This window comes from Stenotrophomonas sp. SMYL8, assembly GCF_036320065.1.
GTDB classification, from domain to species: Bacteria; Pseudomonadota; Gammaproteobacteria; order Xanthomonadales; family Xanthomonadaceae; genus Stenotrophomonas; species Stenotrophomonas maltophilia_A.
The window spans coordinates 1-48060 of sequence record NZ_JAWIRR010000035.1; the positions used below are offsets into that span (position 1 = coordinate 1).

Annotated in this window: 41 protein-coding genes; 21 read left to right on the forward strand and 20 right to left on the reverse strand. The window is 65.2% G+C overall.

Annotated elements, in window-relative coordinates:
* Positions 1-256: 256 nt before the first annotated feature.
* Together V3B25_RS19445 and maiA are read left to right on the forward strand one after the other, a co-directional pair.
* Positions 257-1246: a fumarylacetoacetate hydrolase family protein gene (locus V3B25_RS19445; protein WP_032127967.1), complete on the forward strand. Its 990-nt coding sequence runs from the start codon at positions 257-259 to the stop codon at positions 1244-1246.
* Between the two features lie 14 nt (positions 1247-1260).
* The gene (maiA, locus tag V3B25_RS19450) at positions 1261-1929 is read left to right on the forward strand and encodes a maleylacetoacetate isomerase (RefSeq protein ID WP_201118133.1); all 669 of its coding nucleotides are present in this window, start codon (positions 1261-1263) and stop codon (positions 1927-1929) included.
* 45 nt (positions 1930-1974) lie between these two features.
* Here the strand turns inward: maiA and V3B25_RS19455 are convergent, their stop codons facing one another.
* The 3 genes from V3B25_RS19455 to V3B25_RS19465 all read right to left on the reverse strand — a co-directional run bounded on the left by V3B25_RS19455 (position 1975) and on the right by V3B25_RS19465 (position 5951).
* Positions 1975-3435, reverse strand: coding sequence for a UdgX family uracil-DNA binding protein (locus V3B25_RS19455; protein WP_329811397.1), 1461 nt, complete (start codon positions 3433-3435; stop codon positions 1975-1977).
* The gene (locus tag V3B25_RS19460) at positions 3416-4693 is read right to left on the reverse strand and encodes a putative DNA modification/repair radical SAM protein (protein ID WP_201118135.1); all 1278 of its coding nucleotides are present in this window, start codon (positions 4691-4693) and stop codon (positions 3416-3418) included. The genes V3B25_RS19455 and V3B25_RS19460 overlap by 20 nt, the downstream gene beginning before the upstream one ends.
* 130 nt (positions 4694-4823) lie before the next feature.
* Positions 4824-5951 carry a PilT/PilU family type 4a pilus ATPase gene (locus tag V3B25_RS19465; protein ID WP_032127971.1) on the reverse strand — a complete coding sequence of 376 codons (1128 nt, stop codon included), beginning with the start codon at positions 5949-5951 and terminating at the stop codon, positions 4824-4826.
* Positions 5952-6072: 121 nt separating this feature from the next.
* On the opposite strand from V3B25_RS19465, the gene V3B25_RS19470 reads away from it, so the two are divergent.
* The 11 genes from V3B25_RS19470 to V3B25_RS19520 all read left to right on the forward strand — a co-directional run bounded on the left by V3B25_RS19470 (position 6073) and on the right by V3B25_RS19520 (position 18487).
* Positions 6073-6438 (forward strand): DUF4398 domain-containing protein, encoded by a 366-nt coding sequence (locus tag V3B25_RS19470; RefSeq protein WP_049398394.1) that lies wholly within the window; start codon positions 6073-6075, stop codon positions 6436-6438.
* Entirely contained in the window at positions 6435-7319 is an 885-nt protein-coding gene (locus tag V3B25_RS19475) for a hypothetical protein (protein WP_201118137.1), read from the forward strand. The genes V3B25_RS19470 and V3B25_RS19475 overlap by 4 nt, the downstream gene beginning before the upstream one ends.
* Positions 7320-7643: 324 nt before the next feature.
* A complete protein-coding gene (locus V3B25_RS19480) occupies positions 7644-7880 on the forward strand; it encodes a YdcH family protein (protein WP_004154075.1) in 237 nt (78 codons plus the stop codon).
* A 299-nt stretch (positions 7881-8179) separates the two neighbouring features.
* Positions 8180-9550 carry a pyridoxal-phosphate dependent enzyme gene (locus V3B25_RS19485; protein WP_049424878.1) on the forward strand — a complete coding sequence of 457 codons (1371 nt, stop codon included), beginning with the start codon at positions 8180-8182 and terminating at the stop codon, positions 9548-9550.
* 123 nt (positions 9551-9673) lie between these two features.
* Positions 9674-10858, forward strand: a complete 1185-nt coding sequence (locus V3B25_RS19490) for a cystathionine gamma-synthase (protein ID WP_329811398.1) — start codon at positions 9674-9676, stop codon at positions 10856-10858.
* Complete coding sequence (locus V3B25_RS19495; protein WP_329811399.1) at positions 10855-11685, forward strand: ABC transporter permease; 831 nt, start codon at positions 10855-10857, stop codon at positions 11683-11685. Before V3B25_RS19490 ends, V3B25_RS19495 begins: the two co-directional genes overlap by 4 nt.
* A complete protein-coding gene (locus V3B25_RS19500; RefSeq protein ID WP_329811400.1) occupies positions 11675-13033 on the forward strand; it encodes an ABC transporter ATP-binding protein in 1359 nt (452 codons plus the stop codon). The genes V3B25_RS19495 and V3B25_RS19500 overlap by 11 nt, the downstream gene beginning before the upstream one ends.
* Entirely contained in the window at positions 13030-13611 is a 582-nt protein-coding gene (locus V3B25_RS19505; RefSeq protein ID WP_329811401.1) for a CatB-related O-acetyltransferase, read from the forward strand. The genes V3B25_RS19500 and V3B25_RS19505 overlap by 4 nt, the downstream gene beginning before the upstream one ends.
* 11 nt (positions 13612-13622) lie before the next feature.
* On the forward strand, positions 13623-14660 hold the full coding sequence (locus V3B25_RS19510; protein ID WP_329811402.1) for a class I SAM-dependent methyltransferase: 1038 nt from the start codon (positions 13623-13625) through the stop codon (positions 14658-14660).
* Positions 14661-14687: 27 nt separating this feature from the next.
* The gene (locus V3B25_RS19515) at positions 14688-17438 is read left to right on the forward strand and encodes a glycosyltransferase (RefSeq protein ID WP_329811403.1); all 2751 of its coding nucleotides are present in this window, start codon (positions 14688-14690) and stop codon (positions 17436-17438) included.
* Positions 17435-18487 (forward strand): hypothetical protein, encoded by a 1053-nt coding sequence (locus tag V3B25_RS19520; RefSeq protein ID WP_329811404.1) that lies wholly within the window; start codon positions 17435-17437, stop codon positions 18485-18487. Before V3B25_RS19515 ends, V3B25_RS19520 begins: the two co-directional genes overlap by 4 nt.
* Positions 18488-18528: 41 nt before the next feature.
* Here V3B25_RS19520 and V3B25_RS19525 read toward each other — a convergent pair whose 3' ends face one another.
* From V3B25_RS19525 to V3B25_RS19555, 7 genes are all read right to left on the reverse strand, one after another.
* A complete protein-coding gene (locus tag V3B25_RS19525) occupies positions 18529-20499 on the reverse strand; it encodes a hypothetical protein (protein WP_329811405.1) in 1971 nt (656 codons plus the stop codon).
* 107 nt (positions 20500-20606) lie between these two features.
* Positions 20607-21740, reverse strand: coding sequence for a dTDP-4-amino-4,6-dideoxygalactose transaminase (gene rffA / locus V3B25_RS19530; protein ID WP_329811406.1), 1134 nt, complete (start codon positions 21738-21740; stop codon positions 20607-20609).
* A gap of 32 nt (positions 21741-21772) precedes the next feature.
* On the reverse strand, positions 21773-22138 hold the full coding sequence (locus V3B25_RS19535; RefSeq protein ID WP_116863423.1) for an EamA family transporter: 366 nt from the start codon (positions 22136-22138) through the stop codon (positions 21773-21775).
* Positions 22135-22902: a GNAT family N-acetyltransferase gene (locus V3B25_RS19540; RefSeq protein ID WP_329811408.1), complete on the reverse strand. Its 768-nt coding sequence runs from the start codon at positions 22900-22902 to the stop codon at positions 22135-22137. Before V3B25_RS19540 ends, V3B25_RS19535 begins: the two co-directional genes overlap by 4 nt.
* Complete coding sequence (locus tag V3B25_RS19545) at positions 22886-23896, reverse strand: glycosyltransferase family 2 protein (protein ID WP_329811409.1); 1011 nt, start codon at positions 23894-23896, stop codon at positions 22886-22888. The genes V3B25_RS19540 and V3B25_RS19545 overlap by 17 nt, the downstream gene beginning before the upstream one ends.
* A 21-nt stretch (positions 23897-23917) precedes the next feature.
* On the reverse strand, positions 23918-24856 hold the full coding sequence (locus tag V3B25_RS19550; RefSeq protein WP_329811410.1) for an electron transfer flavoprotein subunit alpha/FixB family protein: 939 nt from the start codon (positions 24854-24856) through the stop codon (positions 23918-23920).
* A complete protein-coding gene (locus V3B25_RS19555; RefSeq protein ID WP_189720542.1) occupies positions 24856-25602 on the reverse strand; it encodes an electron transfer flavoprotein subunit beta/FixA family protein in 747 nt (248 codons plus the stop codon). Before V3B25_RS19555 ends, V3B25_RS19550 begins: the two co-directional genes overlap by 1 nt.
* 265 nt (positions 25603-25867) lie before the next feature.
* Here V3B25_RS19555 and rfbB point away from each other — a divergent pair, with 265 nt between their 5' ends.
* From rfbB to rfbD, 4 genes are read left to right on the forward strand one after another with little or no spacing between them, the layout of a single operon-like run.
* Positions 25868-26923, forward strand: coding sequence for a dTDP-glucose 4,6-dehydratase (gene rfbB, locus V3B25_RS19560; RefSeq protein WP_329811412.1), 1056 nt, complete (start codon positions 25868-25870; stop codon positions 26921-26923).
* A gap of 14 nt (positions 26924-26937) precedes the next feature.
* Positions 26938-27825 (forward strand): glucose-1-phosphate thymidylyltransferase RfbA, encoded by an 888-nt coding sequence (gene rfbA / locus V3B25_RS19565; RefSeq protein WP_329811413.1) that lies wholly within the window; start codon positions 26938-26940, stop codon positions 27823-27825.
* On the forward strand, positions 27822-28379 hold the full coding sequence (gene rfbC / locus V3B25_RS19570) for a dTDP-4-dehydrorhamnose 3,5-epimerase (protein ID WP_329811414.1): 558 nt from the start codon (positions 27822-27824) through the stop codon (positions 28377-28379). The genes rfbA and rfbC overlap by 4 nt, the downstream gene beginning before the upstream one ends.
* Positions 28376-29269 carry a dTDP-4-dehydrorhamnose reductase gene (gene rfbD / locus V3B25_RS19575; RefSeq protein ID WP_329811415.1) on the forward strand — a complete coding sequence of 298 codons (894 nt, stop codon included), beginning with the start codon at positions 28376-28378 and terminating at the stop codon, positions 29267-29269. The genes rfbC and rfbD overlap by 4 nt, the downstream gene beginning before the upstream one ends.
* Positions 29270-29344: 75 nt before the next feature.
* On the opposite strand, the gene V3B25_RS19580 is transcribed toward rfbD, so the two are convergent.
* From V3B25_RS19580 to V3B25_RS19590, 3 genes are all read right to left on the reverse strand, one after another.
* Positions 29345-30748, reverse strand: coding sequence for a mannose-1-phosphate guanylyltransferase/mannose-6-phosphate isomerase (locus V3B25_RS19580; RefSeq protein ID WP_100437840.1), 1404 nt, complete (start codon positions 30746-30748; stop codon positions 29345-29347).
* Between the two features lie 12 nt (positions 30749-30760).
* The gene (locus tag V3B25_RS19585) at positions 30761-32107 is read right to left on the reverse strand and encodes a phosphomannomutase (RefSeq protein ID WP_125892535.1); all 1347 of its coding nucleotides are present in this window, start codon (positions 32105-32107) and stop codon (positions 30761-30763) included.
* A gap of 96 nt (positions 32108-32203) precedes the next feature.
* Positions 32204-35521 carry a DEAD/DEAH box helicase gene (locus V3B25_RS19590; protein ID WP_329811417.1) on the reverse strand — a complete coding sequence of 1106 codons (3318 nt, stop codon included), beginning with the start codon at positions 35519-35521 and terminating at the stop codon, positions 32204-32206.
* A 160-nt stretch (positions 35522-35681) separates the two neighbouring features.
* Between V3B25_RS19590 and V3B25_RS19595 the strand changes: the two genes are divergently transcribed.
* Entirely contained in the window at positions 35682-36413 is a 732-nt protein-coding gene (locus V3B25_RS19595; protein WP_012509993.1) for a CoA transferase subunit A, read from the forward strand.
* Between the two features lies 1 nt (position 36414).
* Entirely contained in the window at positions 36415-37044 is a 630-nt protein-coding gene (locus V3B25_RS19600) for a CoA transferase subunit B (RefSeq protein WP_153856250.1), read from the forward strand.
* Here the strand turns inward: V3B25_RS19600 and V3B25_RS19605 are convergent.
* Positions 37041-39866, reverse strand: coding sequence for a rhamnan synthesis F family protein (locus V3B25_RS19605; RefSeq protein ID WP_329811418.1), 2826 nt, complete (start codon positions 39864-39866; stop codon positions 37041-37043). The genes V3B25_RS19600 and V3B25_RS19605 overlap by 4 nt on opposite strands.
* 160 nt (positions 39867-40026) lie before the next feature.
* Here V3B25_RS19605 and V3B25_RS19610 point away from each other — a divergent pair, with 160 nt between their 5' ends.
* Entirely contained in the window at positions 40027-40614 is a 588-nt protein-coding gene (locus V3B25_RS19610; RefSeq protein WP_329811419.1) for an alpha-ketoglutarate-dependent dioxygenase AlkB, read from the forward strand.
* Between the two features lie 4 nt (positions 40615-40618).
* Here V3B25_RS19610 and V3B25_RS19615 read toward each other — a convergent pair whose 3' ends face one another.
* From V3B25_RS19615 to V3B25_RS19630, 4 genes are read right to left on the reverse strand one after another with little or no spacing between them, the layout of a single operon-like run.
* Positions 40619-41260, reverse strand: coding sequence for an ABC-type transport auxiliary lipoprotein family protein (locus V3B25_RS19615; RefSeq protein WP_329811420.1), 642 nt, complete (start codon positions 41258-41260; stop codon positions 40619-40621).
* The gene (locus tag V3B25_RS19620; RefSeq protein ID WP_014035909.1) at positions 41257-42183 is read right to left on the reverse strand and encodes an MlaD family protein; all 927 of its coding nucleotides are present in this window, start codon (positions 42181-42183) and stop codon (positions 41257-41259) included. The genes V3B25_RS19615 and V3B25_RS19620 overlap by 4 nt, the downstream gene beginning before the upstream one ends.
* 3 nt (positions 42184-42186) lie before the next feature.
* Positions 42187-43014 (reverse strand): ABC transporter ATP-binding protein, encoded by an 828-nt coding sequence (locus tag V3B25_RS19625; protein ID WP_329811421.1) that lies wholly within the window; start codon positions 43012-43014, stop codon positions 42187-42189.
* A 1-nt stretch (position 43015) separates the two neighbouring features.
* Entirely contained in the window at positions 43016-44137 is a 1122-nt protein-coding gene (locus V3B25_RS19630) for an ABC transporter permease (RefSeq protein ID WP_032127999.1), read from the reverse strand.
* A 92-nt stretch (positions 44138-44229) separates the two neighbouring features.
* Between V3B25_RS19630 and V3B25_RS19635 the strand changes: the two genes are divergently transcribed.
* On the forward strand, positions 44230-45489 hold the full coding sequence (locus V3B25_RS19635; protein ID WP_049398420.1) for a threonine/serine exporter family protein: 1260 nt from the start codon (positions 44230-44232) through the stop codon (positions 45487-45489).
* Positions 45490-45605: 116 nt separating this feature from the next.
* Here the strand turns inward: V3B25_RS19635 and V3B25_RS19640 are convergent, their stop codons facing one another.
* Together V3B25_RS19640 and V3B25_RS19645 are read right to left on the reverse strand one after the other, a co-directional pair.
* Positions 45606-45989 (reverse strand): H-NS histone family protein, encoded by a 384-nt coding sequence (locus V3B25_RS19640; RefSeq protein ID WP_329811422.1) that lies wholly within the window; start codon positions 45987-45989, stop codon positions 45606-45608.
* A gap of 223 nt (positions 45990-46212) precedes the next feature.
* Positions 46213-47916, reverse strand: a complete 1704-nt coding sequence (locus V3B25_RS19645) for a proline--tRNA ligase (RefSeq protein ID WP_329811423.1) — start codon at positions 47914-47916, stop codon at positions 46213-46215.
* Positions 47917-48060 lie beyond the last annotated feature (144 nt).

Below are 48060 nucleotides of genomic sequence, written 5' to 3' on the forward strand. Positions count from 1 at the left end.
CCATGGATGGCGCCATCGAGCCCCCAGGGACGGGTTTACGGCGTGTCCTGCCCACCCACACCGTCCCGCCCAGCTCACAGACAACCCAGAGCCGGCTGTTGCTGTTGACGTTGCCCTGGCTGGAAGCAGGTGCAGGGTGCAACCCTGCCGACCCCCCCACTACGGTAGGGTGGGTCGATGCCGCGCTGCAGCTTGGCGTCGACGCAGATTTGATTACACTTGAAACTTGTTTGCCCACGACTCCGGACACCCACCCATGAAGCTTGGTTCTTTGAAGGAAGGCGGCCGCGACGGCACCCTGATCGTCGTCTCGCGTGACCTGCGCCACGGCGTGCGCGCCACCGGCATTGCCGCCACCCTGCAGCAGGCCCTGGAGGACTGGAGCCACATCGCGCCGCGCCTGAACGCCCTGTACGAATCGCTCAACGCGGGCGACGCCGATGGCGTGTTCGACCTGGACCCGCAGGCGCTGGCCGCGCCGATGCCGCGTGCCTATGAGTTCGTCGATGGCAGCGCCTACCTGCCGCATGTCGAGCGCGTGCGCCGCGCCCGTGGCGCCGAGGTGCCGGAGAGCTTCTACACCGACCCGCTGATGTACCAGGCGACCAGCGCCGGTTTCTACGGTCCGCGCGACGCGGTCAAGGTGGTCAGCGAGGACTATGGCATCGACCTGGAAGCCGAGATCGTGGTGATCACCGACGACGTGCCGATGGCCGCCACCCCGGAACAGGCCGCAGGCCATATCCAGCTGGTCGGCCTGGTCAACGATGTCTCGCTGCGCAACCTGATTCCGGGCGAGCTGGCCAAGGGCTTCGGTTTCCTGCAGTCCAAGCCGCGCTCGGCGCTGTCGCCGGTGTTCGTCACCCCCGACGAGCTGGGCGCCGCGTGGCAGGACAGCAAGGTGCACCTGCCGCTGCTGACCCACATCAACGGCCAGTGGTTCGGCGCGCCGGAAGCCGGCGTGGACATGCAGTTCAACTTCGCCCAGCTGGTCGCACATGCGGCCAAGACCCGTCCGCTCAGCGCCGGCACCATCGTTGGCTCGGGCACCATCGCCAACGAGGACACCAGCAAGGGCGCCTCGTGCTTCGCCGAGCAGCGCGTGGTGGAGACCCTGCGCGACGGCAAGCCGAGCACGCCGTTCATGTCCTTCGGCGACGTGGTCCGCATCGAGATGCTCGATGCCGCCGGCAACAGCATCTTCGGTGCGATCGAGCAGCGCATCGAACAGGCGACCAGGCCCTGAGCATGGAAGCGGCGATGGAGATCCCGGTCGACGACGGCATCGTGCTGTACACCTACTGGCGATCCAGCGCCGCCTACCGCGTGCGCATCGGCCTGGAGCTGAAGGGCCTGGCCTGGGAAGCCCGGCCGGTGCACCTGGTGCGCGACGGTGGCGAGCAGCATCTGGATGCCTATCGCGCGCTCAATCCGCAGCAGCTGGTGCCAACCCTGCTGCATGACGGGCATGCACTGACCCAGTCGCTGGCGATCCTGGAGTATCTGGATGAGCGCTTCCCGCAGGTGCCGCTGCTGCCAGCTGATGCTGCCGGCCGTGCGCGGGTGCGTGCGCTGGCCCAGCTGGTGGCCTGCGACATCCACCCGATCAACAACCTGCGGGTGATGCAGTACCTGGAGCGCACCCTGCAGGTGCCGGCCGATGCCCGTACGCAGTGGACCCTGCACTGGATCGCCGAGGGTTTCGCTGCCATGGAGGCAATGTTGGCCAACAGCAGCGCGACGGGCACCTTCTGCCACGGTGACCGTCCCGGCCTGGCTGATATCTGTCTGCTGCCGCAGCTGTACAACGCGCATCGCTTCGGTCTGGACCTGGCGCCGTACCCGACCCTGCGCCGTATCGAAGCTGCCTGCCAGGCACTGGACGCCTTCGACCGCGCACGCCCGGAAAACCAGCCCGACGCCGCCTGAAAGGAGAGGGGACGGAGGGGATTAAGTCGTTTGTGCAGTTACGACTTAATCCCCTACGTCCCCTTTTTGTTGCAATCGGGCCAGATCATCGCGGAACAGTCGATAGGCATCCTCGCGGCGCGCATCGTCGGTCTGCCGCAATACCCATGCCGGGTGTACCGTGGCATAGCCGCGGGTGCCGTCCTCGAGGGTGTGCCAGCGTCCGCGGTCGCGTGAGAGGTCGAACCCACGACCAAACACCGAGGCTGCCGCTGTCGCGCCGAGGCACACGATCACCTGGGGCCGCACGCGCGCGATCTCACCCATCAGCCAGGGGCGGCAGGCCTGGATGTGCCGGCTTTCCGGTCGCTTGTGCAGTCGCACCTTGCCACGCCGTTCATGATGGAAGTGCTTCACGGCGTTGGTGAGGTACAGCCCCGCGCGATCGATTCCCAATTCGGTCAGCGCACGGTCCAGCAGCTGACCGGCAGGACCCATGAACGGCTGTCCGCGCAGATCCTCGGTGTCGCCAGGTTGTTCCCCGATCAGCATCATGCGGGCGTCTGCAGGCCCCTGCCCGAACACGGTCTGCGTGGACTGCTCCCACAGCGGGCACTGGCGGCAGGTGCTGGCCTGTCCGCGTAGATTCTCCAGACTGCTGGCATCCGCTGCTGGCATCGCAATACCTGCACGCAGGGGGATCCTGCGCTGCGGTGCCTGCGCGGGACGGTCATGCATTTCCTGCACGCGGTCGGCCGCATCGCGCACCAGGCGTGGCAGCAGTTGGGCCTCCGGCAGGTGGCGCCAGTACTTTGCCGGCATCTCCTGCATCATCATGCGTGTATTGAGTCGCGCCGGATTGAAGATGTTGGCGTAGTAGGTCTGCCACAGTGATTCGCGCGCATCCTCGGCCGGGGCATCCTCGCGCCGTGCGCCGGGGCCGAAGGCAAGCGCCTGCCCATCCCATGCGACGCTGCGCGAAGGCGTGAGGATCGCCCAGCGCATGCCGGTGAAGCGGCGCGCGAAGAAGGGCGCGACCCGGTCGACAATGTGGTGCTGTGGCTCAAACCAGGCGATGAACGCATCAGGCTGGCCAGGCACCTCGCGGAAGCGCACGAATGCCTTCATCTTGTGCGTGTCACGGCGGACGGCCTGGGCGAGCGCCGTTGCGCGCAGGACATCGGCGTCGGCGGGGTTGCTCAGCACCGAACGCTCGCCATGGACGATGCGCCACAGCAGGCGATACAGCAAGGCCAGTCGCTGGGGGTCGTGATGGCACAGGCAGGTGGCCGCCAGTTCCAGGAAATCGCGGGGCACGTTGGGTGCACTGGCATCGGCCAGCATCGGCGCCCGCTGCACGGCCGGCGCATCCAGCAAGGACGTTTCGCTCCCTTCCAGCCAGTCCAGCTGAGGAGGGGCCACGCCTCGCAGCAACGCTTCGCGCGCAGCATCGCGCCAGGCCTGCAGCGACCACTGCGGGTCCACCCGCAGCGACCAGCGCTGCGCGTCAGGCGGCGGGCGGTGCATCAAACAGCGATCCCTGACGAGGCGGTGGGGCCAACTGCGCGCGCAGCGCCGCCGGATCGTCCAGCGATTTGCGTGGATGGTGGTCAGCCAGCTGCACAAACGGAAGCAGTTTGCTCATCGGTGCCTTCAGGCGTGCTACATCGGCAACCCGCAGGCGACCGTGGCGGCGTGCCATCAGCACCCGTTTCACGTTGCGCACGCCCAGCCCGGGTACGCGAAGCAGCATTTCCTTCGGCGCACGGTTGAGATCCACAGGAAAGCGCTCGGGGTGACGGATCGCCCAAGCCATTTTCGGGTCGATATCCAGGTCGAGCATGCCGTCCTGGGTGGTATCGGTAATCTCATCCACGCCGTACCCGTAGAAGCGCAGCAACCAGTCGGCCTGGTAGAGGCGATGTTCGCGCTGCAGCGGAGGCGGTTGCAGTGGCAGCTGCCGGCTGGCGTCCGGAATCGGGCTGAACGCGGAGTAGTACACCCGGCGCATGCGGTAGTTGCCGTACAGCGCATCGGCGCTGGCCAGGATCTGTTGGTCGTTGGCCCCGTCCGCGCCGACGATCATCTGCGTGCTCTGCCCGGCGGGTGCGAAACGGGGAGGGCGTGGACTGCGGCTGGCCCTCGGTGCCATCGCTGCGGGGGCTTTGCGCGCCTCCTTGGCTTCCTCGATGCGCCAGCGTAGTTCGCCCATCGCGCCGCGTATCGAATGCACCGTCTTCTCCGGCGCCAAGGCGCTCAGGCCGGCTTCGGTCGGCAGTTCCACGTTGATGGACAGGCGGTCGGCATAGCGCCCGGCACTGGCCAGCAGCTCCGGCGAGGCCTCGGGAATGGTCTTGAGGTGGATGTAGCCGGCGTAGCGGTGTTCTTCGCGCAGCTGCCGGGCCACTTCCACCATCTGTTCCATGGTGTAGTCCGCATTGCGGATGATGCCGCTGGACAGGAACAGGCCCTCGATGTAGTTGCGCTTGTAGAAGTCCAGGGTGAGTGTGACCACCTCGTCCACGCTGAAACGTGCGCGGGGCACGTTGCTGGAGACGCGGTTCACGCAATAGGCGCACTCGTAGATGCAGAAGTTGGTCAGCAGGATCTTCAGCAATGAAACGCAGCGGCCATCGGGCGTGTAGCTGTGACAGATGCCCATGCCCTCGGTGCTGCCGATACCGCCACTGACGCGCGAATCGCGCTTTCCCGAGCCGCTGGAGGCGCAGGAGGCATCGTACTTGGCGGCATCGGCCAGAATGGCCAGCTTGCGGATGGTTTCCATTGAGGAAACCTACGGATGAGGGGTCTCATTGGATGAGACCGCCCCTGAATTCTTCAGGAAAAGGGGACGGAGGGGATTAAGTCGTAAATGCACTTACGACTTAATCCCCTCCGTCCCCTTTTTCGTGCGGTCAGAACCCGTGAGTGATGCTTGGCTGCCCGGCCGAGAAATCCGCGTACGGGTCGTGCTCGCCACTGCTGCCTTCGGACAGGCGGAACTTCAGGGCCAGGCCATCGCGCGAGTCAGCCGCGCGCAGCGCTTCCTCCTGCTCGATGATGCCGGCCTTGGCCAGACGGAACAGGCACTGGTCGAAACTCTCCATGCCTTCCTCCAGCGAGCCTTCCATCGCCGCCTTGATCTCGTGCACCTGGCCGCGACGCAGCAGGTCACGGATCATCGGCGTGTTGATCAGCACCTCGGTGGCCGGCAGGCGACGGCCCTCCTTGTTCTTCACCAGGCGTTGGCTGATCACTGCACGCAGGTTCAGCGCCAGATTCATCAGCACGTTCTTGTGCGCGCTTTCCGGGAAGAAGTTGAGGATGCGCTCGATGGTCTGGTCGGCGTTGTTGGAGTGCAGGGTGGCCAGGCACAGGTGGCCGGTTTCGGCGAAGGCGATCGCCGCCTCCATCGTTTCCGCATCCAGGATCTCGCCGATCAGGATCACGTCCGGCGCTTCACGCATCGCGTTCTTCAGCGCGTTGTGGAAGGCATGGGTGTCCAGCCCGACCTCGCGCTGGTTGACGATCGACATCTTGTGCTTGTGCAGGTACTCGATCGGGTCCTCGATGGTGAGGATGTGACCGGTGGTGGTGCTGTTGCGGTGGTCGATCATCGACGCCAGCGAGGTGGACTTGCCGGAACCGGTGGACCCCACCACCAGCACCAGCCCGCGTGGGGTCATGATGACGTCCTTCAGCACCTGCGGCAGGTTCAGCTCCTCGATGCTCGGGATGCGGCTGCGGATGGCGCGGATGACCATGCCGACTTCGCCGCGCTGCTTGAACACGTTGACGCGGAAGCGCCCGGCATCGGGCAGGGCGATGGCCATGTTGAGCTCCAGCTCGCGCTCGAACTGCGGCACCTGGCCTTCGTCCATCAGCGAGTAGGCGATCTTCTTGACCATGCCCGGCGGCAGGCCGGTGTTGCCCAGCGGATAAAGCTTCCCCTCGATCTTGATGTAGACCGGTGCTCCGGTGGTCAGGAACATGTCCGAAGCGTTCTTTTCGGTCATCAGCTTCAGGAAGTAGCCGATATCCATTGCGAATTTTCCCCAACGAAACGGCCGACGCCCGTTGCCAGCACGGTGTCGGCTTGACGACAATGGCCGTGAACCGACAACCGGTACGGCCTCCCCAATGAAACGACTTAGCTTCGCACGAATGCGCCATGGCCTGTATGTGATGGCGTTTGCATTCGCACTGTCTGCCCCCGCCTGGGCGCAGGACGGCGCACTGGAACTGGCCCAGGCCCGGCAGGCGGTCGACAAGGCCACCCAGGCCGACGCCGACCAGTACGCCCCGGACCTGATCGGGCTGGCCCGGCAGGGGCTGGAACAGGCCCAGCGTGCTGCCGGCGACCGCCGCGAGCGCAAGAACGCCCCGGCGATCGCCCTGCGCGCCGCTGCCGATGCCGACCTGGCCCGCGCCCGCAGCGAGGAAGCCACCGTCACCGCGCAGCTGCAGCTGCGCCGCAACGAGGTCAACCAGCTGCAACGCCAGCTGTCGACCGGGGAGGACCGCCGGTGAAGCCGATGACTGCCACAACCCTGGCTGCGCTGCTGGCGCTGCCGACCCTGGCCCCGGCCGCCGACAACCCGATGGTGGCGCAGCTGAGCCAGCGTCTGATGGCCATCCAGGCCAATCCCGACACGGCTGAGCTGGGCGCCTTCGAGCGCATGCAGGCCCAGCAGGCCATCGCCACCCTGGACAAGGCCAAGCGCCGCGACCAGGAGCTGGCCACCTACCTGGCCGAGCGCCGGGTGGAGATTGCCGAGACTGCCGTGCGTGCCGCACTGGCCGCGCGTGAGGTCGATCGCCTCGAGCGCACCCGCAGTGATCTGCTGATCGAGGCCAGCCGCCGCGATGCAGCCCGTGCCCGCCAGGAGGCCGAGCAGCTGCGCATGCAGGCGCAGATGCAGGCCGAGGAGGCTGAGCGCCTGCGCCAGGCCGCCGAGGCCGAGACCCTGGCCCGCCAGGACGCCGAGAATGCCCTGACCAGCGTGGCCGGCAAGCAGCAGCAGCGCCTCAGCGCCGCGCAGCAGAACGCCGCCAAGCTGGCCCGCGAGGAAGCCGAGCTGGTATCCGGGCAGAAGCTGCCGGGCTCGAAGTTCGATGGCCGTGGCGAAGTCTTCACCTTCAATGGTGACGCATTCGCCGCTGGCGCCTCCAGCCTGTCCGGTGGGGCCCGCAACCAGGCCAAGGCACTGGCCGAGTACCTGAACATCGGCAAGAAGGGCCGCCTGCGCATCGAGGCCTATGACAGCGCCAACGGGGTCGGTCAGAAGCGTGCCGAGGCCCTGCGCGATGCCCTGGTCGCGGCAGGTGTCGCGAGCAACCGGATCCAGCTCAGCGGCAAGAAGGCGGCGTCCACCCGGGCACGCTCGGCCGAGGTCATCATCGCCCCGTAATTGCTTGATATTGTTTGTTTTTCGTTGCGATGAGCATTCAGCCTGAACCCCGCCCCGGCGGGGTTCGGTCTTTTTGCCGCAGGGGTCTTGTACCCCGCCTTGAGCAGGCGTAGGGTCAATCGTCCGGGACGCAATGCCGCGGACCGGACGATGGGAGGGCCGGGCCGATGCAAACAGGGCGCGAACCGCAGCAGATCGACGTGCGCAGGCCAGTGCCGCAGGTCGTTGCAGGCGTCCAGGTGGCCATCGACCGGCGCTCCTCCATGAACAACGCCCCGTGCCTTGCGGCCGGGGCGTTCGTGTATCTGTCGAAGGAGGTCCATCATGTTTGAAGATCAGCCCCAGAGCGAGATCGACGCCCGTCGCGCGCGTGATCCGGAGTTCAGGGCACTCCATGACCAGCACCGTAAGTTGAACAAGAAGTGCATGGACGCGGAGTTGGGTGTACTCCCGATCGATGATGTCACCCTGGGTCGCATGAAGCGCGAGAAGCTGCTGGCCAAGCAACGACTTCTGCGAATGTACGAAACACCGCTCCCAATGACGTCCCCCACGCTTTGACGCACCCCGTCACGCCCGGAACGGCGTGACTCGGCCATCGATGGCCCCGTCGGGCGCTCCTGCCCCGGCATCGCGGCACCGCCGATGAGGCGGCCGCGCCAAGGCACCACAGGCCGTGGTGCCTTGGCCTGCAGGCACAGCTCACCGATGCGGGCGGTACCGGTCTCCTCGTCGATCCGGGGCCGTCCGCATCTCTTTTTACGGTGGACGGGCTGCGGCCCTGCCGACCTGACTTTCATCGCCATCCGTCGGATAATCATCGGTCCGGCCCTGTGCGGCGCGAACCGAAAGTCCTCCGAATGCCCATCCATTCTTCCGTCCTCGAACTCATCGGCCAGACCCCGATCGTCAAGGCCCAGCGCCTGGACACCGGCGTCTGCGAGCTCTACCTGAAGCTGGAGAGCGCCAACCCGGGCGGATCGATCAAGGATCGCATCGGCCTGTCGATGATCGAGGCGGCGGAAAAGCGCGGCGACCTGAAGCCCGGTGCCACCCTGGTCGAGGGCACGGCTGGCAACACCGGCCTGGGCTTGGCGCTGGTGGCCCAGCAGAAGGGCTATAAGCTCATTCTGGTCGTTCCCGACAAGATGAGCCGGGAAAAGATCTTCAATCTGAAGGCGATGGGCGCCGAAGTGCGCCTGACCCGCTCTGACGTGGCCAAGGGCCATCCGGAGTACTACCAGGACCTGGCCAAGACCATCGCCGAGCAGACCCCGGGCGCCTACTTCATCAACCAGTTCGGCAACCCGGACAACCCGGCCGCGCATGAATTCGGTACTGGCCCGGAAATCCTCGAACAGATGGGCGGTGACCTCGACGCCATCGTGTTCGGCTGTGGCAGTTCCGGCACCATGACCGGCCTGTCGCGTGCCTTCGCCAAGCTGTCGCCGAAGACCGAACTGGTGCTGGCCGATCCGGTTGGTTCGATCCTGGCCGAGTACATCAACGACGGCAATCTGAACGACAAATCGGGCAGCTGGCTGGTGGAAGGCATCGGCGAGGACTTCCTGCCTTCGATCTCCGATTTCAGCCGCGTCAAGAAGGCTTATGCCATCAGCGATGCCGAGAGCTTCCACACCGCACGCGAACTGCTGGGCAAGGAAGGCATCCTGGGTGGTTCGTCCACCGGCACCCTGCTGGCCGCCGGCCTGAGGTACTGCAAGGAGCAGACCACGCCGAAGAAGGTGCTGGTGCTGGTGCCGGATACCGGCAACAAGTACCTGTCGAAGATGTACAACGACTACTGGATGCTGGACAACGGTTTCCTGCAGCGCCCGCAGCACGGCGACCTGCGCGACCTGATCCTGCGCCCGTACGGCCAGCGCGACACCGTGGTGATCGGTCCGAACGACCTGCTGACCACTGCCTACCAGCGCATGAAGCTGTACGACGTATCGCAGCTGCCGGTGATGGACGGCGAGCAGCTGGTCGGCATCGTCGACGAAAGCGACGTGCTGCTGCACGTGTATGGCGATGAGGCACGCTTCCGCGACACCGTCGCCACCGCGATGGTCAGCAAGCTGGACCGGCTGGACGTGAAGTCGCCGATCGAGGCGCTGCTGCCGGTGTTCGACCGCGGCCAGGTGGCGATCGTGATGGACGGCGACACTTTCCTGGGCCTGATCACCCGTATCGATCTGCTGAACTATCTGCGCCGTCGCGTGCAGTAAGCCGCTGATCGCCGACGTTCACTGCTGAATCCTGGTTTATCCGCGTCAAAGGTCGTTAAGGCCGCGCTGGTAGACTTCCGCACCTTCGATGGCGCCGTGCGTCGGCGCCCCTCAGGAAAGAACATGTCCAACGCAACTTCCCAGGATCGCGCCCTGGCCCTGGCTACCTTGGCCATCCACGGTGGCCAGTCGCCCGACCCCAGCACCGGCGCGGTGATGCCGCCGATCTACGCCACCTCGACCTACGCCCAGTCCAGCCCGGGCGAGCATCAGGGCTTCGAGTACTCGCGTACCCACAACCCGACCCGCTTCGCCTATGAGCGTTGCGTGGCGTCGCTGGAAGGCGGCACCCGCGGCTTTGCCTTCGCTTCGGGCATGGCGGCCAGCTCGACCGTGATCGAGCTGCTGGACGCCGGCAGCCATGTGGTGGCAATGGACGATATCTACGGCGGCAGCTTCCGTCTGTTCGAGCGCGTGCGTCGCCGCACCGCCGGGCTGGACTTCAGCTTCGTCGACCTGACCGATCTGGCCGCGTTCGAGGCATCCATCACGTCGAAGACGAAGATGGTGTGGATCGAGACCCCGACCAACCCGATGCTGAAGATCGTCGACATCGCTGCGGTCGCTGCCATCGCCAAGCGCCGTGGCCTGATCGTCGTCGTCGACAACACCTTCGCCTCGCCGATGCTGCAGCGTCCGCTGGAACTGGGTGCGGACCTGGTCCTGCATTCGGCCACCAAGTATCTCAACGGCCATTCGGACATGGTCGGCGGCATGGTCGTGGTCGGCGACAACGCTGAACTGGCCGAGCAGATGGCCTTCCTGCAGAACTCGGTGGGTGGCGTGCAGGGCCCGTTCGACAGCTTCCTGGCCCTGCGTGGCCTGAAGACCCTGCCGCTGCGCATGAAGGCACACTGCGCCAATGCGCTGGCCCTGGCGCAGTGGCTGGAGAAGCACCCGGCCGTGGAAAAGGTGATCTACCCGGGCCTGCCGTCGCACCCGCAGCATGAGCTGGCCGGCAAGCAGATGGCCGGTTACGGCGGCATCGTTTCGATCGTGCTCAAGGGCGGTTTCGAGGCGGCCAAGCGCTTCTGCGAGAAGACCGAACTGTTCACTCTGGCCGAGTCGCTGGGCGGCGTGGAAAGCCTGGTCAACCACCCGGCGGTGATGACGCATGCCTCGATCCCGGTTGCGCGGCGGGAGCAGCTGGGCATCAGTGATGCGCTGGTAAGGCTGAGCGTGGGTGTTGAGGATCTGGGGGATCTGCAGGTGGATCTGGAAAGGGCGCTGGCGGGCGCCGCGGAATGAGTGGCATCCAAGCCGAGTTCGGCAGTTCGCCGGGTGCGCTCGTCCGCAGCTTGGTCTCCAATCGCATGCTGATCTGGCAGTTGACCCAGCGTGAGGTCATCAGCCGGTATCGAGGTTCGGTCTTCGGGCTGGCGTGGTCCTTCTTCAATCCATTGTTGATGCTGGCGGTCTACACCTTCGTTTTCTCGGTGGTGTTCAAGGCGCGCTGGGGCGTGGAAACCAGCAACCATGGTGATTTCGCCGTAATCCTGTTCGTCGGCATCATCGTCCACGGCGTGTTCGCCGAGTGCATCAACCGTGCCCCGGGGCTGATACTCAACAGTGCCAGCTACGTGAAGCGCGTCGTGTTCCCGCTGGAGACCCTGCCGTGGGTCGCGATGGGTGCCACCCTGTTCCATTCGATGGTTTCGGTGGTGGTCCTGCTGATCGCCCAGCTGCTCCTGCGCGGCTTGATCCCGCTGACCGCACTGTGGCTGCCGGTGGTGATCCTCCCGCTGGTGGTCGGCACCATGGGTGTGTCCTGGCTGCTGGCGGCACTGGGTGTCTACCTGCGTGACATCGGCCAGGTCACCGGCATCGTCACCACGGTGATGCTGTTCATGGCACCGGTGCTTTATCCGGTGCAGGCCCTGCCGGAGACGCTGCAGCCGTACATCTATCTCAACCCGCTCACGTTCATCATCGAACAGGCACGTGAGGTCCTGCTGTGGGGTCATGTCCCGGACTTCATCGGGCTGGGCAAGTACGCAGTAGGCGCTGCGCTTGTCGCGTGGTTCGGTTTTGCGACGTTCCAGAAAATGCGCCGGGGGTTTGCGGATGTCCTCTGATCCCTCCAGCGATGTCGCCATCCGGGTCAGCGGCGTCACCAAGTGTTTCCAGATCTATGGCCAGCCGCACCAGCGGCTGAAGCAGGCCGTGCTGCCGCGCCTGCGTCGAGCCGCGGGCCTTGCGCCGCGCCGCTACTACGATGAATTCTGGGCGCTGAAGGGCGTCGATTTCGAAGTGAGACGCGGCGACACGGTCGGCATCATCGGCCGCAACGGGTCGGGCAAGTCCACGCTGCTGCAGATCATCTGCGGCACCCTGCAGGCCACCTCTGGAACGGTCGAGGTCAAGGGGCGCGTGGCGGCCCTGCTGGAGCTCGGCGCGGGGTTCAACCCGGAGTTCAGCGGGCGCGAGAACGTCTACCTGAGCGCCTCGATCCTCGGCCTGACGCGCGAGCAGATCGACGCCCGGTTCGACGACATTATCGCCTTCGCTGACATCGGCAATTTCGTCGACCGGCCGGTGAAGACCTACTCCAGCGGCATGTACGTGCGACTGGCGTTCGCGGTCATCGCGCACGTCGATGCGGACATCCTGGTCATCGACGAAGCGCTGGCCGTGGGCGATGCCATCTTCGTGCAGAAGTGCATGCGCTTCCTGCGCAAGTTCCGCGAAACTGGCACGCTGCTGTTCGTCAGCCATGACACCTCCTCGGTGCTCAATTTCTGCCAGAGCGCGGTGTGGCTCAACCGTGGCGACATGGTCATGCACGGTACTGCCGAGGACACCTGCAACGCCTACATCGAGTACTGTTCGCAGGAGGTGTACGGCGACACGGTGAAGCTGACCTCGCGCCAGGCATCGCGTGATGCGGCGTCGGCCAAGCCGCGGCCCAAGGCCCAGGTGGAGCAAGACACGCGCCTGGAAATGTTCGATAACGTGGCCAATTCGGCTGGCTGGCATTCCGGTGTCGCCAGCATCGATTCGGTGCTGCTCAGCGATCCGCAGGGCGAAACCCTCACCTCGTTCGCTGGTGGCGAGGATGTGCTTCTGCGTGTGCGCGCCACTGCACACCAGGCGCTGTCCAGTCCGTTGATCGGTTTCTTCGTGAAGGACCGGCTGGGTCAATCGCTGTTCGGTGAGCACACCTTCACCTACATCCAGCCGCCGATGCAGGTCGAGGCCGGTACGACGCTTGAGGCCAGTTTCCGCTTCACGTTGCCGATGCTGCCCAATGGCGATTACTCGATGACCGTTTCCATTGCCGACGGTGATCCGTTTGCCAATACCCAGCACGCGTGGCTGCATGACGCTGTGCTGATCAGGGTCGCTTCGCCCAAGCTGCGTTATGGCCTGGTGGGCATTCCCTTCGATGAGGTCACCATGAAGCGGGTAGGGAGGGCGGAATGAACCATGGCTTTATTCCGCCGCTGACCACCGACGACACGCGCGTCAGCATCGGCCGCTTCACCTACGGCGGTGCTACGTTCAAGCTGTGGAGCGCAGGCGAGCGCATCGAAGTGGGTGCGTTCTGTTCCTTCGCAGAAGACGTGCTGATCTTCGGTGGCGGCGAGCACCGCATGGACTGGGTCACCACCCATCCGTTGCGCATCGCGTTCAATTCGCCGGGCGCGGGCCAAGACGGGCATCCGCACAGCAAGGGCGTGACCCGAATCGGCAACGATGTGTGGATTGGCCATGGCGCACTGGTTCTCTCCGGAGTGACGGTGGGCCACGGCGCCTGCATCGGGGCCGGTGCTGTGGTCAGCAGGGACATCCCGCCCTACGCCATCGTCGCGGGCAACCCCGGCCGTGTTGTGCGCATGCGCTTCAGTGAGGCGCAGATCGAGCAGTTGCTGCAGATAGCTTGGTGGAACTGGCCGGTGGAGCGGATCAAGCAGTTCGAATCGCTGCTGTGCAGCCCCAGCATCGACGCATTCATTACGGCCGCGCTGGCCGACCCGGACGCTGCGGCGTCGTTCACGTGATAGAGACTGAGATGATCGATTTCCCGTTGTCGTCGAACATGCTGATGATGCCCCGCAAGCTCCCGCACAGCGCGTGGCTCGGGCACATTCCCTTCGCCAGCTGGCTGGTGGAAGTGGTGCGGCCAAAGAGCATCGTGGAGCTGGGTACGCACAACGGCGCCTCGTTCCTTGCCTTCTGTCAAGCGGTGGAAACCCAGCAGGTCAGTACGCGGGTGTTCGCGGTGGATACCTGGGAAGGCGACGAGCATGCCGGTTTCTACGGCAATGAAATCTATGCCGAGCTCCGCGATTACCAGCAGCGCCACTACGCGGGCATTTCCGAGATGATGCGGATGCGCTTCGACCAAGCGCTGGAGTACTTCGCGGATGGATCGGTCGACGTCCTGCATGTGGACGGTCTGCATACCTACGAAGCCGTCCGCGAAGACTTCGAGACGTGGCGCAGCAAGCTGTCGCCGCGCGCAGTGGTGTTGTTCCACGACAGCTGCGTGCGCGAGCGCGGATTTGGCGTGTGGCAGTACTGGAGCGAGATCTCCTCGCAGTTCCCGTCGTTTGAATTCACCCACACCCATGGGCTGGGCGTGCTGCTGGTGGGCGAGGAGCAGCCGCAGGCACTGCTGCAACTCGCCCAGGCTGCTCGTGATGGCCAGTTCGCTACCATCAACCAGTTCTTCGATGCCTTGGGTCGCAACATCAAGAACGTGGAAGAGATCGAACGGGTGAACCAGGGCCTGACCGCCGCCCATGGCGAGATCGGGCGGCTCAACGCCGAGGAAGCACGCCTGCGCGCGCTGCTGGAAAAGAACAGCGACGCCACCGAGGAGCATTACGCGATAGTGGAGTCGCAGTTGCCGAGCCTGGCCCAGGGCCTGTCACTGCTGGAGCGTCGCGTCATCGAAGGGATGAGCGAGACGCGCCAGGCGCTGGACCATTCCCGTGAAGCCTCGGTCGCCAATGTGGTGGCGTCGGTGATCCCGCGCCTGGACGAGCAGGACCGGAAACTCAATCTCCTCGTGCGCCCGTGGTGGCGCCGTGCCCTTGGCCGCTGAACAAACAGGATCCCGTAAGGCATCTACATGTCCATCGACAAGACCCTACTCAAGCGTGGCCTCAAGCGGGTGGCGGCAAAGGTGCTGTCCATCAACTGGTTCGCACCGGTTCCCGATCGCCTGAAGCTGCTGGTTGCCCGTCGGGCGGGGTGCTGTGACTGGCACTGGTATGCGCGTTTCATCCTGCGTTCGCCCGGGGCGGCCGCCGAAGGCCCCGGCCACTTCCTGTCCTTTGGCGATGCCGAAGGGAAGTCACCGAGCCCGCTGTTCGACCCGGCCTGGTACTGCGCACGTTTCGGCCTCAGGGCGTCCCCGCTTGATGCCCTGATGCAGTACATCTGCATCGGCGACCGCCTCGGCCTGGCACCCAGCCCGTGGTTCGATCCGCGCTACTGCCGGCGCACCGCACCGTCGTCCAGCGGCCTGCGGCCGGTGCTCGGCCAGTACCTGGTGGATTACCACAACTCGGGAACGCCACACCCGTTGTTCGACCAGGACTGGTACCTCAACCAGTACCCGGACGTGCGCGACAGCGGCGCCAATCCGTTGGTGCATTTCCTCTACGACGGCATTCCCGAAGGGCGCCTGCCCAATCCGTACTTCGCGCCGGCGTGGTATCTGGAAACCTATCCGGATGTGGGAGGCAACGACCCGTTCGCACATTTCTTCGCGCATGGCGCGGCGGAAGGACGCAGCCCGGGACCCGAATTCAACGCGCGACAGTATATGGACCAGAATCCGGATGTTGCGCTGACTGGCATGAACGCGCTGGCGCACTACCTGGCGGTGGGGCGCCGCGGTGGTCGCGAGCTGGGCAAGCGCCCCTTCTCGCTGTCCGATCTTGCCGCGCCCGTGGCGCCTGCCGACGCGCCGCTCCAGGACGGCGTGGTTGACATCGTCCTGCCGGTCTACCGCGGCCTGGAAGAGACGCGCAACTGCATCGATTCGGTGCTGCGCTCACACAACCGCAGCCGTACCCGGCTGCACATCTACAACGACTGCTCGCCCGAGCCGGAAGTGACTGCCTACCTGCGTGAGCTGGCCAGCCGCGAGCCGTCGGTACGCCTGGCCGAGAACCCGCAGAACCTGGGCTTCGTGCTGACCGTCAATGCCGGCATGGCGCACGCTCTGCAGCAGGCCGACAGCATCGGTGCTCTCCTGCTCAACAGTGACACGATCGTGACCGGTGACTGGGTCGACCGCATGGTTGCCCACCTAGGGGCCAATGTCGGCTCGGTCACGGCGCTTTCCAACAACGCTACGATCTGCAGCTATCCCCAGCTGGGCGCCAACGCGCTGCCGAAGGCGATGGATGCGTCGGCGCTGGACCACCTGACCCGCCGCATCAATGCCGGTGTGGCCGTGGATGTTCCCACCGGCGTCGGCTTCTGCATGCTGATCTCCCGCGCCGCGCTGGAAAAGGCCGGCCTGTTCGATGCCGAGGCTTTCGGCAAGGGCTACGGCGAGGAGAACGACTTCTGCATGCGCTCGGGTCGTCTCGGTTTCCGCCATCGCTTGGCCATGGACGTGTTCGTCGAACACGTGGGTGAAGTGAGCTTCGCCGACGACAGCAAGCCCGGCAAGATCATCGCGCAGAAGATCATCGACGAGCGCTACCCCGATTACGGTTCGCAGGTTGCCCGGTTCTGTTCGATGGATCCGGGCTTCTCGGCGCGCGTGCGGCTGACCCTGGAGGTCTGGAAGGCGAGGGCGCGTCCGGTCTCGGTGCTGTTGACCCACACCTGGGGCGGAGGCACCGAGCGTGCCGTGCAGGCCATGCGTGCCTCGCTGGCCGAAACCGGCGAAGTGGTGATCGTACGGCCGATGGAGGACAACAACGGGTCGGGGCTGGTCAACGTCAGCCATGCATCGGACTTCGATGGCTTCGAGTTCCTGTTCCGCTACCGCACGCCCGACGAGCTGGCCGGGATGCTGCAGGCACTGGGCACCGGGACGCTGCAGATCCACCATCTGGTCGGGTTTGGCCCGTCGGTGCGTCGCGCGGTGGCGCTGACCGGGCTGCCCTACAGCTTCCACGTGCATGACAACTATGCGATCTGTCCGCAGATCACCCTGACCGATGCTACCGGCAACTACTGCGGCGAGCCTGGTGAAAACGGCTGTGACAGTTGCATCGCCGAGCGCCCGTCCAACGGCGCGGCGGACATCCGCAACTGGCGCGCCAACAACCAGTGGCCGCTGCTGGGTGCGCAGGCCGTGTTCGCACCGAGCCGGGATGCGGCGCAGCGCATGCAGCGCTACACCGGCATTCCCGTGCAGGCCGTGTACCACGAGTCGAGCATCGACACGAATCCGGGCCGGCTTGGGCGAGGCGCGCGGCCGTACCGGGTGCTGCTGCTGGGTGTGATGGCCGCGCACAAGGGGCTGAATCACCTGCTGGCCATTGCCGAGGAAGCGCGACGTGTGCGTGCACCGCTCGCGTTCCACGTGATCGGCTATCCACAGACGGACATGCCCAGGAACCCGGGATTCAGCTGGAGCGGTCCCTATGCGGAGCAGGACCTGGACGAGCTGATCGAGGCGCACGACCCCGATGCGTTCCTATTCCTTTCCCAGGCCCCGGAAACCTATTCCTACACCCTGTCGCACGCCCTGCGCGATGGCCGGCCGATTGCCGCCAACCGCCTCGGTGCGTTCACCGAGCGGCTGGAAGGCGTCCCCAATGCACTGATGCTGGCCCATGACGCGACTGCGGCCGATGCGGTACATGCGCTGGTGACGTGGCTGGAAGGTCTGTACGAAAAGGAAACCGCATGAAACAGCGATTCGGCACGGAGCGGCGTCCTGCGCTGCGCTCGCAGTACGCCCTGCGGATTGCAGTGATCCCCGAGCGCTACGGCACGGTGATGTCGCCGTGCGCGAGCATCCGCCTGCACGCGTTCACCGAGCGCTTCGCTGCCGATGTCCGCTACCTGATGCCGGAAGAGATCGCTGCATTCAAACCGCACGCCATCCTGTGGAACCGGGGAGCGATCGAGGACGCCGACCGGATCGAGCTGATGGCCGTACTGGCCAGAAGGATCGGCGCGCGGCTGATCTATGACATCGACGACAACCTGTTGGCGATGGATGAGCACCCCGAGCGCGATGCATACGCAAAGCTGATCAGCGCCGTGCGTGCGTCGATCGACGTGGCTGATGAAGTCTGGTGCTCGACGGAGATACTGGTATCTGAAATCCGGTCTGCCGGCGGTAACGCCGTTTTCATGCCAAACGCCCTGGATCCGGACCTATGGGGTGCCCCGCGCACGCCAGTGCAACCAATGCCGAAGTTGAAACTGGTGTACATGGGTACAAGGACCCACGACGAGGACTACGCATTCCTGCAGAGGGTGCTGGGTCGTCTGCAGGCATCGCGCCCTGGCAGCTTTTCGTTGACCCTGATCGGGGTGAATGCGGCGTCGGTAGCACTGCCTGACTGGGTCGATGTGCAGTCGCCGCCAGCTCATGTAGGAGCATCCTATCCCGCGTTCGTGCGCTGGTTCGTCGGCCAAGGCCCATTTGACCTCGGCCTGGCACCGTTGATGGCCACCACGTTCAACCGGGCAAAGAGCGGCATCAAGGTGCTTGATTACGCGGCGATCGGCGTGCCTACGCTTGCGTCGGACGTCCCTGCTTACAGTGCCGGGGCAGCCGATGAGTGCTTGCTGGTCGACAACGACGAAGCGGCATGGCTGGATGTCCTGCAGCAGGTGGTCGACAGCAGGGCCATCCTGGAGCCGATCCGGCAACGTATCCAGCATTGCGTTGGTGAACGGCGTTTTGTCGAGGCGGTTGAACGGCGTTGGTTGCGCATCACTGCCTGACGTGACGCCACCTGCGGGAGATCCGCAGGTGGCGCCTTGGATCAAGACGTCAGGTTCGGCATTGCGATCCACAGAAGCGAACAGGCGCCCAGTACCACGGCTGCAGCCACGGCATGATGTGCCAGTCGCTCGAGTTGCGAGCCTGGTCTCAGGTGTGAGAGTTGGGCGCCGAGCAGTACACAGATGCCGAGCACGTACCTGCCTTGTGCCTGGAAATCATAGGTCCAGCTGTGCAGCAGGGACGCGCCCAGCAGGCTGACCACCGCGCCGGCAGCCAGCAGGAGCTGGCTGCGTCCCAGTTGCAGCGGCTGCGACGTCGCTGCAGTGCATAGCGCCAGAAGCACCAGCAGCGTAGTCAGTCCCCAGATCGCCTGGTAGTAGGCCAGTGGAGCGTAGTACTGCATGTAGCCGTAGACGCCGAACAGGCTTTTGGCCGTGGCCATCTGCCATAGCAGGGGAGGCTGGAGCATCTGCGGGAGCGTATAGCCCTGTTCGTACATGCGAAGGCCGGGGGACGGTGCCGCGTCGCTGGGTTTGAAACCGGGAGCTGCATGGACTTCACGTAGATGATCGACCAGCTCCGCCTTCTGCGAGCCACTGCCGTTGCGCAGGACATCCACTGCGATCCATGGAGCTGCCAATGCCAGAGCCAGCGCAAACAGCGCGCCGAGGCGGTAGGCAGGCGCCAGCATCCGGCTGCGGACAAGTCTCCAGCCGTCGTAAGCCAGGATCATCACCGAAGTGGCGGACAGGACGGCCAGGAGCCAGCCGAGTCCGTAAGCCTGATGAAGTGCGTGTCCTGCGGCCGCCCACAGAATTCCCGACGTGCAGACGATCGCCATGGCGAGCGACGAGCGGACGGGCAGTCGCAATCCGGCTGATGCCAGCGTGGTGGCGATGAAGACCGCGACTGGCCAATAGTTCCGCTTGGAGATGACAAGCAGACCCAGGCACAGCGCGAACAGCAGGGCGTGCACGATCACCACCCGCTCGGCGTGGCGCTCACCCAGCAGGTAGCTGCGCAGCGGACTCTCGCGTGTCAACGCAATGCCTGCAGCAAGGCTTGCGGCGGCCAGAGGCAGCGCATCGCCGTTCATGTACGAAAAGACATACCACGCCTGCGGCGTGACCAGGACCGGTACGAGAGTGAACGGAGAGAGGCGCAGCAGGAAAACGGCTGCGATCAGTAATAGCAATATCGATGCCTGGTAGAGCCTGAATCCCTGACGTTCGGTCAGACCAGCCTGCGCTGCGACGTTGCTCGCTTTGCCTGCGAACAAATACGTCACGTTCCATTCGGCGAGATAGCTGACGCCGTAGGGACTCGCCTGGTACGAGGGCAGCATCTCCGGCGAATCAAGTGCCGGCGGCAGCCAATGACTGTTGAAATAACGTGCGCCCGCCTCATGCAGGTCCTCGTCAGGGCTGACAGAGGGGGAGAGGGTGGCAAACCCTGCGAGCGCGAGCACCAGCGATGCGCAGATCAGTGATGGCCATGCATAGCCACCGGTATGAGCCATCTGCAGGCCCATCGCAATCGCAAGACAAAGGCCAAGGCCGACCCAGACCAGCCGGGCAAGTCGATGCTGCAAGCGCGATGCACTTTCCGCAGGCGTGGGAAGTGCCACCACCAGTTGCGGGTCGCCAGCACCTGGCAGCACCTGGTAGCGCCCATCCTGGCCTAGCGCTTCGATGGGAACGAGCTCGTTCAGATGGGTCGGGACAAGCAGGGTCGCAGCCGAGGGCATTGAGCCCTCGATCCGCACATCGCGTATAGCGACGGTCGACGCGCTGGTGGGAGGGTCCAGGCGAAGCGCGAACGTACGTCCCGGTGGGAGCTCCAGCTGCAGATGCGAGCTGCCTGCGGGCAGCTCCCGCGTCACTGACCCGGCCTCGGAGAAACCACTGCCCTGGTCGAAGAAGACCTGCAATGAGCCGGCAGCCGGCAGTTCCACGTCGAGCGTGAGCTCGGCATTGCTGTACTGGCGGGAGCCCGCCAGCACGACCAGCAACGCGGCGATGACCAGAACGATTAGTTGGCCTCTACGGAACCGAGCCAACCCCTGCCACCAGCTGGAACACTGATGGAGCAATCCGGCGGCCGGTTGGGAGGCGCTTGTCATTCCGCCATGCCCAGGACTTCATCGGCGGCCGCGAAGATCGCATCGAGATGATCCTCAACGCCGATCCACAACGGCATGCGGACCAGCCGCTCACTGAGCTCGTTGGTGTTGCGCAGATCGCCGTGTGCACGCCCTGCCTGCAGTCCAGCCGGGGCGGAATGCAGCGGGATGTAATGGAACACGGTCTGCACGCCGCGGGCCTTCATTTCGCTTATGAATCGCGTGCGGGAATCGAGGTCCGGGAGCAGCATGTAGAACATATGCGCGTTGTGCTGGCAGTCGTCCGGCACGATCGGCCGACGCAGGTGGCCTGCGGCCTCATGCGGAGCCGCCCACTGCTGATACCGCTCCCAGATTGCCAGTCGACGCGCGGTGATCTGGTCTGCTTCCTCTATCTGCGCGCAGAGGAACGCCGCGGTGATCTCACCGGGAAGGAACGATGAGCCAACATCGACCCAGGTGTACTTATCGACCTGCCCGCGGAAGAAGCGGCTGCGATTCGTGCCCTTCTCGCGCAGGATCTCGGCGCGCTCGCCAAACTCAGCGTCACGACAGAGAAGAGCACCGCCTTCCCCCGAGATGATGTTCTTGGTCTCATGGAAGCTGAAGGCACCCAGCTCCCCGATGGTGCCCAGTGGCCGCCCCTTGTAGCTGGACATGATGGCCTGGGCAGCATCTTCGACAAGCGCCAGCCCATGACGTGCAGCGATGTCGACCAGGGTATCCATCTCACATGCGACGCCCGCATAGTGGACTGCGCAGATGGCCCGGGTGCGTGGGGTGATCGCTGTTTCGACCAGGCGTTCATCCAGGTTCAACGTGTCTTCACGGATGTCGACGAACACCGGGACCGCACCACGCAGAACAAACGCGTTGGCGGTGGAAACGAAGGTGTAGGACGGCATGATCACTTCGTCGCCGGGCTGCAGGTCGAGCAGCAATGCCGCCATCTCCAGGGCTGCCGTGCAGCTGTGGGTCAGAAGTGCGCGCTGGGCACCCGTGCGCTGCTCCAGCCAGGCGTGACTGCGTTTGGTGAATTGACCATCGCCGGACAGATGACCGTTGGCGTGCGCCTGCGCGATGTGCCAGAGCTCGCGCCCTGTCATGAAGGGCTTGTTGAAGGGAATCAAAAGAGTGCCTCGCAGCGGGCGTTGGAGTGGTTTCAGGCGACCGATCGTGACAGCACGACCACGCCCAGCATTATGATCAGCGTTCCGGCGATCTTGTATCCGTCCAGCTGCTCCCGGAATATCACGCTGGCAAACAGCGCGACCAGGAAGAAGTTGATCGCCATGTACGGGTAGGCCCGGCTGATCGGCATCTTGCTGATGGCGGCCATCCAGCACAGGGACGCGCCGAAGGCCGCCGCAAAAGCGGAAATGACCCAGGGCTTGAGCAGCAGCTGCACCAGGTTCAAGGGCTGCAGTGGTGCTGCGAGCAGATGGCCGTGGATGCCGACCTGCCATTTCAGGATCAGCTGGCCGTAGACGGTGAGTACGATCGTGAGGGCAATGAAGAGGTAGCTCATCGTGTGCCCTCACCGAGGGAATGCATCGAGGCGCGTTGCATGCGGCGATCTATGTGGTAGGTGTCGAATGCGCAGTCGATCAACAGACCCGCACGGGCCCATTGGCGCTGCACGGTGTAGTTCCATATCTGCGTGGAAATGACCAGGCGTTGGTTGCCCAGGTCGGCATGATGACGCATGACGTGGCGGAGCAGGCGGCCGTAATGTCCACGGCGTTCAAACCGCGGATGAACCGAGTTGAGCAGGATATCGGCGACGCCGTCCTTGATGTCGCAGGTTGCGAATCCGGCTATGGCCTGTCCATCGGACACGACCCAGGTGGATTGGCGCTCATCCTGCGGTTGCAGGCGGCTGTGGGCCCATTCGACGTAGCCTTCCAGGATCAGCGCGGGAGGTATCAGCGGGTTGGCGGAATAATGCGACCGGTAGCCCTGGAAGCCTGCCGTGGCGATGTCGATGATGGCCGGACGATCTGCCGGGGTCGCGCGTCGCACCGAGGGAGACCACTCGCCCGATTCCGGGGTGAGGTCAATGCCGTGGTAAACCAGTGTATCGGCGGCAATGACCGTCTCGCCCGCCCGCTGCAGCGCCAGGGCGATATCGGTCCGCCCTGCAGGTACGCGGATGATCAGCAGATCGGCCGATGACGTGGCGATGCAGTCAACCACCTCGGCAAGAGGAGATTGCGGATTGAAACTACCGCGCTCGACACGGATGCCGAAACGCGCACTGTCGGCCGGGGAAAAATCAATCTTCACAGACATTCGAATGCGTGCCCTGCCACGTGTCTTGCCAGATGATGAACTGGGGACGGCGCTTCGATTCGCTGTGGATGCGGCCGATGTAGAGGCCGACCACTCCCAGGCTGCCCATGATGAAGCTGCCCACCAGCCAGATTGAAGCGAGGATGCTGGTGAAGCCCGCCACCCTGATGTCACCGGCCCAGTAACGGTAGACCGCCAGAAGTGCGATGCCCGCACCGATGGCGGCCAGTGCAAATGCCGCCGTCATGACCAGTCGCAGGGGCTTGTCGGAGAACGACAGCGCGATCCGGGTCGCCATCTGCAGGAGCTTGCGCAGCGTGTAGCCACTCTTGCCTTCCGTACGACGACCATGCGACACCGGTACGCGCAGGGTTTTAAAACCAGTCCAGCGGGCCATCAGCGGGAGGAAGCGATCCGTCTCAGGCATCGCATTCATGGCATCAACAGCCTTGCGGCTGTAGGCACCGAAATTGGCCGTCGAAGGATCGTAGTCGGTATCGGTCAGCCATCCCAGTGTCTTGTAGAAGGCACTGGAACCGCTCCGCTTCAGCCAAGTGTCCTGGCGTTCCACCCGCTGGCCCAGCACGATCTCGTTGTCACCTTCCAGGCCTGCCAGCAGCGAGGGAATTTCCTCTGGGACATCCTGTAGGTCGCAATCCATGACAATGACACGGCTGCCCTGGGCGTACTGCAGCCCGGCACTGATTGCCACATGCTGTCCGAAATTGCGGGACAGGCGCAGGCCGCGAACCCGGGAAGACAGCTTCCCGAGTTCGCAGATCCGCTGCCAGGACTGATCCGGACCCTGGTCGTCCACGAGGATCAGTTCGTGCGTCAGGCCCATGCCCGAGATCGCATCGGCAACACGTTCGGAAAGCTGTTCAAGGCAACCTTCACAACCGTACACGGGCACCACCACCGAAACGTCGGGGGTGGGGCCACTGTCCGGGGGATTCTGATTGCCTGCCTCAGCGCGCATGGCGTACTCACCCATGATGGAAGCCGGAGTCCAGATTCAAAGTGCTGCTTCCAGCTCCGGCAGGATCGCAAACAGATCCCCCACCAGGCCGATATCGGCAATCTCGAAGATCGGCGCATCGCCGTCCTTGTTGATCGCGACAATCGTGCCGGCATCCTTGATGCCGGTCAGGTGCTGGATCGCGCCGCTGATGCCCACCGCCACATAAAGCTCCGGGGCGATGATCTTGCCGGTCTGGCCGACCTGCAGGTCGCTGGGCACGTAGCCGGCATCGACCGCCGCACGCGAGGCACCGACGGCGGCATCGAGCTTGTCGGCCAGCTGGAAGATGACCTTGAAGTTCTCTTCCGAACCGACACCACGGCCGCCGGAGACCACGCGCTTGGCGCTCTGCAGGTCCGGGCGGTCACTGGCACCGGCGGCGAGACCGACGAAGCGGGTGTGGGTCGGCAGGGCAGCATCGACGCTCGCCGCTTCAACGACGGCGCTGCCACCCTGGGCGGCTTCCGGCCACGAGGCGGCACGCACGGTGGCGACCACGATCTGGTCGGCCGGCGCTTCCACGGTGATGATTGCGTTGCCAGCGTAGATCGGGCGCTTGAAGGTGTGGCTGCCTTCAACGCTCATCAGGTCGGAGACCTGGTTGACGCCGAGCAGGGCGGCCACGCACGGCATCAGGTCCTTGCCGAAGGTGGTCGACGGGCCGAATACGTGGGTGTAGCCCTTGGCCAGCTGTGCGATCTGCGGCGCCAGCACCTGGGCGATGGCCTGCGCGTTGGCCGCGTTGGCGACGGTCAGGACCTTGGCGACCCCAGCGATCTTCGCGGCTTCAGCGGCAACGGCAGCCGGATCGGCGGCCAGCACCAGCACGTCGATGCTGGCACCGCTGATGGCGGCGGCGGCACTGACGGTCTTGGCGGTGGCGGCGTTGAGCTTGCCGTCGTGGTGCTCGGCGATGACGAGAATCCTGCTCATTACAGCAACCCCTTCTGCTTGAGTGCGGCAACCAGTTCGGCCGCGTCCTTGACCATCACACCCTTGCTGCGCTTGGACGGCGCGGCGTACTGGGTGGTCTTGAAGGTGTCGGCGGCTTCAACGCCGAGGTCGGCCAGCTGCAGGGTCTCCAGCGGCTTGGCCTTGGCCTTCATGATGTCCGGCAGCTTGATGAAGCGCGGTTCGTTCAGGCGCAGATCGGTGGTGACCACGGCCGGCAGATCCACTTCCAGCGTTTCCAGGCCGGCGTCGACTTCACGGGTCACCGTCGCCTTGCCATCGGCAATTTCGAGCTTGCTGGCGAAGGTCGCCTGCGGGCGGCCCCACAGCGTGGCCAGCATCTGGCCGGTCTGGTTGGCATCGTCATCAATGGCCTGCTTGCCAAGGATCACCAGGTCCGGCTGTTCCTTTTCGATCAGCTTGAGCAGGGTGCGCGACGCGGTCAGCGGCTGGATGGCCTGGTCGGTGACCACATGAACGGCGCGGTTGGCGCCCATGGCCAGGCCGTTGCGCAGGTGCGCCTGGGCATCGGCCGGGGCGATGGTGGCAACCACGACTTCGCTGGCGATGCCCTTGTCGCGCAGGCGCAGGGCTTCTTCGAGAGCGATTTCATCGAAGGGGTTGGGGGACAGCTTGACGCCGTCGGTGACCACGCCGGAACCGTCCGGCTTGACCTGAATGCGGACGTTGTAGTCCACCACGCGCTTGTACGCGACGAGGATTTTCATCTGGTACGGGGTCCTTCAGTAACAGGGAGAACGTCCGGTCCTGCAACAGCAACCGGCTCGGGGGTGGGACCCCGATTCTAGCTGGCTTGGGGGGACCATGCGAATGCGTATGGTGACCGGCATTGGCTGCTGCGGCGCAGCAATGCAGTCGGCCTGAGTTCACTTGTGTGATCGCGTGTTACCGGAGGCCCGTTGTATCCTTCAACGTTGCATTGTCGTGGCCATGAAGGCCCCGTCCCACGAATCACGATCAGGAGAACAGGTAGTGCCCACATGGCTTGTAACCGGCGGCGCCGGATTCATTGGCGGTAACTTCGTTCTCGAGGCCGTCGCGCGCGGCGTCAAGGTCATCAATCTCGATGTGCTGACCTACGCCGGAAATCTGAAGACACTGTCCAGCCTTGACGACAACCCGAATCACCTGTTCGTCCAGGGCGACATCGGGGACAGCTCCCTGGTCGCCCGCCTGCTGGCCGAACACCAGCCGGATGCGGTGCTGAACTTCGCCGCCGAAAGCCATGTGGACCGCTCCATCGACGGCCCTGGCGCGTTCATCCAGACCAACGTGGTGGGTACCCTGGGCCTGCTGGAAGCGGTGCGGGACTACTGGAAGGCGCTGCCGGCCGAACAAAGCGCGGCATTCCGCTTCCTGCACGTGTCCACCGATGAGGTGTACGGCACCCTGGGCGAGACAGGCAAGTTCAGCGAGACCACCCAGTACGCGCCCAATTCGCCGTACTCGGCATCGAAGGCGGCCTCGGACCACCTCGTGCGTGCGTTCCACCACACCTATGGGTTGCCGGTGCTGACCACCAACTGTTCGAACAATTACGGCCCGTACCACTTCCCCGAGAAGCTGATCCCGCTGGTGATCGCCAAGGCGCTGGCTGGCGAGCCGCTGCCGGTGTACGGCGATGGCAAGCAGGTGCGCGACTGGCTGTTCGTGTCCGATCACTGCGAAGCGATCCGCACCGTGTTGGCCAAGGGCCAGGTCGGCGAGACCTACAACGTCGGCGGCAACTCGGAAAAGCAGAACATTGAAGTGGTGCAGGCGATCTGCGCACTGCTGGACCAGCGCCGCCCACGTGCGGATGGCCAGCCGCGCAGCAGCCAGATCACCTACGTCACCGATCGCCCCGGCCACGACCGCCGCTACGCGATCGATGCCTCCAAGCTGAAGAACGACCTGGGCTGGGAGCCTGCCTACACCTTTGAGCAGGGCATCACCTTCACCGTCGACTGGTACCTGGACAACCAAGAGTGGGTCAATGGCGTGCTCGACGGCAGCTATCGCCTGCAGCGCATCGGCACTGCCGCCTGAGGCCGGGAGAGAACATGACGCAACGTAAGGGCATCATCCTCGCCGGCGGTTCCGGCACCCGCCTGTATCCGATCACCAAGGGCGTCAGCAAGCAGCTGCTGCCGGTGTACGACAAGCCGATGATCTATTACCCGCTCAGCGTGTTGATGCTGGCGGGCATCCGCGAAGTGTTGATCATCAATACCCCGCACGAACAGGCGCTGTTCCAGCAGTTGCTGGGCGACGGCTCTCAGTGGGGCATGGACATCCAGTATGCGGTGCAGCCGAGTCCGGATGGCCTGGCCCAGGCCTACCTGATCGGCCGCGACTTCGTGGCCGGCAAGCCGAGCTGCCTGGTGCTGGGTGACAACATCTTCCACGGCCACGGCCTGCGCGAAGTGCTCAAGCGCGCCGACGAGCGCGTGGATGGCTCGACCGTGTTCGGCTACTGGGTCAATGATCCAGAACGTTACGGCGTGGCCGAGTTCGACACGAGCGGCAAGGTCATCGATCTGGTGGAGAAGCCGGAAAATCCCCGCTCGAACTATGCGGTGACTGGCCTGTACTTCTATGACGGCAAGGCCAGCGATTACGCGGCGGAACTGAAGCCGTCGCCGCGCGGCGAGCTGGAGATCACGGATCTCAACAAGCGCTACCTGGAGGAAGGCAATCTTCACCTGGAAGCGCTGGGCCGTGGCTATGCCTGGCTCGACACCGGCACCCACCAGTCGCTGCTGGAAGCCTCCAACTTCATCGAGACCATCCAGACCCGCCAGGGCCTGCAGGTGTGCTGCCCGGAAGAAATTGCCTTCGGCAAGGGCTGGATCAACGCCGAACAGCTGGAAGCGCTGGCTGCACCGCTGATCAAGAATGGCTACGGCCAGTACCTGCATAAACTCGCGCTGCGTGGAGTCGTTCCGTGAAAGTGATTGAAACCAAGCTTGCCGGCTGCAAGATCATCGAGCCAGCCGTGTTTGGCGATGCGCGTGGCTATTTCTTCGAAACCTGGAATGCAGAGCGCTTCGCTGCGCTGGGCTTGCCGGACCGCTTCGTGCAGAGCAACGTATCGACGTCCGCACAGGGCGTGCTGCGTGGCCTGCATTACCAGTGGCCGCGCCCACAGGGCAAGCTGGTCAGCGTGCTGGAGGGCGAGGTCTATGACGTTGCCGTGGACATCCGTCGTGGCTCGCCGACCTTCGGCCAGTGGGAAGCGGTGGTGCTGAGTGCGGAAAACAAGAAGCAGTTCTGGATTCCAGAAGGCTTTGCGCACGGTTTCGCCGTATTGTCCGAGCGTGCGGTGTTCAGCTACCTGTGCACCGAGGTCTACCTCAAGGACCTCGATGCCGGCGTGCGCTGGAATGATGCCGATATCGCAGTGGATTGGCCGATCAGTGCGCCGACCCTGTCGGCCAAGGACGAGACCGCGCCCTTCCTGAAGGACATCGCTGAAGATCGTCTGCCGGTCTACGTGCCATGACCGTTCTGGTGTTCGGCGGCAATGGCCAGGTCGGCCAGGAGCTGCTGCGCGCGCTGGCGCCGCTGGGCAAGGTGGTCGCAACTGCCCGCAGCGGGCAACTGCCCGACGGAAGTGCCTGCGAAACCGCCGATTTCGGCCAGCCCGACAGCCTGCCGGCATTGCTGGATCGCCTGCAGCCATCGGTGGTGGTCAACGCGGCCGCCTACACGGCGGTCGATCGCGCCGAGCAGGATGCCGAGGCCGCCTTCGCCGCCAATGCGCAGGCGCCGGGCGTGATCGCGCGCTGGTGTGCGGCGCATGGCGTGCCCTTCGTGCATTACTCCACCGACTACGTGTTCGATGGCCAGGGCACCATGCCGTACCGCGAGGACGAGCCGACCGCGCCGCTGGGTGTGTATGGCGCCAGCAAGCGTGATGGCGAAGAGGCCGTGCGCGCTGCCGGCGGTCGTCATCTGATCTTCCGCACGGCGTGGGTGTACGCCTCGCATGGCGCCAATTTCCTGCGCACCATGCTGCGCGTGGGGTCAGAACGCGAACAGCTGCGTGTGGTGTCCGATCAGATCGGCACGCCGACACCGGCTGCGCTGATCGCTGATGTCACTGCGCAGGCACTGCAGCATCCGCGGCAGCTGTCTGGCACCTGGCATCTAACGGCCAGCGGCCAGACCAGTTGGCACGGGTTCGCCGAGGCGATCTTCGCCGAAGCGCTGGCGACCGGCGTGTTGGCGAAGGTGCCGACCGTCGAGGCGATTCCCAGTTCCGAGTACCCGACCCCGGCCAAGCGCCCGGCCTGGTCGGTGCTGGACAACCGCAAGCTGCAGCAGGATTTCGGCATCGTGCTGCCGACATGGCAGGACGGCCTGAAGCGGGTGATGGCGGAGATTGCCTGACCCGGTAGGCGACGTGCCGACCAACGGTCGGCACCCACCCCGACCAACGGTCGCCACCCGCCGCAGGGCGTCGGATCAACTACGCCCGTACGTGTCCTCGAAACGCACGATGTCGTCCTCACCGAGGTAACTGCCGGACTGCACCTCGATCAGCTCCAGCGGCAGCTTGCCCGGGTTGCGCAGGCGATGGGTCACGCCCAGCGGGATGTACGTGCTCTGGTTCTCGCTGAGCAGGATCACCTCGTCGCCGCGGGTCACCTCGGCGGTGCCGCTGACCACGATCCAGTGCTCGGCGCGATGGTGATGCATCTGCAGGCTGAGCGTACCGCCGGGCTTGACGGTGATGCGCTTGACCTGGAAACGCTCGCCGTTGTCGATCGAATCGTAGGCCCCCCAGGGGCGGTAGACCTTGCGATGCCAGGTGGCCTCGCTGCGACCGTCGGCCTTCAGCTGCGCCACCACGGTCTTGACCTCCTGCATGCGGTCGGCCTTGCCGACCAGCACCGCGTCGTCGGTCTCGACCACGATCACGTCATCCAGGCCGACCAGTGCCACCAGGCGCTGTGCATAGGCATAGGTGTTGCGGCAGTCGATCGCGATCACGTCGCCCTGGTGCGCATTGCCATCGCCATCCTGATGCGAGACATCGCGCAGTGCGGTCCACGAACCGACGTCGTTCCAGCCGGCGTCCAACGGAATCACCACGGCGTCTTCGGTTTTTTCCATCACGGCATAGTCGATGGAATCGGAGGGAACGGTGGCGAACGCCTCCTTGTCGAGGCGGGTGAAATCCGAATCGCGACGGGCCTGCTGCCAGGCCTGGCGGCTGCTGGCCAGCATGTCGGGCTGGAAGCGCTCCAGTTCCTGCAGGTAGCGCGAGGCCTTGAACAGGAACATGCCGCTGTTCCAGTAGTACTGGCCGCTGGCCACATAGCCGGTGGCGGTGTCCAGGTCGGGCTTTTCGACGAAACGCTCGACGGCACGCAGGCCCTGCCCATTGGCGGCCTTGATATAGCCGTAGCCGGTTTCCGGACCGGTCGGCACGATGCCGAAGGTCACCAGCTTGCCGGCCTCGGCAGCGCTGGCTGCAGCCTGCACGACTGCACGGAACGCAGCCTCATCGGTGATCACATGGTCCGAGGGCAGCACCAGCAGCAGCGCATCGGCGCCGTCGCGGGTGGCCTCCAGGGCTGCGACCGCAATCGCCGGCGCCGTATTGCGGCCAACCGGTTCCAGGATGATGGCAGCCGGCTCGGCGCCGACCTGCTGCAGCTGCTCGGCAGCGACGAAGCGGTGCTCTTCGTTGGCGATCACCAACGGGCCGTGGGTGGCGATGGGCGCGACGCGCTGCCAGGTGGCCTGCAGCATCGTCTGTTCGCCTGCCAGCGGCAGGAACTGCTTCGGATACGCCTCGCGCGACAGTGGCCACAGGCGGGTGCCGGAACCACCGGACAGGATGACGGGCTGGATGTTGCTCATGATCTTCCTTGATTACTGCTGGATAAGGCGGGAGATTTCGTCGGTGCGCGCCTGCATCAGCGCTGCGTCGCCGCGGGCTTCAACGTTCAGGCGCAGCAGCGGCTCGGTGTTGGAACTGCGCAGGTTGAAGCGCCAGTCGCCGAAGTCGGCGCTGATGCCATCGGTGTGGTCCAGCGCGGGCGACCGCGCGGCGAAGTGCTCCATCACGCGGGCCACGGCGGCCTTGGCATCGGCCACCTTGAAGTTGATCTCGCCGCTGCAGGGATAGGCCGCCATGCGGTCCTCGACCCAGTCGGCCAGCGAGCGGCCGCTCTCGGAAATCAGCTGCGCGATCAGCAGCCACGGGATCATGCCGGAGTCGGCATAGGCGAATTCGCGGAAGTAGTGGTGGGCGCTCATCTCGCCGCCGTACACCGCATCTTCGGCGCGCATCTTTTCCTTGATGAAAGCGTGGCCGCTCTTGCACAGCACCGGCACGCCGCCTGCCTGTTCAACCATTTCCACGGTGTTCCAGACCAGCCGCGGGTCGTGCACGATCTTGCCACCGGGATTGCGTGCCAGGATGGCCTTGGCCAGCAGGCCGACCAGATAGTAGCCCTCGATGAAGCGGCCGGTATGGTCGAAGAAGAAGCAGCGGTCGAAGTCACCGTCCCAGGCAATGCCGAAGTCGGCGCCGTGTTCGCGCACCGCATTGGCGGTGGCGGCGCGGTTTTCCGGCAGCAGCGGGTTGGGAATGCCGTTGGGGAAGCTGCCATCGGGTTCGTGGCAGATGCGGATGAACTCGAACGGCAGGTGCGGTGCCAGCAGGTCGACGATGGCGCCCGCACCACCGTTGCCGGCATTGACCACCAGCTTCAGCGGCTTGAGCTTGGCGGCGTCGACGTAGCTCAGCAGGTGCTGGACATACGCACTCTTGTCATGCTGGGCGGTCTGCCCGGCGCGTGGCGGCTGGGCCTCGGACGTATCGACGGCAACCGCATCGGAGATCGCGAACAGGCCGGTATCGGAGCTGATCGGGCGGGCGTTCTCCTTGACCAGCTTCATCCCGTTGTAGTCCATCGGGTTGTGGCTGGCGGTCACCATCACACCGCCGGCTGCGCCGAGGTGATCGGTCTGGAAGTAGACCTCTTCGGTACCGCACAGACCGATGTCGATCACCTCACGACCGGTACCACGCAGGCCTGCGGCCAGTGCATCCTGCAGCGCCGGGCTGGTCAGGCGCACATCGTGGCCGAGGACCACCGGGCCTGGAGCGAGCTGCGCAGCCAGGGCGACGCCGATGCGGCGCGCCAGGTCTTCGTTCAGTTCTTCCGGCACGCGGCCGCGGATATCGTAGGCCTTGAAGGCGGGCAGGGGCATCGATCAGATCCTTTGTGAGCTCAGCCCTCAATTGTAGTCCCAGTCCCGTTTGGGAATCGTTTCCATCGGAGAACGCCACCTGACTGGCGCCACGGATCAGGCCTGCGGCGATCGTCGGCCTGGCCGGCGGGTGCGCTTGGCCGGCAGGCCCGGCAACGGCGCCAGCAGCGCCTGGACGTCTTCCTCACTGAAGCGTGGACCCGTGCTGCCGCCACCTTCCAGAATCGATTCCGCCAGAAGGGCCTTGCGTTCCTGCAGCTCGGCAATCCGTTCTTCGATGCTGCCTGCGGCGATCAGCCGGTAGACGAACACCGGCTGCTGCTGGCCGATGCGATGGGCGCGGTCACTGGCCTGGTTTTCGGCCGCCGGGTTCCACCAGGGATCGAAGTGGATGACGGTGTCTGCAGCAGTCAGGTTCAACCCGACGCCACCCGCCTTCAGGCTGATCAGGAACACGGGTACCTCGCCCTGCATGAAACGCTGCACCGGCGTGGCCCGGTCCTGGGTGTCGCCGGTCAGCGTCACATAGGCCAGCCCGAGCTCCTCCAGCGCCTGCGCGATCAGCGCCAGCATGCCGGTGAACTGCGAGAACACCAGGATCCGCCGGCCTTCCTCGACCATCGACGGCAGCATGTCGCGCAGCAGCTCCAGCTTGGCCGAGCCGGCATTGCGTGCAGGGGCGTCGCCCGGCAGCAGGCGCGGATCGCAGCAGACCTGGCGCAGCTTCAGCAAGGCATCCAGCACCACGATATGGCTGCGCGCCAGCCCGCTGCCGCTGATGGCTTCGCGCACCTGCTTTTCCATCGCGGCACGCACGGTTTCATAGAGATCACGCTGGCCACCCTCCATCTCCACCGCGCGGGTAATGAGGGTCTTGGGCGGAAGCTCTGACGCGACCTGATCCTTGCGCCGGCGCAGGATGAAGGGGCGCAGACGCTGCGCCAGCAACGTGGCGCGACGGTGATCGCTGCCGCGTTCGATCGGATGGCGCCAATGCTGGTTGAACTGTTTCTCGTTGCCGAGCAGGCCGGGCAGCAGGAAATCGAACTGCGTCCACAGTTCGCCCAGATGGTTTTCCAGCGGGGTACCGGTCAGGCACAGGCGATGGCGGGCCTGCAGCGTGCGCAGGGTGACGGCCGCACGCGATTTCGGATTCTTCACCTGCTGGGCTTCGTCGAGGATCAGCAGATGGTAGGCATGTGCCTGCAGCGCCTGCTCGTCGCGCCAAAGCAGTGGATACGTGGTCAGTACAAGATCGTGCTCGGGGATCGCCTCGAACAGCACCTCACGTGCCGGTCCGTGCAGGGTCAGTACGCGCAGGCCCGGGGTGAAGCGTGCCGCTTCGCTCTGCCAGTTGTGCAGCAGCGAGGTCGGCACCACCAGCAGCGCCGGCCGGTCCAGGCGGCCACTTTCCTTCTCGACCAGCAGATGCGCCAGTGTCTGCAGGGTCTTGCCCAGCCCCATGTCATCGGCCAGCACCCCGCCCAGCCCCTGCTGGCGCAGGTACTGCAGCCACGACAGGCCCTCCAGCTGGTAGGGACGCAGCGTTGCCACCAGCCCCGCCGGTGGCGGCACTTCGCCCAGTGCGGGTGCCTGCATCAGCCGCTGCACCAGCGCCTGGGTGTCCTTGCGGCCCCGGAACTGCAGGCGCGCCGTGTCCTGCAGTGCCTGCAGGCGGCCACGGTCAAGCGCTGACAAGCGCAGCGGCGCGCCACGCTGGGCGAACAGGTCCGCCAACAGGGCCATGATCGGCTTCAGTCGCGCGGCCCGCAGTGCCAGGCGGGTGTTGTCGCCTGCCATCAACAGGACGTTCTCGTCGTCGCCGATGGCGTCCAGCTGGCCACGCATCCAGCGGGGATCGGACTGCAGCACCTGCTGCAGCAGCGGAACCATCGATACGTTGCGGCCTTCCACCTGGATGTCCAGACCCAGGTTGAACCAGCCCGCATCCGTCGGGTCCGCCTGGATGTCCAGGTCGATCTCATCCACCCGGGTGATGCGATGGCGGAAATCGTCGTCCGTCTCCACCTTCCAGCCCAAGGCTTCCAGGCGCGGCACGTCATCCAGCAGGAACCGTGTCCAGTCATGGGTGCGCAGCTGGAACTGCGGGCCAGCGCCGTCCAATGGCGCCCGCGGGTCCGTGTCGCGATACAGTCCCACCGTGCGCAGCTGGGCCTCGCGCCGTGATTCCTCAGCCAGGTCACGGGGCAGCAGGGCGAGCTGGCCCTCCGGATCGAGTGCGAACAGGCTCGGATCATCCAGGAACCGCACGTGCTCGTCGTACTCGAAGGCCACGGTCGCGATATCGGCCCATTGCGACGGGTCGCGGCGGCCGAGCCACGCCGGCCGGAACTCAATCGTATGCAGGCGCAGCACGGGGATCATCGCGCTGATCTGCAGGGTGGGCAGTGTGTCGCTTGCACCGGGGCGCGGCAGGGCAGGGTCGATCTGTTGCAGCATCTGTGCGACCACCGCTTCTTCGTTGGGTAACAGATTGGGCAGGCTCAGGAAGGCGTCGGCGTCCTCGGCCCTGACATCCAGCAGCAGCGGACCGACCTCGCCGGTGACCGGGTCCAGATAGCACGCACTCCGGCCCAGGACCACGCCTCTGGCGCCGCCTTCCACGCTCAACGTGGGTTCCAGCAGCGTCGCGCCCTGCGTCATGCCAACGGTCCAGCCCAGTTCGCCGCGGCGTGGAGCTCCTGACCGGGCCGGCACGTCGCCGTGCGTACCGCAGGAGACCCAGCCATGGCCGCTGGAGACGATCAACTGCAGGGTGGCCGCGAAGTCGATCCATTCGTCCTTCGTCGCGGGCTGCCGCTGGGTGCGTAGCTGGATCATCACCGCCAGATCAGTCGGCGTGAGATAGGCCGGAGGATCCAGCAGCAGGTCCGCGGTGATATCCATCCACTTGCCCGTACTGATCGCACCATCGGTCCCGTACTTGACGCGCCGGACCAGCACGGCGGGGTGGTGGTTGTAGGTGGACAGTTCGAAGATGACACCGTTCCGGCGTGGCTGGGCCGGCCGGATCCGCGCGCTCTGCCAACGCGAAAGCTCTGCCAGCAGTTCAGGACGCGGCGGTTGTGTCAGGTCCTGTTCGGTCAGGGGGCTCTCGTCGTCCATGGCAAGCGAATCCAGCATGTACGAGACCAGCACCGCCGCCACATGCTTGCAGGTGCGGCCGACGGGGCAGGAACAGGCACTCTGCAGTCGGCTGCGCGCGGTACGCGTACTGGCCGTCAGATCGATCTCCACGTAGTAGGGATGCCTGGCCGAACCCTGTACCTCGGCCGTCAGCAGGCCATCGCGAAGTTGCCGGTTGCGCACGCCACCCAGGCACTGCTCGCTTTTCTGCAGTGTCCATTCGTCGATCCAGCGGAACAGGTCTTCGTCTGTGAAGGTCGGCGTCATCGTAGATCGAGGGGCGTAGGCGCTGAAGCACCCTTCTGCGTGGAATCGCCCATTCTACCCAATGCCCGCCTGGTGCTCCGTCAATGCTGCGGCGCATTCAGGCCCTTCGCCGCCCTCCAGCTAGAATGCGGTCATCCTCAACGTGCAGGGTAGTACAGCAATGCAGCAATCGACTTCCACCGGCAAGCGCGGCAAGCGCTTCGCCAGTGCGGCGGAGGCCCTGCAAGGGGTGGTCGCCGATGGCCAGACGCTGGCCGTGGGCGGCTTCGGCCTGTGTGGCATTCCCGAGGCGCTGATCGCCGCGCTGCGCGACAGTGGCGCCAAGGGCCTGACCGTGATCTCCAACAATGCCGGCGTCGATGGTTTCGGCCTGGGCCAGCTGCTGGAAACCCGGCAGATCAAGAAGATGATTTCGTCCTACGTGGGCGAGAACAAGGAATTCGAGCGCCAGTTCCTGGCCGGCGAGCTGGAGCTGGAATTCAATCCGCAGGGCACCCTGGCCGAGCGCCTGCGTGCCGGCGGCGCGGGCATCCCGGCGTTCTTCACTGCCACTGGCTACGGCACGGTGGTGGCTGAAGGCAAGGAAACCCGCGAGTTCGACGGCAAGCACTACGTGATGGAGACCGCGCTGCGTGCCGATGTCGCGCTGGTCAAGGCGTGGAAGGCCGACGAAGCAGGCAACCTGGTGTTCCGCAAGACCGCGCGCAATTTCAACCCGGCCTGCGCGATGGCCGGCAAGGTCTGCATCGTGGAAGTGGAGGAGGTCGTGCCGGTTGGCGCCATCGATCCGGACCAGGTGCACCTGCCGGGTATCTACGTGCACCGCATCGTGCACAACCCGCATCCTGAAAAGCGTATCGAACAGCGCACCATCCGCGCGGAGGGCAACTGACATGGCGTGGACCCGCGATGAGATGGCGGCACGCGCCGCCCGCGAACTGACCGATGGTGCCTACGTGAACCTGGGCATCGGCCTACCGACTCTGGTCGCCAACCATATTCCCGAAGGCGTGGATGTGTGGCTGCAGTCGGAGAACGGCCTGCTCGGTATCGGCCCGTTCCCGACCGACGCCGAAGTGGACGCCGACCTGATCAACGCCGGCAAGCAGACCGTCACCGCACGTGCCGGTGCCAGCTACTTCGGCAGCCACGACAGCTTCGCGATGATCCGCGGCGGCCACGTCAACCTGGCCATCCTCGGCGCCATGCAGGTCACCCACAAGGGCGACCTCGCCAACTGGATGGTCCCCGGCAAGATGGTCAAGGGCATGGGCGGCGCGATGGACCTGGTGGCCGGCGTGCAGCGCGTGGTGGTGCTGATGGAGCACACCGCCAAGAACGGCGAGCACAAGATCCTGACCGAATGCACGCTGCCGCTGACCGGTGTGGGCGTGGTCGACCGCATCATCACCGATCTGGCCGTGTTCGACGTCACCGACAAGGGCCTGTTGCTGGTGGAAGCGGCGCCGGGCGTCAGCGATGACGAGTTGAAGGAAAAGACGGGCGTGGCCTTTCAGCGCTAGTCCTGAGGGCTCGCGCTGACTGTACCGCGTCCGGTGAACGCGTCTTCGGTGGCGAGTTGGGCAAGTACAAGGTCGGCATTCCATCGCCCACTGCCCAGACATTGGAGTGGAACCTGGACGCCCTCGGCGTCCAGGTTCAGCTCGGCGATGTCCTCATGGAGCGTATGGCAGGTTTCTTCGATGAAGGTCAGCGTCCCGGTATGGACCTCGGCGAGGATCTCCAGGGCAGCCGTTGGAAGTTCAACGGAACCGAAGCGGGGCGTATTCAGGCCCTCGCTGCTTTCAGTGAAGCCGTTGAACTGGCCGTGCGGAGCTGCCAGCAGTGACTCCAGCAGCAGGTCGTTGGCAAGGATGGGGGAGTCTGCTTCGTTGCCGCCATTGCGGCCGTCGAAGTACCGTGCCTCGGCCCAGCCCTGCGATGCCAGTGCGCTGGCGCCTGCGCGCAGGGCCATGTAGCAGCCGCCCAGTGGTGTGCCGAGCAGGCGCGCGAGGTTGCGCTGGATGCTGCCGGCGTAGCCCACGTCGATCACCATTGGCGTCGATGAGCCGACGGTACGGGCCCAGTACGCCTGATAGACCTTGCGATGGCGGGCAGCCAGCGACAGAAGTGCATCCCTGACCGGGTGCAGCCAACGCTGTACCTCGTCGGCCATTTCCGGCAGAAAGACGTCGCGCTCCATCAGCGCCGGCTGCAATGCCGCCACCCGTGCCACGGCATCTTCGCCGAGTCGTGCCTGCAGCAGGCCGCGCAGCGACCCGTTGAACGTACCCTGCATGAGCAGTGCAAGATCTGAGGCATCGAGCTGTGCGGGCAGCAGCGTCGCCCGACGCGACGCCAGAAAATAGGTGCTCTTGATCCTGGCGGCGAACGGGTGTGCGGCCTGCAGCCGGGTGAATGCCTGCTCCAGCAGATAGCCTTCGCGGCTCAGGAACAGCAGGTGGTCCACCTCGCGGCGGCGAGCTACGTCGATGATATGCAGCAGGAAGTCCAGGACCAACGGGCCGAGTACCGTATAGCCCAGCGTATGTGCATCGAGCTGGGGACGACCGAGCAGCCGCTGCGGAGAGGTGTCGGCGATCGCAGCGAAGCTGTTTGCCAGCAGGCCGCGCCAAAGCTGCTCAGACCATGGTGCCTGGGTGCCCTGGGGATGGCGGAGCGGGCGAAGGCCCGGTACGACGTCCAGCAGGGTGGCCGGCCGCAGCACGTGCACGGGCGTAAGCAGGCCGCCCAGCTGCGGCATCTGGATGTCGGCGTGTTCGTTGTCACCCACATGTAGCCAGCGGCCATCTTCGCGCCCTTCCTGACGCGCCAGCTGCTTCCAACTGTCGGCAGAGTCCTTGCGCAGGCCGGTCTCGCAGGAAATCCACCACCGCGAGATGAGCTGCTGCACTCGATCGGGCAGGACCTGCCGCATGTCGTCGCTGGATAGATACATGTCGGAGAACGCCGTCAGCGAAGTCAGCTTTGCATCTACAAGCGCTGTCAGCAGACCTTGCCGCGGCCGGAGTATCGCGCACTCATGCATTCGCTCGGCATTGGCAAGCATGCTCGCATCCACGCCAGGCAACGCGAGGCGCCCGGCAAGCTCGATGTGGATCTCGGAGAGGGAGGGGTCCCGCTGCAAGATTTCACGCAGGCAGCTTTCCGCATCGGCGCGATGCCGGGAGAAATCGCATATGCCCCATTGCCGCTCCAGTCGCCAAGCGAGATGCTCGCGGGCCGCGGCGGGTGTCAGGAACACGCGGGTGACCAGCGTATCGAAAATATCGACCGTGACCATGCGTGCGTCCAGCGCGGCTAGCGTCAAACGGTCAGACAGGCCGGTTTGAAGTGCCTCGCCGACATTACGTTCACCTTCGGCAGCAAGTGCCAGGCGACCATCGGGTGGCAGGATGCCCAAGCGGAAACCCTGGTGGCGGGCGATGACGCCAAACAGGCGCTCGACGGCGTGCTGCAGCGTTCCATCCACCTGGCCCTGTTCCACGGGGAAGGCATCCAGTGGAAGGTTCAGATCGTACAGCGGTCGCAGGGCATCGACTCGCGCCCAGAACATCGAGCCGGCGGGGAAGTCTATGTAACGCTGCGCATCCAGGGCGATTCCAAGCTTCTGCGCGAGTGCGTCGCACGCGGGGCCATTGCTCAGCCAAGTGTGCGCCCAGAGTGGAACACCGTCGTAACTTTCAGGATAGACCAGGCCCAGCTGTGGGTCGGCCTGGAAGGTGCCCAAGATCCAAGCGATGCGTTCACGCGAGCCCAAAAGGCTGTCTAACAGGTAGTGGCGCCACGTCTGCTGTTCGCTACCGGTATAGAGCGATTTCTTGGTGTGAATGTGGCACACCAGATCCAGCGCCTTGATCTCTTCGCGGAACGTTACTAATAGTGGAGCGATGTCGCGACCACGATTCTGGACTTGGCGGACAAGGAGGGTCTGGACGTTCGGAAGGCGCCCGAATGCCTCACGTGCCTGCGCTTCGGCTGCAGCGTCCATCACCGAGACCAGCAAGGTAAAGCGCAGTGGCATACGCGAGAGCGTGGTGGCGAACTCGTTGATCAGGTCTGGATAGAACACGTGCGCCATCACGCCCACACTCAACCGCAGCTGTTCCAGGGGGATCGGCACAGGCAGCGCAGGCGTATCGAAGGGTTCGCTGGCGCGGGTGCGGACGACGCTGGCCGAGCGCAGGCGCGCAATGAAACCGCGCACGCCCATTGCATGAACTACCTTCAGTGCGCGGAGCAGCACCGATCCCAGTCCAGCCATGCCACCGCCGTGGCGCTGCACCGACCGTCGCGCGGTGGCGAGATAGCGCCCCAGGCTCATGACTGGCCTCTGCGGGGCTGTGGAAGAGGCGGCAGGGGGGAGGGGCACGGCATCAGGTGCATTGGGCAGTGGCGCTGAAATGTCCCGTCATTCTCCGGTTTGCGCCTGTATCGAGCAAATCAGGCATGCTCGCTGTTGCTCCTGTCCAGTACCCGGCCCAATGCTGTTTCCTCCTGATCTGCCTGACGCTGATGTCCGTCATCTATCGGGCTGGCTGCCCGCTGGCAAGGCCGCTGCATTGCTGCTGACCCTGCAGGCCGAAGTCCCCTGGGAAGTCCACCGCATCCGCATGTTCGGCAACTGGGTGGATTCGCCGCGGCTGAGCTGCTGGATCGGCGATCCGCAGGCGCGCTACCGCTATTCCGGGGCTGAATTCGTGCCGCACTTCTGGCCACCCGCGTTGCAGGCCATGCGTGATCGCCTGCAGGTGGAGGGCCTCGGCCGCTTCAACAGCGTGTTGCTGAACCGCTATCGCGGCGGCGGTGATTACATGGGCTGGCACAGCGATGACGAGCCGGAGCTGGGGCCGGCCCCGGTGATTGCTTCGCTGAGCCTGGGCGCGGCGCGGCGCTTCCTGCTACGCCGGCGCGATGACCCGGCGCGGAAGGCCGAGTATCTGCTCGGCCACGGCGATCTGCTGGTGATGGCCGGTCAGACCCAAAAGTTCTATCAGCACGCGCTGCCGAAGATGGCGCAGGTGCAGGGCGAGCGGATCAACCTGACGTTCCGCTGGATCACGCCGCGCTGATCGATCAGCGCGCGACGGTCGGCTGGTCGGCCTGCCCGCTGGTCAGCGTCCAGCCGACCACGTCCTGCGCCAGCTGCTGCAGGCCACGTTCGAAGGCGGCGGTGACGGCAGGAACATCGGTGCTGCCGACCGGCTGCGCCTGGCGGAAGGTGCGGTCGGCGACCACGCGCTGGTCGGCGACGTGGATCAGCTTGGCGTTGACCTCGATCACCACCGTCGGCGTGGCCTGTCCCTGGTAATCCGATTCGAAGCGGCGCACGTCGGTGGACAGCTTGTAATCGGCGCGGATGCCGGCGGTGCTGCGGGCCACGCCGCGGATGCGGCCGGAATCCTCGAAGCCGCGCAGCAGCGTGTCCTCGATCATGTCGGTAGCCGGCTGCGCCCAGCTGGCGCCCTTGTAGATCTCCAACTGCGACGGCGTCGGCCGCACGTTGATGCGCGGACTGTCGACCATGCGCGCGGCGCTGGGCTTGGCCAGTACCAGCTGCCAGCTGGCCTGTGGCCACGCCGGGTCCGCCTTGACCTGCACGGACGGCGAGTACAGCGTCACTGCGGTTTTCTCGCTGCTGCCAAGGATGGAGCAGCCGCCCAGCAGGGTGACCATCGAAGCGGCCAGCAGCAGGCGCGGAAGGGGGGTCGGGCTCATTTGGGTTCGAACTCCTTCGGTGCATCGCGGCCCAGCAGGTAGCGCGCGGGGTTGTTCTCGAGGCGGTCGCTGACCCGGCGCAGGTCGCGGATCAGGCCGCGCAGTTCGGTCAGCGTCGGGCCGAGCTGGCCGAGACCATCGTTGGCGAAGCTGTTGATGGCAGCGCGGTTCTCGCCAAGGATCGAATCGGCGTTGCCTGCGGCCGAATCAAGCTTGGCCAGAGTGCCGTCGAGCTTGTCGATGATGCCCGGCAGCTGCTGCACCAGGTTCTTGTCCAGGCGCTCGATGGTGCCGTTGGTGGTCTTCAGCGTGGTGTCCAGGCTGCGGGCGGCGTCGCGCGCGCTGAGCAGCAGCGCCTGCGTGCCCTGGTCACGGTCGGCCAGACCACCGCTGATGGTTTCCAGGTTGGCCAGTGTCGCGTTGATCGAAGCCACGTTGCGGTCGCTGAGAATCTGGTCCATGCGCTCGACGATGCGGTTGGCGACGTCGGTGATGTTCTGCAGCGCCGACGGCGTGGTCGGGATGATCGGCGCCGGGTCCTTGTTGACCGTGGTCAGCGCCGGCGACTGCGGCGTGCCACCGCTGAGCTGGATGATCGACGGGCCGGTCAGGCTGGTGATCGCCAGCTTGGCGCGGGTATCGGTCTTGACCGGCGTGTTGGAGTTCAGGCGGATGCGCGCGACCACCTGGCGCGGGTCGTCCGGTACCAGGTTCAGTTCGGTGATCGAGCCCACCGCGATGCCGTTGTACTGCACCGGGCTGCCCACCGACAGCCCGGTCACCGCTTCGCGGAACACCACGCGGTATTCCTGCCAGGTGCGGTCGGAAGAGTACTTGGCGGCCCACAGGCCGAAGGCCAGCAGGGCCAGGCCGGTGATCAGGGTGAACGCGCCGATCAGCACGTAGTTGGCTTTGGTTTCCATGGCTCAGGCACTCTCGATCTGTTCGCCACGCGCGGCGCGCGCGCGGGGTCCGTGGAAGTATTCCTGGATCCACGGATGATCCAGTTTCTCGATGTCAGGCAAGGGTGCGTTGGCCACCACCCTGCGGTCGGCGATCACCGCGACCCGGTCGCAGATCGCGTACAGCGTGTCCAGGTCGTGGGTGATCAGGAACACGGTCAGTCCCAGCGCTTCCTGCAGGGTCTTGATCAGGCGGTCGAATGCGGCCGCGCCGATCGGGTCGAGGCCTGCGGTCGGTTCGTCCAGGAACAGCAGCGGCGGGTCCAGCGCCAATGCACGGGCCAGGCCGGCGCGCTTGCGCATGCCACCGGACAACTGCGAGGGCAGCTTGTTGATCGCATCGGCGGGCAGGCCGGCCAGCTTCACTTTCAGCAGCGCCAGTTCGTAGTGCCAGCGCTCGGGCAATTCGCGGTGGTGTTCCTTCAAGGGCACCTGCACGTTCTCGCCCACGGTCAGCGAGGAGAACAGGGCGCCGTCCTGGAACAGCACGCCGGTGTTGCGCTCGATGTGCAGGCGGCTCTCGGCATCGTCGGCACGCGCATCGCGGCCGAGCACTTCGATCTGCCCGGCATCGGGCACGCGCAGGCCGAGGATCGAACGCATCAGCACCGATTTGCCGGTACCGGAGCCACCGACCACGCCCAGGATCTCGCCGCGGCGCACGTCCAGGTCCAGGTCCTCATGCACAGTCTGGCTGCCGAAACGGTTGACCAGACCACGCACGCGGATGGCCAGCTCGTGGCCGTCGTCGTCCTGCATGGGAATTTCTTCGGGCGTCGGATGTGTGCTCATGTCACCAGTCCATGTGCATGAACCACAACGCCGCGAAGGCGTCGATGATGATCACCAGCGAGATGGTCTGCACCACGCTGGAGGTGGTGCGTTCGCCGACCGACTGCGCCGTGCCTTCGACCTTCAGTCCTTCCAGGCAGCCGATCAGGCCGATCACCAGCGCGAACACCGGCGCCTTCGACAGGCCGACCAGCATGTGCCGCACTTCCATCGTCTCGTGCATGCGCGCGATGTACATCTGCGGCGGAATATCCAGATCGAACGCACCCACCGTGATGCCGCCGGCCAGGCCGGCGACCATCGCGATGAAGGTCAGCAGGGGCAGGGTGACCAGCAGCGCCAGCAGTCGTGGCAGCACCAGCAGGTCGATCGGGTCCAGGCCCAGGGTGCGCATCGCATCGATTTCCTCGCGCGCCTTCATCGCACCGATCTGCGCGGTGAAGGCGCTGGCGGTGCGGCCGGCCAGCACGATCGCGGTCAGCAGTACCGCGAATTCGCGCAGGAAGGCGATGTTGACCAGTTCGACCACATAGATCTCGGCGCCGAAGTCGCGCAGGATGGTCGAGCCGAGGAAGGCGATCACCGCGCCAACCAGGTAGGACAGCAGTGCCACCAGCGGTACCGCATCCAGCCCGACCTGCTCCATCTGGTGCACGGTGGCGGTCAGGCGGAAACGGCGGGGTTCCTTGACCAGGCGCGCGGCCTTGACCAGGTTCTCGCCGAGGAAACTGCACAGCGCCTTGATGTTGTGGCCGGTGGCATGGACGCTGACACCCAGCCGTTCCAGTGCCGCCAGCACGCCGAAGTCGCGCTTGGGCTTGGGCCGGTCGTCGGCCACTTCCTCGATGGTGCACACCAGCGCCTGATGGTCCGGGCGGAACTTCAGTGCGTCTTCGCCGAGGTCGGCACGGTGGGCTACGCGCAGCACCTGCAGCACGCCGGCCGAATCCATCTTCTCGATGGCGGTGGCATCGATGCCGGTCAGCGTGTCGGGAACGCCGCGCAGCACTTCGGCCGCGGCCAGCGCGGTCTTCAAGGTCCAGGTGCCGGACAGGCGGATCACGCCCGGGTCATGGGCATCCTGTTCGAGCTGGGGGGCGTGGTTCGGGGTCACTTGGGCCATTCGGGTCGCAGCATAACCGTTCTGTATTGGGCATCGCGTCGAACTCGGATGAATTTCTCCGGTAAGGCCCAGCCTAGGTAATACTACGGCGCATGTCCGCAGACGCTCACACGATCCCCACGCCCCAGGCCACCTACGCGCAGCGCGTGGCCTTCGTTTCCGAGATCGCCGGACGCCTGCACAGCTACGGCACAACGGCCCAGCGCCTGGAAACGGCAGTGGTGGCACTGGCCCGCCAGCTCGATCTGGATTGTGAACCGTGGTCGAATCCCACCGGTATCATCCTCAGCTTCAGCGACCCTGCGCAGGCGATCGGCTCCAGTGACATCACCCGCGTGATCCGTCTGGCCCCCGGCGAGAACGACCTGCACAAGCTCAGCGTGGCCGATCATATCGCCGAGGAAGTGGCCAACGGGCGGATGAGCATCGCCCAGGGCCACACCGCGCTGCGCCAGCTGGACAAGGATCCGGGCCGGCGCGGCAAGCTGCGCACCATCCTTTCGTTCACCCTCGGCGCGGCCGGTGTGGCCGGCATGTGGAAGCTGCCGTGGCTGGACATTGCCACCGCCGGTGTCATCGGCCTGATGATCGGCCTGCTCGGCATGGTCACCGACCGTCGCCCGGCCACCCGCGAAGCCGCCGAGGCACTGGCCGCGCTGCTGGCCGGCCTGGTCGCCACCCTGGTGGCGTCCTTCATCGGCGCGCTCAACCTCAACACGGTGATCATCGCCTCGCTGGTGGTGCTGCTGCCCGGCATGTCGCTGACCAATGCGGTCAATGAACTGGCCAGCCAGCACTGGGTGTCGGGTACCGCGCGCTTTGCCGGCGCGCTGACCACCATCATGAAGCTCAGCGTCGGCGCGATGATCGCGGTGACCCTGGCCGACGTGCTCGGGCTCGATCCGGTGATCCGCGCCACGCGGCCGCAGGGGCCGTGGGTGGAGTGGGGCTCACTGCTGACCGCGGCGTTTGCCTTCGCGATGCTGTTCAAGGCCAACCGCCGCGATTATCCGTGGGTGATCGCGGCCTCGGTCGCTGGTTATGCGATCTCCAAGTTCGGTGGCCACGCCTGGGGAGCGCCGGCTGGCATCTTCCTGTCGGCGATGCTGCTGACCGCCGGTGGCAATCTGTTCGGCCGCCTCGTCGGCCGCCCGGGCGCAATCATCCGCCTGCCCGGCATCATCATGATGGTGCCCGGCAGCACCAGCCTGCGCGGCGTGCTGACCCTGGTCCAGCAGCAGGACGTGGGCGCCGGCCAGAGCGTGTTCCTCACCGTGCTCAACGTGGTGATGGCGCTGGTCGCTGGCCTGCTGTTCGGCAACCTGCTGATGCCGGCCCGCAAAACCCTGTAATCGCCCTCTGGGCTGCTTCCTGTGGGTGTGGACCGTTGGTCCACACACCTTTCCTTTCCGGGGAATGAAAAAACGCCGGCTTTCGCCGGCGTTTTTCATTGCATCCCGATCCGGCCTCAGGCCTTCTTGATCAGGAAATCTTCCGGCTTCTTGTTGCCCTTGGCGGTCAGCTCGGCCATCCAGCGCGGCTGCTTGCCACGGCCGGTCCAGGTTTCCTTCGGATTGGCCGGGTTGCGGTACTTCGGCGCAACCTTGCCCAGCTTGCGGCCAGCGGTCTTCGACGGTGCCTTGGCAACCTTGGCCACCTTGCGCGCGCGCGGGGCCGGGGCGTCGCTGAACAGTTCCTCGATGGTGTAACCCTCGGTCTTGGCCAGCTTGGTCAGCTGTGCCCGGACCTTGGTGATCGGCCGGCGCTTGGCGACGATGGTCTGCTGTTTCTTGGCGGTGCGGATCAGGGCGCCCAGCTCGCGTGCCGACAGGCCGGTCAGGTCAATGCTCATTTACGGTTACTCCGGAAACTAATAAGTGGACGGGACGAGCCAGTCCCTGGCGTCGCGGGACAGAATAAAGATGAATTAATCGCAGCACAAATGCAGACCGGTCATGGCCTGGCAGCATCCCGGCTGCATTGCGTCGATTTTGACCGGATTATGTCCGCTGCAATATTGCTCAAATGGGCGTCAGGCAAAAAAAAGACCGGGGCATGCCCCGGTCTTTTCCTGATCAACCCTGCAGGCGCTGCAGCAGGGTGGCCTTGTCCAGGCTTTCCGCTTCGCTGGCGCGGCGCGAACGGTACTCGTAGGTGCCGGCGGCCAGGCCACGTTCGCTGACAACCACGCGGTGCGGGATGCCGATCAGTTCCATGTCGGCGAACATCGCGCCCGGGCGCAGGCCACGGTCGTCGAGTGCCGCGTCCAGGCCCGCATCGCGCAGCTCCTGCAGCAGGTTGGCCGCGGCGTCGGCCACGGCGGCGTCGCCCTTCGGATTGATCACGCACACCACCACCTGCCACGGCGCCATCGCGTCCGGCCAGATGATGCCGGCATCGTCATGGTTCTGTTCGATCGCGGCAGCCACCACGCGCGAGATACCGATGCCATAGCAGCCCATCGCCATCACCGCCGCCTTGCCGTTCTCGTCCAGAACGGTGGCATCCAGCGCTTCGGCGTACTTGCGGCCGAGCTGGAACACGTGGCCGACTTCGATGCCACGGGCGATCTTCAGTTCACCACCGTCCAGCGCACGGTCACCGGCACGCACGTTGCGGATGTCGGCCACTTCCGGTTCCGGCAGGTCGCGGCCCCAGTTGACGCCAGCCAGGTGGAAACCGGCTTCGTTGGCGCCGACGACGAAGTCGGACATCGCCGCCACTTCGCGATCGGCCACCACGCGGATGGCCTTGGCCGGGGCGACCGGGCCGAGGAAGCCCGGCACGCTGCCCAGGTGCTCGGCGATTTCCGCCTCACTGGCGAAGCGCTGTTCGTCCAGGCCGGCAACCTTGGCCAGCTTGATCTCGTTGACCTCATGGTCGCCGCGTACCAGCAGCAGCACGAACTGCTGTGCCTTGCCTTCGCCGGCGATCAGCGCCACCGATTTCACCGTGCGCTGCAGGTCGATGCCGAGCAGCGCCGCGACATCCTCGCAGGTCTTCTGGGTGGGGGTATCGACCTTGCGCATGGCTTCGCTGGCGGCCGCACGCGGTGCCGGATCGGCAGCGATCGCCGCTTCCATGTTGGCCGCGTAGTCCGAACCGGTGGAGAACACCAGCGCGTCTTCGCCGGAATCGGCGATGACGTGGAATTCCTGCGACGCATCACCGCCGATCGCGCCGGAGTCGGCCTGCACCATGCGGAAGTCCAGGCCGAGGCGGGTGAAGATGCGGCTGTAGGCCGACTTCATGTTCTCGTACTCGCGTACCAGGCACTCATCGTGCAGGTGGAACGAATAGGCGTCCTTCATCAGGAACTCGCGCGAACGCATCACGCCGAAGCGCGGACGGATCTCGTCGCGGAACTTGGTCTGCACCTGGTAGAAGTTCACCGGCAGCTGCTTGTAGCTGGACAGCTCGCTGCGCGCGAAGTCGCAGGCGGCTTCTTCGGCGGTCGGGCTGTAGCAGAACACCTGGTCCTTGCGGTCCTTGATCTTCAGCAGCTGCGGGCCGAACTTCTGCCAGCGCCCGGTCTGCTCCCACAGTTCCTTCGGCTGGATGGTCGGGATCTGGAATTCCACGGCACCGGCACGATCCATTTCCTCGCGCACGATGCGCTCGACCTTGCGCAGCACGCGCAGGCCCAGCGGCGACCAGGTGTACAGGCCCGATGCCAGCTTGCGGATCATGCCCGCGCGCAGCATCAGCCGGTGGCTGGTCAGCTCGGCGTCGCTGGGGGTTTCCTTGGAGGTGTGCAGGTGGAACTGGGAGAGGCGCATCGTCGGCTTCGGATAACGGCAGAGACGCCTATTCTGCCAGCCCGGCCGGGGGGAGGGGTATCGGCAGGGCTGCGCCCTGCACCCCCCTCAAGCAACGTCAACTGCAACTGCAACAGCGGGCTTCCCGTGGGATGGCGGGGGGGG

What these genes read in the sequence shown, in the direction of transcription:
- V3B25_RS19470 (WP_049398394.1), top strand. Translation starts at nt 6,073, where the DNA reads ATGCGCCATGGCCTGTATGTGATGGCGTTTGCATTCGCACTGTCTGCC.
- V3B25_RS19485 (WP_049424878.1), top strand. Translation starts at nt 8,180, where the DNA reads ATGCCCATCCATTCTTCCGTCCTCGAACTCATCGGCCAGACCCCGATC.
- V3B25_RS19510 (WP_329811402.1), top strand. Translation starts at nt 13,623, where the DNA reads ATGATCGATTTCCCGTTGTCGTCGAACATGCTGATGATGCCCCGCAAG.
- maiA (WP_201118133.1), top strand. Translation starts at nt 1,261, where the DNA reads ATGGAGATCCCGGTCGACGACGGCATCGTGCTGTACACCTACTGGCGA.
- rfbA (WP_329811413.1), top strand. Translation starts at nt 26,938, where the DNA reads ATGACGCAACGTAAGGGCATCATCCTCGCCGGCGGTTCCGGCACCCGC.
- V3B25_RS19545 (WP_329811409.1), bottom strand. Translation starts at nt 23,896, where the DNA reads ATGGGTGAGTACGCCATGCGCGCTGAGGCAGGCAATCAGAATCCCCCG.
- V3B25_RS19590 (WP_329811417.1), bottom strand. Translation starts at nt 35,521, where the DNA reads ATGACGCCGACCTTCACAGACGAAGACCTGTTCCGCTGGATCGACGAA.
- V3B25_RS19615 (WP_329811420.1), bottom strand. Translation starts at nt 41,260, where the DNA reads ATGAGCCCGACCCCCCTTCCGCGCCTGCTGCTGGCCGCTTCGATGGTC.
- V3B25_RS19515 (WP_329811403.1), top strand. Translation starts at nt 14,688, where the DNA reads ATGTCCATCGACAAGACCCTACTCAAGCGTGGCCTCAAGCGGGTGGCG.
- V3B25_RS19490 (WP_329811398.1), top strand. Translation starts at nt 9,674, where the DNA reads ATGTCCAACGCAACTTCCCAGGATCGCGCCCTGGCCCTGGCTACCTTG.
- V3B25_RS19605 (WP_329811418.1), bottom strand. Translation starts at nt 39,866, where the DNA reads ATGAGCCTGGGGCGCTATCTCGCCACCGCGCGACGGTCGGTGCAGCGC.
- V3B25_RS19495 (WP_329811399.1), top strand. Translation starts at nt 10,855, where the DNA reads ATGAGTGGCATCCAAGCCGAGTTCGGCAGTTCGCCGGGTGCGCTCGTC.
- V3B25_RS19640 (WP_329811422.1), bottom strand. Translation starts at nt 45,989, where the DNA reads ATGAGCATTGACCTGACCGGCCTGTCGGCACGCGAGCTGGGCGCCCTG.
- V3B25_RS19610 (WP_329811419.1), top strand. Translation starts at nt 40,027, where the DNA reads ATGCTGTTTCCTCCTGATCTGCCTGACGCTGATGTCCGTCATCTATCG.
- V3B25_RS19580 (WP_100437840.1), bottom strand. Translation starts at nt 30,748, where the DNA reads ATGAGCAACATCCAGCCCGTCATCCTGTCCGGTGGTTCCGGCACCCGC.
- V3B25_RS19550 (WP_329811410.1), bottom strand. Translation starts at nt 24,856, where the DNA reads ATGAGCAGGATTCTCGTCATCGCCGAGCACCACGACGGCAAGCTCAAC.
- V3B25_RS19595 (WP_012509993.1), top strand. Translation starts at nt 35,682, where the DNA reads ATGCAGCAATCGACTTCCACCGGCAAGCGCGGCAAGCGCTTCGCCAGT.
- V3B25_RS19645 (WP_329811423.1), bottom strand. Translation starts at nt 47,916, where the DNA reads ATGCGCCTCTCCCAGTTCCACCTGCACACCTCCAAGGAAACCCCCAGC.
- V3B25_RS19635 (WP_049398420.1), top strand. Translation starts at nt 44,230, where the DNA reads ATGTCCGCAGACGCTCACACGATCCCCACGCCCCAGGCCACCTACGCG.
- V3B25_RS19630 (WP_032127999.1), bottom strand. Translation starts at nt 44,137, where the DNA reads ATGGCCCAAGTGACCCCGAACCACGCCCCCCAGCTCGAACAGGATGCC.
- V3B25_RS19505 (WP_329811401.1), top strand. Translation starts at nt 13,030, where the DNA reads ATGAACCATGGCTTTATTCCGCCGCTGACCACCGACGACACGCGCGTC.
- V3B25_RS19600 (WP_153856250.1), top strand. Translation starts at nt 36,415, where the DNA reads ATGGCGTGGACCCGCGATGAGATGGCGGCACGCGCCGCCCGCGAACTG.
- V3B25_RS19585 (WP_125892535.1), bottom strand. Translation starts at nt 32,107, where the DNA reads ATGCCCCTGCCCGCCTTCAAGGCCTACGATATCCGCGGCCGCGTGCCG.
- rfbD (WP_329811415.1), top strand. Translation starts at nt 28,376, where the DNA reads ATGACCGTTCTGGTGTTCGGCGGCAATGGCCAGGTCGGCCAGGAGCTG.
- V3B25_RS19500 (WP_329811400.1), top strand. Translation starts at nt 11,675, where the DNA reads ATGTCCTCTGATCCCTCCAGCGATGTCGCCATCCGGGTCAGCGGCGTC.
- V3B25_RS19535 (WP_116863423.1), bottom strand. Translation starts at nt 22,138, where the DNA reads ATGAGCTACCTCTTCATTGCCCTCACGATCGTACTCACCGTCTACGGC.
- V3B25_RS19620 (WP_014035909.1), bottom strand. Translation starts at nt 42,183, where the DNA reads ATGGAAACCAAAGCCAACTACGTGCTGATCGGCGCGTTCACCCTGATC.
- V3B25_RS19520 (WP_329811404.1), top strand. Translation starts at nt 17,435, where the DNA reads ATGAAACAGCGATTCGGCACGGAGCGGCGTCCTGCGCTGCGCTCGCAG.
- V3B25_RS19555 (WP_189720542.1), bottom strand. Translation starts at nt 25,602, where the DNA reads ATGAAAATCCTCGTCGCGTACAAGCGCGTGGTGGACTACAACGTCCGC.
- V3B25_RS19445 (WP_032127967.1), top strand. Translation starts at nt 257, where the DNA reads ATGAAGCTTGGTTCTTTGAAGGAAGGCGGCCGCGACGGCACCCTGATC.
- V3B25_RS19540 (WP_329811408.1), bottom strand. Translation starts at nt 22,902, where the DNA reads ATGTCTGTGAAGATTGATTTTTCCCCGGCCGACAGTGCGCGTTTCGGC.
- V3B25_RS19480 (WP_004154075.1), top strand. Translation starts at nt 7,644, where the DNA reads ATGTTTGAAGATCAGCCCCAGAGCGAGATCGACGCCCGTCGCGCGCGT.
- V3B25_RS19460 (WP_201118135.1), bottom strand. Translation starts at nt 4,693, where the DNA reads ATGGAAACCATCCGCAAGCTGGCCATTCTGGCCGATGCCGCCAAGTAC.
- V3B25_RS19455 (WP_329811397.1), bottom strand. Translation starts at nt 3,435, where the DNA reads ATGCACCGCCCGCCGCCTGACGCGCAGCGCTGGTCGCTGCGGGTGGAC.
- V3B25_RS19465 (WP_032127971.1), bottom strand. Translation starts at nt 5,951, where the DNA reads ATGGATATCGGCTACTTCCTGAAGCTGATGACCGAAAAGAACGCTTCG.
- V3B25_RS19625 (WP_329811421.1), bottom strand. Translation starts at nt 43,014, where the DNA reads ATGAGCACACATCCGACGCCCGAAGAAATTCCCATGCAGGACGACGAC.